Consider the following 57,347-nt stretch of genomic DNA (forward strand, 5'->3'; position numbering starts at 1 on the left):
CCTCCCGCACTTGCGCGCGCTCCACCCGCCGCGCCGGCGGCGGAGCGGGAAGCTCCTGCGCCGCAGGGCAGGAGAGGGGGGAAACGGGCGTGTCGGCCATAGGGGCGGCCCTTCGGGTCCTCAATCTACGTTTTGCCCGGAACGGGTCGCTTCGTCCGCGCCGGGCATCGGGAAACGGCGGCGCTTCAGATGCGCCATTCCCGCCGGGGCGAGGGAGACCCCGGCGGGAGGAGCGGCGTCGCCCGGGGCGATCCGCTCAAGGCAATTCCGGCGGAGGCGCGCATCTGGCCCACGCCTGGAATTGCGTGGAAGCAGCCCCTGGAGCATGCCGGGTGAAAAGGTGTTCGCCCGGCATGCCCGGCTTCATTCCGCAGCTTCCGCGGCGATGCGGCGGCTCTTGCGGGTCAGGTCCTCATATTCTTCCTGCCACGGGGTCGGGCCGTTGGAGGGCGAGACCTGCACGGCGGTGACCTTGTATTCCGGGCAATTGGTGGCCCAGTCGGAATAGTCCGTGGTCACCACATTGGCCTGGGTCACCGGGTGGTGGAAGGTGGTGTAGACCACGCCCGGCGCCACCCGCTCCGAGATCTCCGCCTTCAGGGAGGTGGAGCCGGCGCGGCTTTCCACCTTCACATAATCGCCGTCGCGGATGCCCCGGTTCTCGGCGTCGAAGGGGTGGATTTCCAGCACATCTTCCGGATGCCAGGCAACGTTCGCCGTGCGCCGGGTCTGGGCACCCACATTGTATTGGGACAGGATGCGCCCGGTGGTGAGCAGTAGCGGGAAGCGCGGCCCGGTCTTCTCGTCGGTGGGCACGTATTCGGTGAGCATGAACTTGCCCTTGCCGCGCACGAAGCCGCCGATATGCATCACCGGCGTGCCGGCGGGGGCCTTCTCGTTGCAGGGCCACTGCACCGAGCCGAGCTCGTCGAGCCTGGCATAGCTCACGCCCGCGAAGGAGGGGGTGAGAGCCGCGATCTCGTCCATGATCTCAGAGGGATGGCCGTAGTCCATCTTGAAGCCCATGGCATTGGCGAGCATCTGGGTCACCTCCCAGTCGGCATAGCCATTCTTGGGCGCCATCACCTTGCGCACGCGCTGGATGCGCCGCTCCGCATTGGTGAAGGTGCCGTCCTTCTCCAGGAAGGTGCAGCCGGGGAGGAAGACGTGGGCGTAATTGGCCGTTTCGTTCAGGAACAGGTCCTGCACCACCAGGCATTCAAGCGCCGCAAGGCCGGCCGAGACATGGTGGGTGTCCGGGTCGGACTGCAAAATGTCCTCGCCCTGCACATACATGCCCTTATAGGTGCCATCGACCGCGGCATCGAACATGTTGGGAATGCGAAGGCCCGGCTCGTCGTCCAGGTTGACGCCCCACAGGGCCTCGAACGAGGCGCGGGTGGCGTCGTCGGAGATGTGGCGATAGCCCGGCAGCTCATGGGGGAAGGAACCCATGTCGCAGGAGCCCTGCACATTGTTCTGCCCGCGCAGCGGGTTCACGCCCACACCCTCGCGGCCGATATTGCCGGTGGCCATGGCGAGGTTGGCGATGGCCATCACCGTGGTCGAGCCCTGCGAATGCTCGGTGACGCCGAGGCCATAATAGATGGCCGCATTGCCGCCGGTGGCATAGAGGCGGGCCGCCTGCCGCACCAGGTCGGCCGGCACCTGGGTATATTTCTCCACGGCCTCGGGGCTGTGGCGCTCGTCGGCCACGAAGGCCGCCCACTCCTGGAAATCCTCCCAGTCGCAGCGCTCGCGCACGAAGGCTTCATTCACCAGGCCCTCGGTGACGATCACATGGGCCAAGGCGGTGACGATGGCGACATTGGTGCCCGGCTTCAGCGCCAGATGGTAGGCCGCCTCGATATGGGGCGAGCGCACGATGTCGGTGCGGCGCGGGTCAACCACGATGAGCTTGGCGCCCTGGCGCAGCCGCTTTTTGAGGCGGGAGGCGAACACCGGGTGCCCATCGGTGGGGTTGGCGCCGATGATCAGCACCACGTCGGTTTGCTCGACGCTGTCGAAATCCTGGGTGCCGGCCGAGGTGCCATAGGTCTGGGAAAGGCCATAGCCCGTCGGCGAGTGGCAGACGCGGGCGCAGGTGTCCACATTGTTGTTGCCGAAGCCGCCGCGGATCAGCTTCTGGACCAGATAGGTCTCTTCATTGGTGCAGCGGGACGAGGTGATGCCCCCAACGGCGCGCTTGCCATACTTCTCCTGGATCCGCTTGAACTCGGAGGCGGCGTATTGGATCGCCTCCTCATAGGTCACTTCCTTCCACGGCTCCGTGATGGAAGAGCGGATCATGGGCTTCAGGATGCGGTCCTGGTGGGTGGCATAGCCATAGGCGAAGCGGCCCTTCACGCAGCTATGGCCGCGGTTCGCCTTGCCGTCCTTGTAGGGCACCATGCGCACCAGCTCGTCGCCGCGCATCTCCGCCTTGAAGGCGCAGCCCACGCCGCAATAAGCGCAGGTGGTCACCACCGAATGCTCGGGGGTGCCGATCTCCACCATGGACTTTTCATTCAGCGTCGCGGTGGGGCAGGACTGCACGCAGGCGCCGCAGGACACGCATTCGGAGGTGAGGAAGGGCTCGTTCATGCCCGGCGAAACGCGGCTGTCGAAGCCCCGGCCGGAAATGGTCAGCGCGAAGGTGCCCTGCACCTCCTCACACGCCCGCACGCACCGATTGCAGACGATGCATTTCGACTGCTCATAGGTGAAATAGGGGTTGGACTCGTCCTTGCCGAGGGTGGTGTGGTTCTCGCCCTCATAGCCGTAGCGCACCTCGCGCAGGCCCACCACGCCGGCCATCTCCTGCAACTCGCAATCGCCATTGGCGGAGCAGGTGAGGCAGTCCAACGGGTGGTCGGAGATGTAGAGTTCCATCACCCCCTTGCGCAGCCGCTTCAGCCGCTCGGTCTGGGTCTTCACCACGATGCCCTCGGCCACCGGGGTGGTGCAGGAGGCCGGAGTGCCGTTGCGGCCCTCGATCTCCACCAGGCAGAGGCGGCAGGAGCCGAAGGCGTCCAGCATGTCGGTGGCGCAGAGCTTGGGGATCTGGTTCCCCACCTCCATGGCCGCCCGCATGATGGAGGTGCCTTCCGGCACGCTGACCTTCATGCCGTCAATGGTGAGGGTGACCAGCTTTTCGGACTTGGAAGCCGGCGTGCCGTAGTCGATTTCGTTGATGAGGGACATGGGTGTTCCTCCATTATTCCGCGGCGGCCGGCAGGCTCGGCGTGGCGCCGAAGTCTTCCGGGAAATGGTTGAGGGCGCTCAGCACCGGATAGGGCGTGAATCCGCCCAAAGCGCAGAGGGAGCCGAGCTTCATGGTGTCGCAAAGGTCGCGCAGCAGTTCGAGATTCTGCTCCCGCTTCTCGCCGGCGATCACCTTTTCGAGGGTTTCCGCGCCGCGGGTGGAGCCGATGCGGCAGGGCGTGCACTTGCCGCAGCTCTCATGGGCGCAGAATTCCATGGCGAAATGGGCCATCCGCGCCAGGTCCACCGTGTCGTCGAACACCACGATGCCGCCATGGCCGATGAGCGCATCCTTCGCCGCGAAGGCCTCATAATCAAACGGCGTGTCGAACTGGGAAACCGGCAGATAGGCTCCGAGCGGCCCGCCCGCCTGCACTGCCTTCACCGGCCGGCCGGACGCCGTGCCGCCGCCGATGTCGTTGACCAATTCGCCCAGCGAGATGCCGAAGGCGGTCTCGAACAGGCCGCCATACTTGATGTTCCCGGCGAGCTGGATGGGCATGGTGCCGCGCGAACGGCCCATGCCGAAATCGCGATAGAAGCTGCCGCCCTTGTCCAGGATCACAGGCACGGTGGCCAGCGACACCAGATTGTTGATGACGGTGGGCTGCTGGAACAGGCCCTTGTGCGCCGGCAGCGGCGGCTTGGCGCGAACCAGGCCGCGCTTGCCCTCCAGGCTTTCCAGAAGGGCGGTTTCCTCGCCGCACACATAGGCGCCCGCGCCCATGCGCATCTCAAGGTCGAAATCGTGTCCCGAGCCCAGGATGTTCTTGCCCAGCAACCCCGCGTCGCGCGCCTTCTCGATGGCCTTTTCCATCACCACGAAGGAGAGGGGATATTCCGAGCGCGAATAGACATAGCCGCGCGTGGCGCCCACCGCGAGGCCGGCAATGGTCATGCCCTCGATGAGGCAGAACGGGTCCGCCTCCATGATGAGCCGATCGGCGAAGGTGCCGCTGTCGCCCTCGTCCGCATTGCAGACGATGTAGCGCTGCTCGGCCGGGGCGGCGGCCACGGTGCGCCACTTGATGCCGGTGGGAAAGCCGGCGCCGCCGCGACCGCGCAGGCCGCTTTCCACCACCTCTTCCACGGTGGCGGAGGGGCCGATCTCAATGGCCCGCTTCAGGCCGCGATAGCCGCCATGGGCCTCGTAATCGGTGAGCGAGAGCGGGTCGATGATGCCCACGCGGGCGAAGGTGAGGCGGGTCTGCTTCTTGAGATAGGGGATGTCATCCACCAGCCCGACACACAAAGGGTGGTCGCCGCCGTGGAGCAGGCCGGCATGCAGCAGGCTTTCCACATCCGCGGGCTTCACCGGCCCGTAGCCCACGCGGCCCTTCTCGGTCTCCACCTCGATCAGCGGCTCCAGCCAGAACAGGCCGCGCGAGCCGTTGCGGGTGATGTCGGCGGTGACGCCGCGGGCGAGCAGTTCATGCTCCAGCTTATGGGCGACCCGGTTGGCGCCGCAGGCGACGGCGGTGGCGTCATTGGGAACGAAGATGCGGGGGGACTTCATCACGCGTCTCCGAAGTCTTTGCCGGCGGCGAAGCACTCGGCCATCTCATCGATGGCGGCACGATCGAGCCGGCCGACCAGCTGGCCGTCCACCAAAGCGGAGGGGGAGCAGGCGCACAGGCCCAGGCAGTAGATGGGTTCCAGGGTAATCTTGCCGTCGGGCGAGGTCTCGCCCATGCCCACGCCGAACCTGTCCTCGGCATAATCGGCCAGTGCCTTGCCGCCCATGGACTGGCACGCCTCGGCCGCGCACATCTTCACCACATGGTGGCCCGGGGCCGCGCGGCGGAAGTCGTGATAGAAGGTCAGGACGCCATAGATCTCCGCGCGGGAGAGGTTGAGGCTCTCCGCGATCATGGGCACCGCCGGATCGGGCACGAAGCCGAAGGTTTCCTGCAAGGCGTGCAGAATGGGCATCGTGGCACCCTCCAGGTGCCGATGCTCCGCGATCACCTGAGCCGCGCGCTCGGTGCTCCAATCCTCATAGACCGCCATGGGCGTCCGCCTTCCCGCGTCAGACTGTGCACATCGGGGCCGCTCGGGGCGGCCCTTTCTTGTGATGATTTCAAACAGACTGTCACAAAAGCGGCGGGGATCAATGCAGCCGTGGGATGGTGCAATAGAACATTTCTATGGTTGACCGCCCCCATCAGCATGGTCGACGTGAAAATACAGGCGCCGAAGGTGCGGCAAAATGGCATGTGCCGCGCCTCCAGCGCCTGGATTGATCGGACTTTTCTATGTGTACCCGCGTGCGCGGGCATCGCGTTTATTGCATCGCGGCAAGGGCGGGATCGGCCAGCACCTGCTGGTCGAGCTTCGGGGCAATGCGTCGCGCCTCCGCCACCAAGGCGGAGATGACGGGCGTGGTCGGCTCCCGGTGGGGGACCACGAGGCCGATGGAGTGGGAGATGTCCGGCTCCAGAATGGGAATGGAGCGCACCAGCGCCGTGAGGCCCAGGGAATCGGCCAGCATGGCGGGCATGACGCTGGCCCAAAGGCCGGTGCGCACATGGGTGAACAGCACCGTCATGGAGTTGGATTCGAGGGTGGGTTTCGGTCGCGCCCCCGCCGCCGCCAGCAGATCGTCCACGATCCGGCGATTCTGCATGTCGGGCGTGAGGAGGGCCAGGGGCAGTTCCGCCACCTCGGCCCATGTCACGCTGGTGCGGTCGCCGAAGCGAGCATTGGCGGCGGTCACGAGCCGGTAGCGCTCGCGATAAAGCGGCACCGTGTTCACCCGGCCGAGGGGCTCGTTGTCCAGATAGGTGATGCCGGCGTCAATCTCGAGGTTCTCAAGATCGCTCAGGATTTCCAGTGAGTTGCGCGAAATCACCGTGAACCGCACATCCGGGTGGCGGGCGCGGAACGGGGTGGTGAGCGCTGCCACCATGGGCAAGGCGGTGGGAATGGCGGCGATGCGCAGCGGGCCCGACAGGCCGCGCTTGAGGGCATCGATATCCTGCCGCATGGCCCGCGCGTCGGACACGATGCGCCGTGCCCATTCCAGCGCCCGCTCACCCTCGGGCGTGAAGCCCATGAAGCGAGAGCCGCGCTGCACCAGCAACACGCCCAGCATGTCCTCGAGCTGCTTGATGCCTGCCGAAAGGGTGGGCTGGGTGACGCCGCACCCTTCGGCGGCGCGGCCGAAGTGACGCTCGCGGGCCAGGGCGATGAGGTATTCGAGCTTGTCGATCATGCCCCCATATCAGGGACGGGAACGATGTTGCGCAACTCCCCTCGGCGCAACTGCTCGCGCGCGCTGCAATGCAGCGAAAATCAGCCGCTGCGCGGCGTCGTGATTCTCTCGGATTCGTGAATGCCGGGAACGGGAACTTCGCGGCCCGGGTTAACCTTTCTTTCACACCTCTCCACCGGCGCGGCGGACCGGAGAGAGGCACCCCGAACGGACATCGCTTGCAGGGCCCGTGAGACTGCTTCACGGGCGCGGGGGGAGTCTGCGCGGCGGTTGAACGCTCCCGGCCGGTTCCAGTTTGCGGGCCGGCCGAGGCTGTGTTCATGCGCTTTCGGCGCGTGGGCGCAGGGGTCGAAAAGGATGCTCGAAAGGATACCCGCCATGGCTTCATCTGTCACCCGGCCTGTCCTTCTGTCTGCCCGTCCGGCCTTTTCCAGCTCGTCACGAGCGGACGCGGGCACCTGGCGCAGCTCGTCCCTCCTCATTTCGCTGGTGGTGCTGCTGTTCGCGGCTCTGCTCATCGCCACGCCGACGCTGGCCGTCATGACCTTCCGGCCCGACGCGCCGGCGGTGGCGCCGGAGCCGGTGCGAGCGCCGCACCTGAGCTTCTCTCACTCGCAGTTCGCCTGAGACGAGCCCCGTTTCGTGCCGTTCGTGCGACTTCGCTGCGCTCACGGGTGCGGCGGCGTCCGGAGCGTTGTGCGCGGCGGGTGATGCGCAGGCGGGAAGGTCTCACGGGGACGGTCTCGCGGGGACGGTCTCGCGGGGCTTGGGATGAACCCCGGGGCTTGATTGACCGTCGGGAGAGTGCGCGCGAAAGAGGCTGGGCCCATCCCGTTTGCGTGGGAGGGGCGTCGCGGCGGACCAGAAGGCGGCAAGGCACCGTGGCGTCCCGCAGCGTCCTTCCTTGCCTCAGCGCAGGCGCATTCCGGATGTCTGGCCGGATCCTTCCTGAGCGGCGACGGGGGAACGGCGGCGGACCGGAAGGCGGCAAGGCGACCGGGCGTTCCGTAGTGTCGTCCCTTGCCTCAGCGCGGGGGGCCGATGTCTTGCCTCCCTGGATAGCCCCCCGCTCGGGGAGCGGGAGCCGCGGCATGAGGGGTATGTTGGCGGGCGTTCAAGAGCCGCGCCACAGGCATTAAATGTCGATGGGCCCTCCGCGGGACGTCGTCGGGCATGAGCCTCGCGACGCGCGCATTTCTACGACGGCGCCCTTCGGGCGAAGGGCGCGTGGCGCGCTATCAGCGCGGCGTACGCCTATTCTGCGGCCTGGGGTGTCTCGTTGAGCAGGGCGCGGATGCGGCTCGCGAGGCTGGTGTCTCCCTTGCGGGCGTTCGCCACCAGAGCGGGTATGGGTGAGGCGGCGCCTTCCACCTGGGCGGTGAGAACGACTACCTTGGCGGCAAGCTCCGTCAAGGCGGCGCGCAAGGCGAGGTCCGAGCTGTCCGAGGTGGTGCCGCCTTCGGTCAGGAGGCGGGCCTGGTCCGCTTCCAGCGCGCGCACCTGATCGTCGCGCGTGGAGAGTGTCGCGGTCAGCCGCTCCACGTCGGCCTGCAGCCGCGCGATGATCTCGTTGGCTTCGGTCAGGTCGGTCAGGCGAGCCCCCATTTCGGCATCGAGACGACCGGCGGTGGCGGCGCGATCCGCCACCTGGTCCTGCAGCTCGCCGATGAGGACCGCCTGCTCCGCATTGAGGCCCTCCAGCCGGCGGGATTGTTCCTCCAGCGCCGCTTTCGCCTGCTCCAGCTCCATGATCTTCAGCCGCTGGTGCTCAATGGTGGCGGCATGGGCGGCGATGGCCTCCCGCATGGTGTCGGCCTGCAGCTCCAGCCGGCGCTGGTTGAGGGCGAAGAAGGCGCGTTGCTGGTCTTTGTCCGCCTGCACCTCGAACAGCGAGACGGGCACGGCCGCTTCCACGCGCCGCGTGGTCAGCCGCACCGCACGATGCCACACGGCCGGCAGAACGAGCAGGGCCACCAGCGTCGCGATGAGCGCGCCCAAAGCGAAATACATGATCTGCTCGATCACGTCGGCCCTTGTCCTTCAGCTTGGATCCGCGAGCGCGGATCTCTTGCCCATTCATGCCAGAGTTGGCGACGGCGCACCAGTCCGGACGTTACCCGCCTCCTTACCGAAGGGGAGGGGCGCCGGCTCGCGGTCTTGACCTTAGAAGGGGTTCCAGGTGGGGCTGGAGGTGAACTTCAGATAGCCCAGATTGGCGCCGAGCCGCACGCCCACGCCCGAACGGATGGGTACCACCACGATGCCATCGGCGCCCAGGGCCGTCATGCCGAAGCCGGCCACCACATAGGCCGAGCCCGAAATCCCGGCGAAGCGGCGGAACACGTCTTCCACGCTGCGCAGGTTGTAGACCAGGATCATGGTGCGGGCGCCATCGCCGCCGAAATCCCAGCCCACGGACGGGCCCTGCCAATACACCTTCATGTCCCCCGCATTGCGGGTGTAGAGCACGCCCTCGCCATAGCGCAGGCCGCCTACGAAGGCCCCGGACCCCTCCTGGCCCAGGATGTAGCCATTGGGTTCACCCCACTGGGACACGGCTTTCTCGATGGAAAGGGCAAGCCCGCGCGAGACGCTGCCGAAGAAAGAGTGGCCCTTGCTGACCAGCTCGCCGCTGGAATAGGTGCCAGGCGGTTGCTGCTGTTGGGCTATCGCCGGCACGGCGCCCAGCGTGGCCGCGGCCACGCTGGCGGCCAGCATGTGGCGCAGCACTGCGCGGCGGGGAACACTCGAGAGGAAGCTCGGGGAGAAGCGCATGACGGGATCTCGCGGTTAGCTTCGGGACGGCGGGTGCCGCGACTCGGCCGCTGATTATTCTCAGCACTGTGACCGTGAAAAGGCGACGGTGGCGCAGTGCCATCGCGCCGCCTGGGGCCGCGTCCACGATCGGCCGTGGGGCTTATCGCCCGGTTAACCGGCGGGCTGGGGCGGCGTGCCGGCACCCCAGGCAAGGAAGCCGCGCACCTTGAAGCCCTCGTCCGAATGCCCATAGGTGAGGGGGCTGCCATCGGGGCGGGTGAGGTGGCCGCCGGCGGCGGCGACCACGGCGTGACCCGCCGCGCAATCCCACTCCATCACCGTGCCGAGGCGCGGATAGAAATCCACCCGCCCTTCCGCCAGCAGGCCGAATTTGAGCGCGGATCCGGCGGGAATGTATTCCGCCACGGGGTACCGCGCCACCAGGGCGTCGGTGGCGGGGTCGTTGTGGGAGCGGCTGGCTGCCACCACCAGCGGACCTTCTGGAATGGGGCGGCAGGCAATGGGCGTCCAGTCCTGCGCATCCACCGGGGCGCCGGGCGCGCGCAACGCATGGAAGGCGCCTCCGGGCCGGCCGGCAAACAGGGCCGCCCGCGCCGGAGCGTAGACCACGCCCAGCACCGGGACGCCATCTTCCACCAGCGCGATATTGACCGTGTACTCGCCATTGCCGGAAATGAACTCGCGGGTGCCGTCCAAAGGGTCCACCAGGAAGAAGCGGGATCCGCAGGTGACCTTGGCGCCGTCGGACATGGCCTCCTCGGCCACCACGGGCACGCCGGGCGCCAGCTTGGCGAGGGCGGCGCAGATGATCTCTTCCGCAGCGCCATCGGCCGCGGTGACCGGGCTCATGTCGGACTTCAGGTGCGCCTCGATGCCCTCCGCCTCGATCCGGCGGATGGCGACGCCTGCCGCCAGCGCCGCTTCAGCAAGGCCGGCCAGCAGGGAAGCGTCGGTGGGGGCGGGCGCGCGGAAAGGGGCGCCGGGGGTAAAAGCGGGGGAAGTCATGGCCGCTTTCTAGCCGCCCGCCGGTGGGCTGTCGACGGCGGCTTGTGGGCGGACCATCGCCGGGTGTATCAGAGCCGGCCTTCATCCATGTGGTTTCACGTGCCGCCGAGGGTCCGCCCCGGCGGACGGCTGCCGGCCCGGAAACGCAGCGCGCCCGGAAGCCCCGCCCCATGTCCGACGTGAACAGCCCCGACGTGAACCAGCCCGACGCGACGTCGCCCGACATGACCGCGCCGGATGCGGTGGTGTCCATCTCCGCGCTCGATCTCGCGGCCCTGCTGTGCTCGCGCGTGTGTCACGATGTCATCAGTCCTGTGGGCTCCATCGTCAACGGCATTGAGGTGCTGGAGGATGAGGACGCCGCCGACATGCGCGAGGCGGCGCTGGAGCTCATCACCAAGAGCGCGCGGCAGGCTTCCGCCCGCCTGCAGTTCACGCGTCTGGCCTTCGGCGCCGCCGGCTCCGCGGGCGCGCAGCTGGATCTCGGGGACGCCGAGCAGGTCTCGCGCGGAATGATTGAGGATGATCGCACGCGGATCGAATGGATGCTGCCGCGCGAGTTCCAGTCCAAGAACAAGGTGAAGATGCTGCTCAACCTGATGCTGATCGCCGCGGCCTCGGTGGCGCGCGGTGGCGTGATCCGGGTGATGCCCTTGGGCGAGGGTGAGCAGATGGGCTTCGTGCTGGCCGCGCGCGGCCCGAAGGCGCGCATTCCCAGCGGCGCCGAGGCCCTGGTGGCGGGGATCGCCCCCGAGGGCGGTCTGGCGGCGCAGGTGATCCAGCCGTTCTATGCCGGTCTGCTGGCGCGGGCGTGCGGCATGGTCGTCAGCTTTTCGGCCGAAGACGAGCTGGTGACGCTCACCGCAACCACGCGCTAGAGCGTCTTCGGGCACCGGGGATGCCGGTTCGCGTGAAAAGGCGCGTTAAGTCGATGACCTGGCGCATTTCCTCGGTTCCGTAAAACCGGGAGATGCGCGCGGGCTCGCTGTGTCGATACGCAACGCGGCCCCAAACGCAGAATGCCCCACCGGATGGGCGGGGCATCGCGCTTGCGAGGACACTCTTCGAAAGAAAGGGACGATACGGCACGGAGCGCTCTTGCGTTCGCCTGGGCGCACGTCATTCGCTCTGAAACCTGCCTCGACGCGCCGTGGCGTGAACGGGTCTCCGTGTCGCCAGAAACGGGCTAGACCGCCATCCGCTCGGCACCGACCGCCGGCTCGCGCAGCACATAGCCGCGGCCCCAGACCGTCTCGATGTAGTTCTTGCCGGAAGAGGCGTTGGCCAGCTTCTTGCGCAGCTTGCAGATGAAGACGTCGATGATCTTCAGTTCGGGCTCGTCCATGCCGCCATAGAGATGGTTGAGGAACATCTCCTTGGTGAGGGTCGTGCCCTTGCGGAGCGAGAGCAGCTCCAGCATCTGGTATTCCTTGCCGGTCAGGTGCACGCGGGCGCCTTCGACCTCCACCGTCTTGGTGTCGAGGTTGACGACGAGGTCGCCGGTCTGGATCACCGACTGAGCGTGGCCCTTGGAGCGGCGCACGATGGCGTGGATGCGCGCCACCATCTCGTCCTTGTGGAAGGGCTTGGTGAGGTAGTCATCGGCGCCGAAGCCGAAGCCCTTCACCTTGTCTTCCGTATTGGCAAGGCCGGAGAGGATGAGGATGGGGGTCTTCACCTTGGCAACGCGGAGGTTGCGCAAGACTTCAAACCCGGACATGTCCGGCAGGTTCAGGTCGAGCAGAATGATATCATACTCGTAAACCTTGCCGAGATCGACGCCCTCCTCACCGAAGTTGGTCGTGTAGACGTTGAAGTTTTCGGTCTTGAGCATCAGCTCGATGCCCTTGGCCGTCGCACTGTCGTCTTCGATGAGCAAGACGCGCATGGCAATCCCTTTCCTCGCAACTGTTCGGAAGGCGGCGATGGCGACTTCCGTTGCTCGGCCGTCGGGGTGATTCGCGTAACGTGTGGTGAATCGATAGCAGACCCCGATTCTCGCGGACAAGGCCTTGTGGCAAAACAATTGTGCACGGTTGCGAAGAGCGAATCGCCACCAAGCACTTAACTGTTTTTTGCCCCTGCCGAGCCCCCGTACCACCCGTTGCCGAGCACCTTCCGGCGGCGTTCGAGCGGGCGCCTCGCGGGCCTCGTTCGAACCGTGGAGCCATGATTAACGAAGGCGGTAAACGATTGGTTTCCGGCGGACGATCTGTTGCGATTTTCCGCAGCGGAGGGGTCGGCGGTAAGAAAGGGGCAACCGCCGGCCGGCATTGTGGCGCCTGTTGAGAGGGGTCCGGGGTTGCTCGGACCGCATTGCGTCATTGCGTACCGGAGTTGACGGCGATGAAGTCGCGAGAGCCCTTGATTCGCGCCAAGAAGTTTCAGATCGATGATGCCCGCCGGCGTCTCGCTCAGATTGATGCCATGATCGCCGACTTCGAGCGCATGGCCGTTGATCTCGATCGCGACATCGCGGCCGAGGAGCAGCGCTCCGGCATCAGCGATCCCGCCCATTTCGCTTATCCGCCGCTGGCCCATGCCGCCCGCGGCCGTCGCGACAACCTGCGTCGCTCGGTGGAAGACCTTGCCGCCCAGCGCGCCGCCGCCAGCACTGCCCTTTCGGAAGCGGAAGCCGACCTGGCCCTGGCCGAGGCCGCCGACGATCTGGACCGCGCGGCCAAGCCCGAAATGGGCGGGCGCCGGGCCGTGTGGCGCCACGCGGACGCTTCCCGCGCCTGAGGCGCAGGCCTGCTTGCGGCGCGTGGTGATGTTTCCTCTGGTCATCCGCCCGGCCCGAGCGCTTGAATGATGCGTGTCCGCGCGTCGGTCTCCCGGCCAGGCGTGGAACCGCTGATCCCGCTGTGGATGCCGCCTGGAGGCGCCTTTGCGCGCGGCGGCGAGGGAGGTGTGACGGCCGTGACGCCCCACCGAGAGCTTCGTGCCCTGCTGTCGACAGCCACGGACGCCGCCGCGCGCGAGCGCGTCTATGCCCTGTCCTCACCCAAGCTTTACGGCCTCGTTCTGCGCCTCGTGCGCCGGCCGGAGCTCGCCACCGAGGCCATGCGGCGCACCTACCGCCAGATCTTTTCCCAGGCCGGAACCCTGGCGGAGCAGCACGACCCGCTGGCGGTGATGGTGGTGATCGCGCGCACCGCGGCGCTGGATGTGGCCCGCGAGCATGGTGGTCTTGATGCGTTCGAGCCGTTCCGCGTCACCCAGCCGGCGGAGGATCCGCTGGCCTTGCCCGGGCGCAGCAAGGGGCTGATGCGCCTTCTCGCCGGGCTCGGCACCCTGTCCGAAGAGCGCCGCCGCATGATGCTTCTCGCTTATTATGATGGTTGGACGCGCGAAGCGCTGGGCGTCTATTTCGACGTTCCGGCCGCCGGCGTGCGCGCCTGGCTGGGGCGCAGCATCCAGCAGCTCGCCACCGTGCTCGGGATCCGGGCATGACGCGGGACGACGCCCTCGCAGCGGAATTCGTCATCGGCACTCTCGATGCCGCCGAACGGGCGGAGGTGCGCACCCGGATGGCGGTGGACATCTCCTTCGCGGCGCGGGTGCGGGCATGGGAGCGGGCGCTGGCGCCGCTCTACGAGCTGGTGACGCCCATCGCGCCGCCGCCCGCTTTGTGGCTCAGCATTGAGGAAGACCTTAGTGATTCGCGCTCCGGCATGTTCGGTTCCCGTCGCGGGCGGGGCCGGAAGGGCCAGGAGCTGCCGCCCGCCGAGCCGGCGGACGCCGCCGCAGGGGAGGCGGACGCCAGGCGTCGCAAGCCCGGCGAGACGGCCAAGGGCGGGGTCGGCAAGGCGCTGAGCGCCCCGTTCCACGCCGTTAAGGGGTTGGTGCGGGGATTGCGGTCCCGTCCGCCGGAGGTTGGCGAGGCCCCGCGCGATGACGCCCGGGAGCCAAAGGCACCGCTCGAGATCGCCCCCCCAGATGTCGCGCCCCCCGAGCCGCCAAAGCGGTCTTCGCGGCACGGGCGAGGCTCGGCTGGCAAAGCCGCGGCGCCCATTCCCCATATCCGCGATGATATGACGGTGCCCGAGGCCGTTGCGCCGGACGTGCGCGCCGAGCGCGCCCAGGAGCCGCGCCACAGCTCGCCAGACACCGCCCCCGAAGCGCCGCCGGTCATGTCGCCCGTGGCGGAAAAGGGCGGGGAGGCGCAGTCCGGTACTGCCGCGCTGGCCCTGGTTCCGGCGGTTGTCTTGCCCGAGTTCAAAGTGACGCAGTTGGTGGAGGACGACGGCAACGAGGCCGTTCCGACCCCCGCCGGCATGGCGCCGCATGTCCCCGATGAGCCCGCGTCAGGATCGGTGGAAGCTCCGGCGACCGATGCGGACGGCGCCTCGCCCATTGATGAGGGGACGTCGGTGGGCCCACCTGTCCGCTCCCGTCCTGCGCCGGCAGGTGCCGAGGCGGATGCCGCTTCAGGGGGCCGGGCGGACGAAGCGGCCCGCGCCGATACGGCGCCCGCCTTCGATACCATTGAGCCCGCGCCGCGCGGCGACGTTGAGGCGGCTGGCGCGCCGCTTCAATTGCCGGAGACGCTTGCTGACGCCGAGCCGGTGCCCGCCATGGAAACCGGCGAGGCCTCCGCTTCCGAGCCCTTGGTGGACTGGGAGGACCGCATTGAGGCGGGCCCCGCCAGGCCTCTGTCGATGGACGTGGAGGCGCACCCATCCGGCCCGGCTGAGGACGCTGCGGCGCATCCCTCTGCCCCAGGGGCCGGGGAATTGCCCGCTGCGCAGGCAGGCGCCTCGCAGGCCGACATTGAGCCGGAACTCCCCGATTCCAGCGCCGCCGCGTCAGCCGCGGGTCTCGCGGCCTTGACGGAAGAGCTGCAGGCGCTCCTTTTCGCCGACGACGAGACGGACGCGGACATTCCGCTTATTCGTGAAGCCGCCGAGCCCTTGCCCCTGGGAGAACCGGCGGAGGCCCCGCCCGCGCCCGCAAGCGGGCCCGAGGACGCCATGTCCAGGCTCCATGCCGAGGAGCCCCAGGCGCCTCCGGAGGCCCTGGCGGCGGCCGCGACGGTCGAGCCCACGGCCCGACCCGCGACTGTGGCGGCCGCCGGCGCCGACGACGGATCCGCCCGCGAGCCCGTTCCGGAGCATGCGCCCACAAGCGCGCCCGAGGACGCCATGTCCAGGCTCCATGCCGAGGAGCCCCAGGCGCCTCCGGAGGCCCTGGCGGCGGCCGCGACGGACGAGCCCACGGCCCGACCCGCGACTGTGGCGGCCGCGGGCGCCGATGACGGATCCGCCCGCGAGCCCGTTCTGGAGCCTGCGCCCACAAGCGCGCCCGGGGACGCCATGTCCAGGCTCGATGCCGAGGCGCCTCAGGCAATTCCGGCGGCAGCCATTGCGGCCCGCGAGCACCAGCCGACACCGGCTGAGACGGAGGTCGCTCCCGTCAGCGAACCCGCCGCTGCCGCTACTTCGGCGGAGCAGGGCGAAGCTGCCGCCCACGCTGTTGGCGCCGAGGCCGGTGAGGCGCCGGCCGGCGAAACCGGAGATGCTGCGCCGGTGCTGGCGGCCGGCGACGCTCCGGTCCTCTCCGCAGCGGAGGTGGACGGGCTGCCAGAGCCTGCTCAGACCGCGGCCGTGCCTGTCGGTGAGCCCAAAGATGCGGCGGCTCGCACCCCCGACGGCGAAGCCGCCGACCTCTCCGCGGTCGAGGCCGCCAGCCCGGAGCCCTCCAGCGAACCAGGGGAGACCAAGCCCGCGCCCTCGATGCCGGAGTTCTCGGCCCTGTTGGAAGCCGAGACGGAGCTCGCTGCGGACGGCGCCCGCGGGCCGAAGCCGGCTGCGGCCGAAGCCTCGCCTTCCGGCGAGTCGGCCAATCAAGCCGCTCGCTCCGGAGACGGTGAAGGCGCCGACCTGTCCGCCGCCGAGGCGGTCAATCCGGACCGCCGCCCCGAAACCGTCGAGGCGACTGAGGCGCCGGGGTCGGAAGAGCCCCAGGTGGTGATGCCGGTCGAACCGGCTGTGATCTCGGACGCCGAACGCGGGGCGGAGCCTCTTGAAGCCGAGGCCGCACCTTCCGGCGCTCCGGCTATTGAGGCCGCACACTTCGGGGACGATCAAGCCGCTGACCTGTCCGCCCTCGATGCGGCCAATGAGGACCTCCCTCGCCAAACAGTCGAGGCGGCTGAAGCTCCGGGGTCGGAAGAGCCGCAGGTGGTGATGCAGGCCGAAGCGGCTGCGATCGCGGACGCCGAACGCGGGCCGGAGCCCGTCGAGGCCGAAGCCGCGCCTTCCGGCGAGCCGGCCAATCAAGCCGCTCGCTCCGGAGACGGTGAAGGCACCGACCTGTCCGCCGCCGAGGCAGTCAATCCGGACCGCCGCCCCGAAACCGTCGAGGCGACTGAGGCGCCGGGGTCGGAAGAGCCCCAGGTGGTGATGCAGGCCGAAGCGGCCGCGATCGCGGACGCCAAACGCGAGGCGGAGCCTGTAGAGGCTGAGGCTGCGCCTTCTGGCGAACGGGCCAATGCTGGGAGTCCTGCCGGAGACGGTGACGGCGCGGACCTGTCCGCCGTCGAGACGCCCAATGAGGACCGCCGCCGCGAAATCGTCGAGGCGACTGAAGAGCTGGAGCCCGAGGAATTCCGGGTGGTGATGCGGGCGGAGAAGGCTGCGATCGCGGACGGCGACCATAGGCCGGAACCCGTCGAGGCGGAGGCGGCGCCCTCCGGCAAACCAGCCAATGAAGCTGCCCACTTCGGAGACGATCAAACCGCCGCCCTGTCCGCCGTCGAGATGCCCAATGAGGATCGCGGCCGCGAAACCGTTGAGGCGACTGAAGCGCCGGGGCCGGAAGCACCCCAGATGGTGTTTCAGGCGGACATGGCAGCAACCCCGGCTGGAGAACGTGGGTCAGAGCCTGTTGAGGCTCAAGCCGTTGCTTCCGGCGAGCCGGCGAATGAGGCAGTGCGCTTCGGGGACGCTCAGGCGGCTGACCTGTCCGCGGTCGAGGCGGCCAATCAGGAGCCTCGCGGCGATGCCGTCGAGGTCCCGATTGCGCTCTCGATCGAGGAGCCTCCGGCGCCAACGGATGCCGGGCCGGCTGCCGTCTCGGGCCGCGCGCCCGAGCCCTCGCCCAGTGAAACGGAAGCCTCGCATTCCGGAGAGCGCGCCGATCCGGCTCGCTCTGGGGATATTGAAGCGGCGGCGGTGCCGACCGCTGCTGCGACCGATCAGGAGGTGTCCGGCGAGCCACAGGACACCGCTCCCGTGGCCTCGGCGGAGGCTCCGGAGCGGCTCCCGGAGGGCGGGGCTGTCCCGGTGGCAGAGCTTGGGTCGTCGGCTTCCGACACGGCGGGCGATGGTGACGCGGTGCAGACGGAGGCGGGGGCCGAGCCTCCCGGTGCGGGGGAGGTGGCTGCCGACGGGGAGGGGCCGCCGCGCTGGGTGCCGGCTTGGCCGAAACTGCGGGAGCGGGCAGAGAATGTCGGGCCCAAGTCCCGGGTTCCGGCCATGGTGCCCGGTCGCGCGCCACCCGCTGCCGATGCGGTCTCCGGCAGGGATGGGTTGGCAGCGCCATTGGACGCGCGGCCGATCGTCAAGGCCGTGGTGAAACGCAGGCCGACCGCCGTCGCGCTCTCGGCGAAGCGGGCTTTGGAGCCTGAGGTCAAGTCCTTGGGGATCAAGGCGAAGGCGCCACCTGCCCCTTCGCCGGAGGGCCCCACCCCAACGGCGGAACCGGTCGCGGAAACCGCTGCGCGGACGAAGGGGGCTGAAATCCCGGAGCTGGGTGCGTCTCAGCCCCAGGATGAGGTTGCTGTCGAACGCCCTGACGCGGCGCCTGCGCGCGGCGCTGGCGCGCGATCGAAGCCGGGAGAAAGTGGCAAGCCGCCATCGGACCGGCCGGAGGATGCGGGAGTTGCCGGGAGCGAAGCCGGGGAGGCGGCTGTGCCGACCTCTGATGAGGCCGAAAGGCCGCTGCCGCCCCTGCGCACGGTGGAGCCGTCGCCACGCGGTTCTCGGCGTGCGCGGGTGCTTTGGGCGGTCGGCGCCCTGGCGGTGGCGCTTGGCCTGGGCATTGGCTCCGACATGCTGGCCCATTGGCGCGGCGACGGCGCGCCGCAGCCGCGACGGGTGGAGCTGGCGCCGGTGTTCGTCGCCAATCCGCCGACGGAGGTGCGCCTGCGGCTCGATGAGCGCTCCGGGCGCACGGAATTGCGGATCATCGCGGCGGAGCCGGCCCCGCCGGGATACATCTATCAGCTGAGATTGAAGACGGAGGGTGGCGGCACCCATCTGCTTGGCACGTTCGCAAGCGAGATGGTGACGGTTTCCGACCTGGGTCGCCTTCTCGCCGGCAGCGCGCCGGGCACGGCGCGTCTTTCGGTGACGCTGGATTCCCTCGATGCTCCCGGCACGCCGGGCGAAGAAGTCTACAATGCCAGGATTGGCGGCTGAGGTTCCTCAGCCCGGCTTCAGGCCCCCGGCGCAGCCGTGTTCCGGCATCAGCCGGCGGCGCCGCAGGCGGAGTGGGAGGGGTGCACGCGATTGCGCCCTTCCGACTTGCCGCGATACAGCGCCTCGTCCGCCGAGCGGATGAGGTTGGAGAGCGCGGGCACGGTGAGGCCCGCCGGGTGCAGCGTGGCCACGCCCACCGTCACCGTGACATTGACCGGCATGCCGGAGACATAGCGCAGCTCCCGCTCGGTGATACGGCGCAGGCGCTCGCCCACCTCGCTGGCGGCGCTGGCGTCCGCGCCGGGCAGGATGACGCAGAATTCCTCGCCGCCCAGCCGCCCGATCAGGTCTCCCGGGCGAAGACTGCGTGCCGCCGTCTCCGCAAAGCTGCGCAGCACCGCATCGCCCACATGATGGCCGAAGCGGTCATTGATGGATTTGAAGTGGTCGAGGTCCACCATCAAAATCGACATCGCGCGCTGGCGCAGGAGTGCCTCCTCGAACAGCCGCCTTCCGCGCCGCAGGGTCGTGCGCCGGTTCAAGAGGCCGGTGAGGTCGTCGGTGGAGGCCAGGCGGTCCAGCACCATATAGAGGGAGCCGAAGTTCCAGCTGGTGGAGAGCGCGAGCCCGACCAGCACGAGTAGCCCCTGCGCGGTGCCCGAGGCGGCATCGACCACATGCACCCACCCGGTGGCCACCGCGACGGCGCGGCCGAAATAGATCATGGCCAGGAGCAGCAGCAGCACGGCGCAGACGGTGCGCGTGAGCGACCAGTCATCGCGCGCTGGCTTGTGCAGGAGGGTCGAGGCCGCCAGCACCCCCCAGCATCCCACGACCAGCGAGAAGATGATGATCCGCTGCCCCAGGTAATCGCCGAACAGCAGCGAGACGAACAGCAGCCCCGCGCCCACAAGGGTGCCGAGGAAGATGGTGCCCAGCATCGGCGTGCGGCCGTCGAACACGCGCACGCCTGAGAGGGTGAGCCCCAGAGCCGCGAAAACGAGGCCATTGCCGATAATGATGGAGACGGCCGGCGGAAACTCGGCGCGCATGCCGAGGATCGCGGCGCCGCTGGCCATGGCGAAGCTCGCCATGGCCCAGTAGACCAGGGCCTGATTCTGCAGGCGATAGCTGACAAAGAACTGCAATGCGGCGACAAGGCCGCTCATCATGGCCGACGTGAAAAGCATGGTCGGAACATGAAGCGTCATGCACGCTACCGGGTTGCCGGAAAACCGAGGCGGATCTGGCGGTCTTCACGGGGAGAGGGCACTTGCTGCCGCTTCCACGCGCCATGGGCGGTGGAAAGGTTGCGGCCGTGTGCGAATGCTACACCCTTCAGGTGCGCGCCCGTAAGAAGTGGCATGATCACACGGGCTGGATATCATGCGCCGGCCGCTCCGTCGAGCTGAGAGGTATTTGATGACTCAACCCGTGCTGCCGCGTCCTGTGGATCGGGCGCTGGACCCCACCTTCCGGCATGGCCAGTCCACCGAGCCGAATTATTCGGGCGTCACCTCGTTTCTGCGCCGGCGCTACGCGCGCGATGGCGGCGGGGCGGAAATCGTGGTGTGGGGCGTGCCGCTTGATGTGGCGGTCTCCAACCGGCCCGGTACCCGGTTCGGGCCGCGGGCGATCCGCGCGGCCTCCAGCATCCTGGATGGCGACCCCTTCTATCCCTTCGGCATCGACCCGTTCGAGACCCTCGACGTGGCGGATGCCGGCGATTGTGTGTTCGATTATGGCGTGCCGGCCGGCATCGCCGCCTCCATCCGCGATCAGGCGGGGGCGCACTATGCGCGCGGCAGCCACCTCATCACCCTCGGCGGCGACCATTTCCTGACCTATCCGGTGCTGAAGGCGCTGGTGGCGCGTACCGGCGCGCCGGTCGCCCTGGTGCAGTTCGATGCCCACCAGGATACCTGGGATGACGCGGGTGACCGGGTGGACCACGGCACCATGATCACCCGCGCCGTGCGCGATGGCCTGATTCGCACCGATCGTTCGATCCAGGTGGGCATTCGCACCCACGCGCCCAACACCTTCGGCATCGAGATCCTGGATGCGCAGACGGCGGGAGACCTGGGGCCGGCGGCGGTGGCCGCGCGCATCGCCGAGCGGGTGGGCGATGCCCCGGTCTACCTCTCGTTCGACATTGATGCCCTGGATCCCGCGTTCGCGCCGGGCACCGGCACACCGGTCTGCGGCGGGCTTACCACCCGGGAGGCGATTTCCTGCCTCAAGCGCCTGGGCGGGCTCGATTTCAAGGGCTTCGACGTGACCGAGGTCTCGCCGCCCTACGACCATGCGGAGGTCACGGCGCTGGCCGGCGCGACGCTGGCTTCCATCTATCTCTGCCTGCTCGCGCAGCGGAAGGCGGCGGGACGCGCAATCGCGCCCTGACAATGCCTTGCACGGACTGCGCCGATGTGGGAGAGCGGCGCGGTTCGCGCACTGCGAGGTGGCAGCGTGAGGAAGACACGATTTGGCGCCTATGCCTTTGTTTTCCCCTTCCTGGCGGTCGGCCTGGCCGTCCTGCTGGCGCTGGTGCCCCAGCTCGCTCCCGATGCCGCGCCACCGGGGGTAGCGGGCGAGGCGCGCCTTGTGGGCGGGCTGCTTGCGGTGCTGTTTCTCTGCGGCTCCTCCTTCTCGGCGGTGGCGCATTCGGACGTGGCGGCGGCGCGCCTGGGCCAGCCCTATGGAACCCTGGTGCTGACCCTCTCGGTCACGCTGATCGAGGTGTCGGTGCTCGCGGCCATGATGCTGCACGCCTCCCACAATCCGACCCTGGTCCGCGAATCGGTGTTCTCGGTCATCATGATCGTGAACACGGGCATTGTCGGCCTGTGCCTGCTCCTGGGCAGCCTGAAGCACCGCGAACAGGTGATTCAGCAGCAGGGGGTGGCGGGCTTCCTTTCGGTGCTGATCGCGCTCGGGGTGATGCTGCTGATCCTGCCGAGCGAGACGCGCGACGGTGCCACGGGCCAGTTCACACCGTTCCAGCTCGGCTTCATGGCCTTTGTCGCGGTCGGCCTCTATGCGGCTTTTCTCTATATGCAGACCGTGCGCTACACTGAGCACTTCGTCGGCATCGATGATGAGCAGAGCGACAGGCGCCCTTCACTGAGGCGCTTCTTTTTTGCGGTGGGCATGCTGCTGCTGAGCCTGGCGGGCGTGGTGAGCCTTTCCGACCACGTGGCCGGCAGCTTCGAGGATTTCCTCGCGCTCTTTCCCCTTGCCGATCCCGACGCGGTGACCGGCGCGCTGGTGGCCACCCTGCTGCTTCTGCCAGAGGGCATCAGCGCCGTGCGCGCGGCAAGCCGCAATCACCTGCAGCACAGCCTCAACATCGCCCTGGGCTCGGCGCTGGCCTCCATCGCGCTCACCATTCCGGCCATGGCCGCCATCAGCATGATGCTCGGCCTGCCCATGGTGCTGGGCCTCGATCCGGAGGACAGGACCATGATGGTGCTGACCTTCGTGCTGTCCATCGTCTCGTTCGGCACGGGACGCACCAATGCGCTCAACGGCATCGTGCACCTCATCCTGTTTGGCGTGTACCTGATGCTCACCATCGTGCCGTGAGCGCCAGCTGCGGCGAAAGAAGGAGAGAGGCGGGCGGGGGAGGGCGCTCTCGGCGGTGGACACGGCGCGGGCCAGGTGGCATGTTCCGCCCCGGTTTCGGAACGAGGCGTGGGCCGTGAAGACTCTCCTGCTCTACATCTTCACCTGGTGGCAAAAGCAGACCGTGGGCACTTGGTTGTGGACCAAGCGCTACGGCGAGTTCGTCGGGAAGGACGAGTTCGGCAATCGCTACTATCGCACCAAGGGTGGCGTGGTTGACCCGACCCTCGGCTTTGAGCGGCGCTGGGTGATCTATCCGGGCTATGCGGAAGCCTCCAGCATTCCTCCCGGCTGGTGGGGCTGGATCCACCACCGCGTCGATACGCCCCCCTCGCAGGAAACCTACACGCCCCGCGAGTGGCAGAAGGAGCACCGCGCGAACCCCACGGGTACGCCGGACGCCTATCATCCCAAGGGCTCCGTGCTCGCCACCGGTCCGCGTCCGGCGGTCACCGGCGATTACAAGGCCTGGGCCCCCGGCGAGTGAGGGCTGCACCTGGTCCCTCCTCGGGTCCGTTCCGGATGCCGGGGAAGGGGAGGGTGGATTTCGTTCCCGCCGGCCAGACGCCGGGCATGTGGCGCGCTCGAACGGGCGCGCCATTTTTGTTGCGGCTGCAGGGCTGAGGCTTCGCCCCGCCGCGCGGGCGGGAATCAGCACGGTTGGGGCTCGGCCGCAGGTCACTGCAGGTGCCTAATGGAACCTTCGGGGCAGCCTATCCGGTTGCTCCTATGCTCTTCTTTCACGCGCAACGGAGCCAACTTCCCTTGGAAGTGCTCTCTTCTTTCGCGCCGGGAGCGGCGTGAAAGGGGCGGGTGCACCCATCTGCTGCCGGGGTTCTCTCCTTTCGCGCAGGGGCTCGGGCTCGTGGAGGGCGCAGCGCGATCCCGACGGGCGCGGTGGTGCCGCCGGACCCGCCAACCGGGGGCGCTTTTCTTCCGCTCCAATTCCCCGGCTGGTCCACGTCGCGCGGGCATGGCGCGGGGCGGAGGCAGCCCTTGCATTCGCCTACGCCCTGTTCAAGCCGCATTGTCAGTGCTAATCGGCCTGTCACGAAGCTCAACTCGGTTCGGAGGCGCCGCATGGCGCACCCGTCTCGCCATAGGGTGCTTCCGGCGGCCCGGCGTGGGTCCGCGCGACGGAAGCACGTGGGTTCCAGATACTAGACCGGTGCGCCTGTAGCATGATGCGGATGTCCCAGGGCCTGGCGTGGCTCGCCCTCGCGGCGGCGGCGCAGGCGGTATGCCTCTCGCCCGCCGCGGCGCAGCTCCAGCGTTCGGGAATCGAACAGTCGAACGTGCCGCCGCCCACGGGCTATGGCGCCCCCACTGCGCCGGAGCCGCGCCGGGTCTCGCCGCCCGCGCCCTACCAGCCCTCGCCCTACGAGCCCGCCCCCTATCGGCCGGAGCCGTCCTCATCCGCTCCAGCCGCCCCCGGCCGCGCCACTACGGCGGCGGCGCCGGCCACAGCCGCGCCAGCTGTGCCGGGTGATGTGGAAGGCGTGGTGGTTCAGCCGCCGGCGGTGAAGATTCCCAATGGCTATGCGGTCTATGCAGGCCTCGACAAAATCACCGGCCGCACCACCACCTTCGATGTGGCCATGGGCGAAACGGCCCAGTTCGGCGCACTCCAGGTGACGCCGCGGGTGTGCTACACGCGCCCGGCGAACGAGACGCAGAACACCACGTCCTTCACCGAGGTGAACGAGGTGACGCTGAAGGGCGAGGCCAAGCGCATCTTCACCGGGTGGATGTTTGCGTCCAGCCCCGGCCTGCACGGTGTGGAACACCCCGTCTATGACGTGTGGCTGATCGGCTGCAAGGCCCCGGCGCCCGTCACCGCGGCCCCGGCGGGCCAGCAGTAGAAGTCCCCTTCCACCGCCAGCGCCAGATCCAGCAGGCGGTGATATTGGCGCCGCGAGACCTCGGTGGCGCCGAAGGTCTTCAGGTGGCTGGTGACGAACTGGGTGTCGAGCAGGCGGAAGCCGCCGGCGATCAGCCGCCCCACCAGGTGCACCAGCGCCACCTTGGAGGCGTCGCGCTCGCGGTGGAACATGCTTTCACCGAAGAAGGCACCGCCCAGCCGCACCCCATAAAGCCCACCCACCAGGCGCCCGTCGCGCCAGGCCTCCACCGTGTGGCAGCGGCCGCGCGCGAACAGCTCGCCATAGAGGCTGCGGATGCGGGTGTTGATCCAGGTCTTCTCGCGGCCCTCCTGGGGCTCGGCGCAGCCGTCGATGACGCCCTCGAAGTCCGAATCCACCCGCACCTCGAACTTGTCGGACCGCACCGTGCGCGCGAGCCGCGAGGAGATGCGGAAGTCGTCGAGCGGGATGATGCCGCGCCGCTCGGGCTCGATCCAGTAAAGGCCGGGATCGTCGGCGCTCTCGGCCATGGGGAAGATGCCGCAGGCATAGGCCTTCAGCAGCACCTCCGGAGTGATTTCCACGATCTGGTCGTTCAATCGGCTCATGACGGCCAGATTAGCAGGAAATGGCGCGACTGTATGGCGCAGCGGCCCGCACGGGGGGAATTTCCCGCTCACTCTCCCTTGAGGAAGGTGCCGATGCGCGCCACCGCCTCGCGCATGTCGTCGGCCGATCCGGCATAGGAGAGGCGCAGGAACTGCTTGCCCCGGAAGGGGTCGAAGTCCACCCCCGGCGTGGTGGCCACGTGCACGGCGTCGAGCATGCGGGTGGCGAAGGCGGCCGAATCGCCGGTGAAGGCCGACACGTCCGCATAAAGGTAGAAGGCGCCGTCGGCGGGCAGGAAGTGGGAAAGCCCCACCTTCGGCAGTCCCTCGGTGAGGATGCGCCGGTTCTCCACATAGCCGGCCTTCACCTTGTCCATCTCCTCGCGCCCCTCGAATGCGGCGGCGGCGGCGATCTGCGAGAGGGTGGGCACGGAAATGGACAGGTTCTGCTGCAGCCGCTCCATGGTGCGCGAGAGGCCGGGCGGCACCACCATCCAGCCCACGCGCCAGCCGGTCATGCAGAAATATTTGGAGAAGGAATTGATGACGGTGACATCCTCCGCGATCTCCACCGCGCTCACCGCCGGAAAGGCATAATCGAGCCCGTGATAGATCTCGTCGGAAACGAAGGCGATGCCGAGTTCCCGCGCGCATTCATAGAGTGCGGTCAAGGCGGTCCGGTCCATCATGGTGCCGGTGGGGTTGCCGGGGCTCGCCACCAGAACGCCCTTGAGCGGCGCCTTGCGATGGGCCTCCATCAGCCGCTCGGGGGTGAAAGCGTGGCGGTCCTCGGCGCGGGTCTCGATCAGCACGGGCTCGCAGCCCAGCGCCGAGAGCACGTGGCGATAGGGCGGATAGCCCGGAGCGGCGATGGCCACGCGGTCGCCGGCCTCGAACAAGGCCAGGAAGGCCAGGATGAAGCCGCCCGATGAGCCATTCGTCACCACCACCCGCTCGGGGTCGAGGGCGACCTTGTGCACCTCCTCGTAGTGGCGGGCGATGCGGGTGCGCAGCGCGGGAATGCCCAACGCAGCCGTGTAGGCCACCTGGCCGGCCTCCAGCGCGGCGGCGGCGGCCTGCCGGGCCACCAGCGGCGCGGGCGCGGCCGGCTGGCCCACCTCCAGGTGCATCACCCGCCCCCCGGCGGCCTCGATGCGCGCGGCATGCTCCATCACATCCATCACGATGAAGGGGGCGACGGCGCTGCGGCGGGAAGGCTGCACGCCCGAGCTGGCGCGGGGAGACGAAAGGGTCATGGATGAAGGTCCTTCGGCATTCGGGCGCGGGGCCTGCCGTGCTGCCGCCGCATTCTCGCGGTCCTTGAGAAAAAGGTCGCCCCAATGTGAAAACGGGTCCGTTGACCCGGCCGGCGCGGGGCGCCACTGTCCGCCCGCTTCCTAACGCCTGCCGTGAAGCGCGCCAAGGGGAGCGAGAACCGCGGGTCGTCCGGCATGTCGTAAGGTAATCCTCCGGCAGGCCGGTCACCAAGGCGGCTTCCGACGGGGCGGCTTCCGGCGGGGCACGCCTGTGGTGCGGTGAGGAATGACGGCGCGCATCGCCTCCAGGGAGGCGCCGCGGGCGGTGCGAAACGACGAGGCAAGCGTCAGGGCTCATGGGCGAACCAACATCTTCCTCCCTTCTGCGCCGGGCCGCGTCGCGCGCCGGGCGGATGCTGGCGGGTCTCGCGGTGGCGGCCCTGCCTTTCCACGGCGCTTCCGCCCAGGAGAGCGCGCAGGGGCGGATGTCCACCATCCGCGACACCGAGATCGAGGCGCTGCTGCGCGACTACACCCGGCCGATTCTTAAGGTGGCGGGCCTGTCGCAGCAGAATGTGGAAGTGGTGCTCATCAACCAGCGCTCGTTCAACGCCTTTGTGGCCGACGGCAAGCGCATCTTCGTCAATACCGGCGCGCTCATCGATTCCAAGACGCCGAACCAGATCATCGGCGTGCTGGCGCACGAGACCGGCCATATCGCCGGCGGCCATCTCGCCCGCATGCGCCAGCAGCTCGCGGGGGCACAGACCATGGCCATTGTGGCCATGCTGCTGGCCGGCGCGGGCGTGGCCGCGGGGGCGGCGAGCGGCATGGGCGGCAGCAACCTGGGCAGCGCCGCCGCAGCCGGCATGAGCGCTCCGCAGGAAATGATTCGCCGCTCGCTCCTTTCCTACCAGCGCAGCGAGGAGCAGGCCGCCGACCGATCGGCGGTGAAGTATCTGGATGCCACCCACCAGTCGTCCAAGGGCATGCTGGAGACGTTCGAGCGCTTCCAGAACGACCAGCTTTTCATCAGCCAGCGGGTGGACCCCTACCTGTTGAGCCATCCCATGGCGCGCGAGCGTATCGCGGCGCTGGAGCAGCTGGCCAAGTCCAGCCCCTATTACAATGCCAAGGACTCGCCGGAGCTGCAGGCGCGCCATGACCTGATGCGCGCCAAGCTCATCGCCTTCACCGAGCGGCCGGAGGCGGTGAACCGGCAATATCCCATCTCGGACAACTCGCTGGCGGCGCAATATGCCCGCGCGATCTCGGCCTATCGGTTCGGCAATGTGGACCGGGCGGTGGCGCAGATCGACGCGCTCATCGCCAAGCAGCCCAATAATCCCTATTTCTACGAGCTGAAGGGTCAGGCCCTGCTGGAGAGCGGGCGCGCCGCCGAATCGGTCGCGCCCCTGCGCAAGGCGGTGGCCATGACCAACGGCGCGCCGCTCATCCGCGCCATGCTCGGCCAGGCCATGGTGCAGTCGGGCAGCAAGACCAACCCCGACGAGGCCATCCGCGAGCTGATCCAGGCGACGGTGCGCGATCCCAATTCGGCCGGGGCGTGGCGTTCACTCGCCATCGCCTATGGCCGCAAGGGCGACCTTGCCAATGCCGACCTTGCGGCGGCGAACGGCTATTTCGCTTCCGGAGACTTCAAGACCGGCCGCGAGCTCGCCGCCCGCGCGCGGGAGCGCTTTCCCAAGGGCACCCCGGGCTGGCTGAAGGCCGACGACCTCGTGAGCTTCAAGCCTCCCGAGGGCGCCGACAAAGGCGGCCCAGGCGGCCGGCAGTAGACGACCCTTTCCTCACGCGATGGAGATTCGCATGTTCTCGCGCCTCGGCCTCAGCGCCGGCCTCATTCCGCTGGCGCTGGCGGCCGCCTTGGCCTCCAGCCCCGCTTCCGCCTTCACCGACGAGGAGAAGAAGGAGCTCGGCCCTGTCATCCGGGAATACCTCCTGCAGAATCCGGAGGTGCTCCAGGAGGCCATCATGGTGCTGGAGACGCGCCACAACGCCGCCGAGGCCCAGGAGCGCGGCAAGGCGCTGGCTTCCGTGAAGCCGCTGCTGATGGAAAGCCCGCGTGGCGTGGTGGTGGGCAACCCCAAGGGCGACGTGACCCTGGTGGAGTTCTTCGACTACAACTGCGGCTACTGCAAGCATGCGCTGGCCGACCTTCAGAACCTGATCAAGGAGGATCCGAACCTGCGCGTGGTGCTGCGCGAGTTCCCGGTGCTTGGCCCGGGCTCGGTGGAAGCCGCGCAGGTGGCGGTGGCGGTGCGCATGGTGGCGCCCGACAAGTACATGGCCTTCCATCAGGCGCTGCTGAACGGCCGTGGCCAGGCCGACCGGGCCAAGGCCCTGGCCGCCGCCAAGTCCGTGGGCATCGATCCCGATCTCCTGCAGAAGCAGGCCTCCTCGCCGGAGCTCAACGCCACGCTGGATGAGAGCATGAAGCTGGCCGAGGCGCTCTCGCTCAACGGCACGCCCTCTTATGTGGTGGGTGACCAGGTGGTGGTGGGCGCGGTGGGCTTCGACAAGCTCAAGGCCGCCATCGCGGACACCCGCGCCAAGGAAAAGGCGCCGGCCAAGGCGAACTGATCGCTTTCCGCGCATCCGGGCTGATGCAACCCGGATGTGCGTAAACCGGATGGGCGCGGCGCGGGGCGGGGCGAGCGGCCTCTTTCCTTGCGCCGTGACCACCCCTATAAGTGCGCCCGACCCGGCCATGGGGCGCCGGCGGCAGATGTCTGTTTGATGTCGAATATTATCCACGTCTTGAACGGGCCTAACCTCAACCTCCTCGGCACGCGCGAGCCCGGCATCTATGGTGCCGCGACCCTGGCCGATGTGGAGGGGCTGTGCCGCGCCGAGGCGGCGCTGCATGGTCTTGAGATCGTGTTCCAGCAGACCAATTCGGAAGGCACGCTCGTGGACCTGATCCAAGCCGCGCGCGGCGCGAAGGGGATCGTGCTGAACGCGGCGGCCTATACGCACACCTCCGTGGCCATTCGGGACGCGGTGGCGGCGGTGGGGGTGCCCACCATCGAGGTGCACCTGTCCAACGTGTTCGCGCGTGAGCCGTTCCGCCACCATTCCTATTTGTCGCCGGTGGCGCGCGGCGTGATCTGCGGCTTCGGCCCGCAGAGCTACGTGCTTGGCATCCAGGCGCTGGCGCGCCTTCCGTGACGATATGATGGCGCGCCGCCCGGCGAAAGCGGGCGCGCTGCCGGCAAGAGCAGGATGATGATGAAGCCTACCAAACCTCAGATCGATACCGACCTCGTCAAGGATATCGCCAAGCTCCTGTCGGACAGCGACTTGACCGAGATCGAGGTGGAGCATGAGGGCCTGCGGGTCCGCGTGGTGCGCGCTCCGGCGCCGGTGATCGCCGCCGCCCCGATGGCCGCCGCCGCGCCCGCCGCTGCCGCCGCGGTGGCAGCGCCCGTGGCCACCGCCGATGCCCCTGCCGATCTGTCCAAGCATCCCGGCGCGGTGACCTCGCCCATGGTGGGCACGGCCTACCTGTCTCCGGAGCCCGGCGCCCCCGCCTTCGTCGAGGTGGGCGCCAGCGTGAAGGAGGGCCAGACGGTGCTCATCGTCGAGGCGATGAAGACCATGAACGCCATCCCCGCGCCCCGCTCCGGCACGGTGACCCGCGTTCTGGTGGGCAACGCGCAGCCGGTGGAATACGGCGAGCCGCTGCTCATCATCGAGTAATTCGGCAGATCGGCGCGCCGCCTGTTCACTGGTGGCGCGCTGCGCGTGAGGCGCTCCAGGTCCTCTGCGGGCCCCGGAAGCGCTCCCGGTCCTGGAGGTGGCGTGTCCTTCCCGAATGAGGGGAACCCACCCCGCTCGAAAATGCTCTGAGGGCAGGCCAGATGTTCAAGAAAATCCTCATCGCCAATCGCGGCGAGATCGCGCTGCGCATCCTGCGCGCCTGCAAGGAGCTCGACATTGCCACGGTGGCGGTGCATTCCACCGCGGATGCCGACGCCATGCATGTGCGCCTCGCGGACGAGAGCGTGTGCATTGGCCCGCCCCCGGCGCGCGACAGCTACCTGAACATTCCCTCCATCCTGGCCGCCTGCGAGATCACCGGCGCGGACGCCGTGCACCCCGGCTACGGCTTCCTGGCGGAGAATGCGCGGTTCGCGGAGATCCTGGCGGATCACAATATCGGCTTCATCGGCCCCAAGGCGGAGCACATCCGCATCATGGGCGACAAGATCGAGGCCAAGAAGACCGCGCAGGCCCTGGGCATCCCCGTGGTGCCGGGCTCCGAGGGCGGCATCCGCGACGACGAGGAGGCCCATCGCGTGGCCGCCGAGATCGGCTTTCCGGTGCTGGTGAAGGCCGCGGCCGGCGGCGGCGGGCGCGGCATGAAGGTTGCGCACGCCAAGGAGGACCTGTCGCAGGCCCTCTCCACCGCCCGCATCGAGGCCAAGGCAGCCTTCGGCGACGACGCGGTCTATCTCGAGAAGTACCTCTCCACGCCGCGCCACATTGAGGTGCAGGTGCTGGGTGACGGCCGGGGCAAGGCAATCCACCTGGGCGAGCGTGACTGCTCGCTGCAGCGCCGCCACCAGAAGGTGTGGGAGGAGGCGCCCTCGCCGGTGATCACCGCCGCCCAGCGTCAGCAGATCGGCGAGACCTGCGCCAACGCGATGCGTGAGCTGCAATATCTCGGCGTCGGCACGATCGAGTTCCTGTATGAGAACGGCAGCTTTTACTTCATCGAGATGAACACCCGCATCCAGGTGGAACATCCGGTGACGGAGATGGTGACCGGCATCGATCTCATCAACGAGCAGATCCGCGTGGCCGCCGGCGAGCCCATGAGCCTCGCCCAGGAGGATGTGGTCATCAACGGCCATGCCATCGAGTGCCGCGTGAATGCAGAGCACCCCACCACGTTCCGCCCCTCGCCGGGCAAGATCACGCATTATCATGTGCCGGGTGGTCTCGGCGTGCGCGTGGATTCCAATGCCTATCAGGGCTACGTGATCCCCCCCACCTATGACAGCCTGGTGGGCAAGCTGATCGTGCACGGCCAGAATCGCGACGAATGCCTGCGCCGCCTGCGCCGGGCGCTGGATGAGTTCGTGGTGGACGGTATCGACACCACGCTCCCGCTGTTCCGGACCCTGGTGCGGACCCGGGACATCGCAGAGGGCAAATACGACATCCACTGGCTGGAGCATTTCCTGGCCGACACAGCGCATCCGCACGGCTGAAGCCTGCGTCTTCCTGGATCGGACGGTTTTCATGACGACCGCGCGGCACCCAAGCCGCGCGGTCGTTGCGTTTTGGGGTGTCCTCGGCGGCGTCGTGCGGGGAATCGGCGTGGGCGCGGAGATGAGATGGGGCGGGGTGGTTTTGTGGGGAGATGTACTGGAGGCTTTATTCAGAAGATCATGAATATATTTTTACCTTAACGTATGGTTATGAAGTTCTGCGCTTTCTGGCGCGACGTTACGGTGCTGTCTCAGCGGAAACTGTTTGATTGGTATAGGATTGAAGTTGTTGCCGTGAAGACACGGTTGGCGATGGATTGCACATTTGGGGCCGTAAGGGCGCTGTCGCGCATCATTTTGCAGGTGCGTCTTCGCTTTTGACTCGCATAATGTCTCGTCACTGGGGTGGCGTCTGCGCTCCGGTGTGGCGCTTCGTGTTCAGGTGTCGCGTGGCTTCGCCGCGTTTGCGCCGCAACGCGGGCATGTTAAAGGCAATCGTGGCTGTCGCGGTTTGGCGCGCTGCGGTCGTCGTCCGCATCCCGAGTGGTGTCTGGCGCGGCCGGTGTCAGGCAGTGAGGTGTGAGGGGGCGTCATCCGGACAGGCCCCTCAGGCGCGTCGGCGCCGAGGGCATCGTCCAGGGGGCGACGCATCGGTGGTCATTGCAGTCAGCAAGAAGGCCAGGGGGAATGGTATTGAATTGGCTCCGCAGCTGCCGGCTCGCTCTTGGTGAGACGCTCAAGCCCGCGCACGCGCTTCTGGCCCTGGCCATGGGTGCCGCGCTGGGCCTTGCTGGCTGCGAGACGCCGCGTAGCGGCCCCATGGCGAGCGAGATCCAGCAGGAGAGCGAGAATCCGGGAGATTTCCCGTTCCGCCTCGTGCCGGTGGATGTGGCGGTCAGCCGCGTTCTGCTGCGCAATCCCGACGACAGCATGAGCACCAACGGCTTCTTCCGCAGCGACCGCAAGGCCGGCGGGCCGGTGCTGGGCCCCGGCGACACGCTGGCCATTACGGTGATGGAGCCGGCATCCGGCGGCGTGTTCTCGGGTATCAATTCGCAGACCGCGGGTGGCCAGTCGGCCGCTCTCGTGACCCTGCCCGATATGTCGGTGGACAGCCAGGGCACCATCAGCTTCCCTCTGGTGGGCGCCGTGCACGTGTCCGGCTTGACCACCCGGCAGGTGCAGCTGAAGCTTGAGGAAGAGCTGAAGAGCCGCATCATCCAGCCGCAGGTGATCGTCCGCCTCGTCGGTAACTCGGCCAACAAGGTCATCATTGCCGGCGCAGTGAAGGCGCCCGGCGAGTTTGACGTCACCGCCGCCGGCGAAACCCTGCTGCAGCTCGTGACGCGGGCCGGCGGGCCCACGGTCGCGCCCAGCGACGTCATCGTGGAGCTGACCCGGAACGGTACGACGCGCTCCGTGCGTCTGCAGGCGCTGATCAACCAGCCGACCTCGGACGTGAAGCTCAAGGGCGGCGATTTCATCAACATTTCGGTGAAGCCGCGCATCTATCTCGTCATGGGCGCCGCCGGCCGCACCACCGAGGCGCCGCTGCCTCCGGAGCAGCTGACCCTCGCGAATGCCCTGGCTCGTAATGGCGGACTTCAGGATACGCGTGCGGACGTGCGGGGCGTGTTCGTGCTGCGCTATGAGCCGAAGCGGGTCATCAACCAGCTCACGCCCGATCAGCCGGCGGACACGCCCTATGTGCCGGTGGTCTACCAGTTCAATTTCCAGGCGACTTCCGGCTTCTTCCTGGCGGACAGCTTCGTGTTGCGGGACCGGGACATCGTCTATCTCTCCAACGCGCCGAGCGTGGAGATGCAGAAGTTCCTGGAACTGTTCCGTGTCGCCGTGTCTCCGGCCATCAGCGCCGTGGGCGTCGCGGCCAGCATCAACAACCTCTGATCTGGCCTTCCGGCTGCAGGCGGAGTGAAAAGGTGGCCTTGGGGGGCGCGTCCGGATGGAGGCGCCCCCTATTGCCGTCGGGATAGGAGTTGCCGAACCAGCCGCGATTCGGATATTCCGGCGCAAGCAGCTGGGGCAGGGCACTGCCAAACGTCGGGGAACGCTATGATCAGCATGTCGCGCAAGGACTTCCTGCCCAAGCGGGCCTCCCGGATCGCCAAGGCAGCGGGCGGACGCGCTGCGCGCTTGTTCGCCGGCAAAGCGCTGGTGTCCGTGCTGGCTCTGGGTGGCGCGCTGATGCTCCAGGGCGTGGCCGCACATGCAGAAAATGCCACGCCCGCCACCCCGCCGTCGGCGAGCGAGACCCGCTCGACCCATGGCGACTGGATCGTGCGCTGCAAGAAGGACGTCTCGCCGAAGGAGTGCGAGGCGGTGCAGACCCTTCAGACGACCGATCTCAAGGGCGTCCTGGCCCATGTGGCCGTGCGTGCGCAGCACCAGGGTCCGGTTCGCCTGATCGTCCTGACGCCGCCCGGCGTCTGGTTGCCCGCGAATGTCACCCTCAAGGTGGGTGGTGTGCCGGACATCGCGCTGACCTACAAGCGCTGCGGCCAATATTGCGTGGCGAGCGTGGAGCTGACCCAGGAGAATATCGCCGCCCTGAAGGCGAGTTCGGGGCAGGGTGATCTCACCTTCGAAAATGGCTCGCGTAACCCGATCATCCTGCCCGTTTCCTTCAAGGGCCTCGGCGAGGCCATGGAAGCCAGCCTGAAGGATTGAGCGCGGCCGTCTAGCGGAGGCGTCGAGTGACGCCTCATGCCGGCGTGTGTCTGCCCCGTTTCGTGGAAACGAAACGGCGTCGAGCATGCATCGAGGGCCATTCCCGGCTTGCCTGGCCCCTCGCCCCTTTGACTGCGGCGAGGGAGCCGATTGCCGTTTCAGGATGGCGGATGGACGGCCTTCCAACCGGCGCCGCGGGCTGGTCGTTTGCGATCCGGGGCGGGGTGCGGGTGGCACCGGAGTTTCCTAGGCGACCGCAACATTCACGCCCCTGCCGGCGCCGCCGGATATCAGCGCGATCTGTTGGATCACCCTGATATCCGATTTCCCGTTTATCGATATTGCACCAGCCGAGTGGGGCTATCCCGCGTGGCCGGCCCCGTTTGTGATTGACGTCGGCGCCATACACCGGCGCGGAGCACTCGCCTAGCCGGCGAGGCATTGCGTATATCGTCGCAAGCGGTTCCAAGGACGTGGGCGCCGGTATCCTGGGCGCCGGTATCCTGGAAAAACCCGTCGCAAATGCCGAGCCGGCGCGTTTCGTCGTCTCAGCCGGACCGCAGCCCTCGTCCCATAAGCCAGGCGCATCGCACTTTGGCATCGGTTGCCTTGCTGCTGAGAGCGGCGATGCGACGCCGGCTGGCATGGGCTGCCCACCGTCACCTGCCGGAGTGGTGGAAGCGGTCTGCGTCATTATGGTGAGGCAGCCCGCCCGTGCGGCTTTGCCGGATCGGCGATCCCCGGTGCCGCAGCAAGGGCTCTCCGGCGTGCCGCGGACCGGGAACGGGCCGCCGGTGCATCAGCCCGGCAGGCACCGCCTGCGCTGCGCGTCGAGCGCCGTTGCCCGATGGCAGCGGAACCGCGTCATTCGGCGTAAGGATTGTCCTTCTGGCGCAAGGTCAGGCGGATGGGGACGCCGGGCAGGTCGAATGCCTCGCGCAGGGCATTGGTGAGGTAGCGCACATAGCTTTCCGGCAGCGCATCCGCCCGCGAGCAGAACAGCACGAAGGACGGGGGCCGGGCCTTGGGCTGGGTGATATAGCGCAGCTTCACGCGCCGCCCCGAGACCGCCGGCGGCGGGTGGTTGTCCACCGCCTGCTGGAGCAGGCGGTTGAGCGGGTTGGTGGCCACGCGCTTGTTCCACACCTTGTGGGCCTTGGCGATGGCCTCCACCAGCTTGTCGAGGCCATGGCCCGTCAGGCCCGAGAGGGGCACGATGGGCACGCCCTTGATCTGCGGCAGCAGGTGGTCCGCCTCCTCGCGCAGGCGGGTGGCGAGGCCGCCGCGGGCGATCAGGTCCGACTTGTTGTAGCCGATCACCACGGCGCGCCCCTCGCGAGCGACCAGGTCCGCGATGCGCAGATCCTGCTCCTCGAAGGGATGGGTGGCGTCGATGAGCACCACCACCACCTCGGCGAACTTCATGGCGCGCAGGGCATCGGCTGCGGAGAGCTTCTCCAGCTTGTCCTCGATGCGCGCGCGCTTGCGCAGGCCGGCGGTGTCGAACACCTCAAGCTTGGTGCCGCGGAAATCCACCTCCACCGCGATTGAGTCGCGGGTGATGCCGGCCTCGGGGCCGGTGAGCAGGCGGTCCTCCCCCAGCAGGCGGTTGATGAGCGTGCTCTTGCCAGCATTGGGGCGGCCCAGAACGGCCACCTTGATGGGCCGCTTGGGCGCGTCATCGCCCTCTTCGGTCTCTTGGGCCTCTTCCTCCTCCAGCGCTTCGGGGCTGGTCTGTTCGGGCAGGGCGTCGCAGATGGCGTCGTAGAGGTCCGAAAGTCCCTCGCCATGCTCGGCCGAGAAGGGCACGGGCGTGCCCAGACCCAAAGCGAAGGCCTCCATGGTCCCCGCTTCGCCGCCACGCCCCTCGCTCTTGTTGGCCACGAGAATGGTGGGCTTGCCGGAGCGGCGTACGAAGGCCGCGAAGGCCCGGTCGGTGGGCGTCAGGCCCACGCGCGCGTCGATGAGGAACAAGAGCGCGTCAGCATCGCCGATGGCAGCCTCGGTCTGGGCGCGCATGCGGCCCTCAAGGCTCGCCGCGTCCGCCTCCTCGAGGCCGGCCGTATCGACGATGCGGAAGGTAAGGTCGCCAAGCCGGCCGTCGCCCTCGCGGCGGTCACGCGTGACGCCGGGGCGGTCGTCCACCAGCGCGAGCTTCTTGCCCACGAGGCGGTTGAAGAGGGTGGACTTGCCCACATTGGGCCGGCCGACAATGGCCAGGGTGAAGCTCATGGAATCGGCTCGGCTGGGATCGACGCGGCGGGGATCGACTTGCCGCCCGAAGAAGAGGTGAATGAGGCTGGCCGTCGTCGCGCGTCAGCGCGACGGGCCGACCCCGGGGGTGGGGGGTGTGGCCGGCGCGTCGAGGACAGCGTTGGCATTGCTGGGCTGCCCGGGCCCGGTCGAATAGTCGACGCCTGGCACGCCTTCCGGGAACACCGCGTGGCGCTCGCCGGGAATCGGCTTCTTGTGTTCCTCGAAGGGGTTGAACTTCTCGAGGCTTTCGCAGCCGGCCGCCGCCAGAGCGAGCGAGAGCCCGATGGCGACGCGCAGCGTGCGCAGGAGGCGAGGGGCATGTCCCATGGAGCGCATCCTTACTTTTCGGGGGCCGGAGCGGCCGGGGCCTCGACGGGAGCCGAAGGCGCCTTCGGGGCGTCCGCGGCAGGCTCGCCGGCAACGGACGGCGCAGGCGAGTCGGGGGTGGCCGCGGGTGCGGCCGGGGCCGTCGCGGCGGGAGCGGTAATGCGGCGCAGGAGCTCCGCGCGGGAACGGATGCCGGCATTGGCGTCCGCATCCTCGGTGATCTCTGTGGCGGTCTTGTTGGCGGCGGCGATGTCGCCGGCCTTCATCTGCGCCAGGGCCAGGATCTCGCGCGCCGGATTGCGCAGCGGTCCGGTGCCGGCGGCGAGGTCGCCCACGCGCTGCCTCACGGCGGCGAGGTCGGAGGTGTCCAGCAGGATGAGGCCTGCGCGCAGCTGCCCCATGTCGCGCACCAGAGCGGGCAGGCGCCCGTCTGCTGCGATGGCATCAAACGCGGCGACGCCGGCGGCCTTGTCGAGCGCGGCGGCGGCGTTGGCTGCGTGGAAGAGGGCAATGGCGCGATAGCCGTCCGGCCCCGTCTTGGCGATTTCCTGGAAGGCGGCCTCCGCCTCGGCGACCTTGCCGGCGGCGTTCAGCGTCACAGCTTCATCGAGGGCGAGGCTGGCGGCAATGGCCTTCTGCTGGCGCCAGTACTGGTATCCGCTCCAGGCTGCCGCGCCGGCGATGGCGAGCACGACCGCGGCAATGAGGACAATGCCGTAGCGGTCCCAGAGCTTGCGCATCCGCTCGCGGCGGAGGTCTTCCTGGATCTCGTGGAAAATGTCGGTCATCAAAGGTCCGCAGGTGCAGGGGGCCGGCGCTCCGGCTCAGGGCGCGTAACGTATCCATGCGGCCTCATCGTGGCAAACCCGGCGTGGTCTCGCCTGTGGGCGACGCGGGTTTGCATTCGCTATTGCCGGCGCCGGCCCCCGCCCTAAACTCTCCCGCGAAGGGCGACGGCGGCGCCGGGGGAGGCAGGGCGATGGCGAAGGGGAGGGACGATGCGCGGCCGCAGCAGGCCGGCCCCTCGTTCGAATACCGCCTCAACCGGACCCCGGTCGGGGTGGTGATGCTGGATGCGGAATTGGCCATCCGCTCGGTGAATCCAGTGGCTTTGCGCCTGCTGGCGCCGACGGGGGCGGACCTGTTCGGCGCCAATATCCTGGATCTCCATCCGGAGGAGGCGCGCGACAAGGTGGGCTGGCTCATCTCTCGCGCGTCGAGTGGGCCGGAGGGCACCGCCTCGCTGGTGGTGACCACCGCCATGGGCAGTCTGGTGGCGAAGGTCAGTCGTCTCGACGGCAGGGGTGGCGCGGTCGAGGGCTATTGCATGATGATCCATGCGTTGACCGATGCGCCCGCAATGGGCCGCGCCGAATCGGAAGCGGCGGAAGAGCAGATGGAAGCGCTGGCCGTGGCGGGGGAGGCGGGCCAGGCCCTATGCCCGCTGATGAAGCTGCCCTTGATGCGGGGCAAGGGCGCGGTGATCTCGCTTATCGATGTGGGAGAGGTGGTGTGCCTGGTGGCCCAGGGCCATTATGCGGAGGCGCGCACGGTCTCCTTCTCCGCCTTCTGCCCGCGCTCCCTGGCGGATCTGGAACGGCGGCTGGACCCCGCCTCCTTCCTGCGCGTGCATCGGCGCTATGTGGTGAACATGCGCCATGTGCGCGGCGCGGCGCGCACCGATGGGGCCTGGCACCTCATCCTCGCGGACAAGCAGGGCACGCAGGTTCCGGTGAGCCGGGCGAAGGTGGAGACCATGCGGCGCATGCTCGCCGTGTGACGCCGAAGGCCAGCCGGATGGGACGGCGTGCCATTCGTGCAGCCCTGATGCCGTTCGTGCACGCACGCCGTGAGCCGTTCCCGCATCGTTGAGCGGCGTTGCGTGGCCCCGCACCTTTTGCCCCTGCGCGGTCGACGCGCCTCACTGCTAAGGGGCCCTGCCATGGATTCATCCGCCGCCCGTTTCTCCGAGCTGCCCGACGAGCTCGACAATGCGGACCGCTACGTCACCTTCCGCGGCATCGATTTCGACGGCAACATGGCGCGGGTGCTGGGCCACCTTGCCCGATACATCGACGATCCCGCGCGCACCAATGCCTTCTGGGCCCGCTTCAAGTCGCGGTTGGAAGCGGCGGAGGCGGGAGGGGCAGCCACCTGTGACAAGCTGCTGCTGCTCCATTCCCACGTCTATTACATGGTGGACCTGTTCGAGGAGTACGATGACGAGGCCGCTTTGGCCGATCTCAAGAAGCTGGAGGAAGAGTGCTTCTGAGCCTTGGAGCGGTTTCGGGCGCAGGGGACACGCGGTTCGCGTGAAGAAGACGCGTCAACTCCAATCCCTGGAGTATCCCCCGAGCCCGTGAAGACGGGGCGGGCCCTAGCCCACCGCAAAGCCGGCCCGCTTCAGGCGGACCACGGCGACGTCGAGGGCGGAGAGAAAGGTCGAGCGGTCGCGGGCGGAGAAGGGCTTCGGGCCGCCGGTGACGGTGCCGGCCGAGCGCAGCTCGTCCATCAAATTGCGCGTCGCCAGGGCCATGCCGATGGAATCGGCCGTGAAGGGCTTGCCGGAAGGGGCGATCACATCCGCCCCCGCCTTCACACAGCGCGCGGCCAGGGGCACGTCGGCGGTGACCACCACATCGCCCCGCGACACCCGGGCGGCAATGAAGTCGTCGGCCGCATCCGGCCCGGCGGGCACCACCACCCGTTCCACCAGCGGGTGCGAGGGCACCGCCAGCGCCATGTTCGCCACCACATGCACCCGGATGCCGTGGCGCCAGGCCACCTTGTAGGCCTCATCCTTCACCGGGCAGGCGTCGGCGTCGATATAAAGGGCAATGGGCGCGACCCGCCCCGTGACTGGAATGGTCATGGCCGGGAGATGGCAGGCGGGCGCCGCGCCGGCAAGGGGGAATCCCGCCCGCACGGTTCCATGTGACGGGATTAAGACGGTTAGGATTGACGCGGGGCGACGGTCGCGCCAAGCCTTCCGTCATGACATCGCTGATCACCCGCGGCCGCCGCCGCATCGAAAGCCTGCCCGTCATCGGCCGCCTGCTCGCCTCGGTGAGTCGGATGGAGCGGATGACCCTCGCGACCGTGGCGTTCGCCGCCTGTGCGCTCTATGCCTTCGTCAAAGTGGCCGACGAGGTGATGGACCACGAGACGGGCGGCCTGGATCGCGGCATCCTGCTGGCGCTGCGCGACCCGGCGAATCTCTCCGATCCGCTGGGGCCGCCCTGGTTCGAGGAGATGATGCGCGATTTCACGGCGCTGGGCAGCACCGGGGTGCTCACCCTGCTGACCATCGTCGTTCTCCTGTTCCTGCTCATGACCCATCGGCGTCATTCCGCGCTGCTGGTGGCGCTGTCGGTGGCCGGCGGCACGGCGCTGTCGCAGGTGATGAAGTGGGGCTTCGACCGGCCGCGGCCGGATCTGGTGCCCCATGGCACCGCCGTCTACACCCAGAGCTTTCCCAGCGGCCACGCCATGCTCTCGGCCATCGTCTATCTCACCCTGGGCGCGCTTCTGGCCCGCACCCAGGCGCGCACGCGGGTGAAGGTGTTCATGCTGGCCGTCGCGGCTGCGGTGACGGTGCTCGTCGGCATCAGCCGTATCTATCTGGGGGTGCACTGGCCCACCGATGTGCTGGGCGGCTGGATGCTGGGCGCCGCGTGGGCGGCCATGTGCTGGCTGGTGATGCTGTGGCTCCAGCGCAAGGGCGACGTGGAGCCCGAGCCGAAACTCCCGGCGGAGGGGGAGGAGCTTGCGGGGCAAGCGCCGCGGGCACCCTGATTCGTCTGCCTCATTTGCCGGGTCGGTAGCCGGCCTGGTCGATGCCGTGGCGGCGGAGCTTGTCGTAGAAGGTCTTGCGCGGAATGCCGAGGGCGCGCACGGCGGCCTGCACATCGCCCCGCGTGGCGGCAAGGGCGGAGCGGATTTCCGCCGCCTCGAACGCCTCCACCCGCTCGGGCAAGGAGGGGGCGTCCCCCCGCGTCTCCACCGCCGGCCCGCTGTCAGCGGCGGCGAGGCCGAGGGCGACCCGTTCGGCATAATGGGCCAGCTCGCGCACATTGCCCGGCCAATGGTGGGTCTCCAGATGGTGGCGCACCCCGGCCAGCAGGGGCGGGGGCTCCCGCCCGAAGCGCCGGGCGGCGCGGGTCAGGAAATGGCCGAACAAGAGCGGCACATCCTCGCGCCGCTCGCGCAGCGGCGGAATGCGCAGGCTCGCCACATGCAGGCGGTAATAGAGATCCTCGCGGAATTCGCCCTTCCGCACCAGGTCGATGAGATCGATCTTCGAGGCGGCGACCACCCGCAGGTTCACCCGCCGCACCTCGTTGGTGCCGAGCGGCGTCACCTCCCGCGCCTCCAGCACCCGTAGCAGTTTCACCTGGAGGGCGGGGGACATGGCCTCGATCTCGTCCAGGAACAGCGTGCCGCCGCTCGCATGCTCGATGCGCCCCACGCGCTTCTTGGCGGCGCCGGTGAAGGCTCCGGCCTCGTGGCCGAACAGCTCGCTTTCGATCATGCTTTCCGGCAGGGCGCCGCAATTCACCGCCACCAGCGGGCGGGCGGCGCGGCGGCTCCAGCGATGCAGGCTGTGGGCCACCACCTCCTTGCCGGAGCCGGTCTCGCCCTCCACCAGCACGTCCACATCCGCGTCCGCGAGCTGGCGCAGCATCTGGCGCAGCCGCTCCATGGCCGGGGCCACACCGATCAGCGGCTCGCCCTCGCTCGCCGCCTCGGCCCGCTGCTTCAGCTCGCGGTTTTCCAGGACCAGGCGGCGCTTTTCCAGCGCGTGGCGGATGGCGGAGAGCAGGCGATCCATTGGGTAGGGCTTGGCCAGGAAGTCATAGGCCCCCTCGCGCATAGCCTCCACCGCCATGGCAATGTCACCGTGGCCGGTGATGAGGATGACCGGGAGATCTGCGTCGATGCGCTTCAGGTGGCGGAACAGCGTGAGCCCGTCCATGCGCGGCATGCGCACATCGCTCACCACCACGCCGGGAAAGGCCTCGTCCAGGTCGTCGAGGGCCGCTTCCGCCGAGGCGAAGGGCTTCACCTTGAGGCCGGCCAGCATGAGGGCCTGCACGTTGGCGGCGCGGAGCGCCTCGTCGTCGTCGATGAAGGCGACATCCATCAGCGGTCCTCCGGCAGGGTGATGATGAAGCGGGCGCCGTTGCCGTTCTCCACCGAGAGAGTGCCGCCGAATTCCCGCAGAATGTCCTGGCAGATGACGAGGCCCAGCCCCAGGCCGTGGGGCTTGGTGGTGGTGAACGGCATGAACAGCGCGGCCATCACTTCTTCCGGCACCCCCGGGCCATTGTCGGCGATGGTGAGCGTGATGGCGCCTTCCCCAGGGGCCGCGGTGATGCTGACCCTGCGATCCGCGCGCTCCGCCAGGGCTTCAATGGCGTTCTGGATGAGATTGACCAGCACCTGTTCCAGCCGGCCCCGATCGGCCCGCGCCACCAGGGTTTCGGGGATGTCGAGGGCCAGCGTGATGTTCTGCTCGCGCAGGCGATAGCCCATGAGGCCGAGCACCCCCTTCACCGCCTGGGCGAGGGGCACCGGCCCCACCTCGCGCGCCGGCTTGCGGGCGAAGGCGCGCAGCTCCTGGGTGATGGCGCCGATGCGATCGGTGAGCGCGGCGATGGTGCCCAGATTTTCCCCCGCGGCATCCGTCTGACCACGATCGAGGAAGGCGCGGGCATTGTCGGCGAACACGCGAATGGCGGCCACGGGCTGGTTCACCTCATGGGCGATGGAGGCGGCGATCTGGCCCAGCATGGCGAGCTTGGTGGCCTGCGCCAGCTCGTCCTGGAGCACCTCCAGCGAGATGCGGGCACGGCGGCGCTCCGCCATTTCGGCTTTCAGCTGGGCATTGGCGGTCTTCAGCTCCGCAGTGCGGGTCTCCACCTGCTCTTCGAGCTCGCGCCGCGCTTCGGTCTGTCGCGCCTTTTCCACCTGTCGACGGGTGCGGCGGGAGAGCAGTAGGCCGGCGGCCCCGAGCCCCACCACCCCCACCAGCAATGCGACGGCGCGGCCCGCCGTGGTGGCAAGGTTCACCGCCGGGGCGGTGGGGGCGAGCACGTGCAGCGTCCAGGGGGTGGTCGGCACCTGCTCCTGCGCTTCCAGGAAGGTTTGCGGCGCGCGGGCACCCGGCAGCGTCGCTCTCACCACGCCGGCGCCGTCGGGGGCGAAGGAGAGAGGTTGGAGCGGCGCGTCACCAAATTGCAGGCTGGCGCGGATGCTTTCTTTCTCCTCGGGCGCGATGGCTGCGGTGGTCCGGAAGCGCCAGCCCGGCTCGCTGGTGACGATGATGACCGAGTGGGCGTCGCTGACGAAGGTGGGGGTCGGCACGGGCAGCCGCCGCCAGTCGCTTTCGATGGTGTCGAACTCGTCCTTCACCACCACCACGCCCAGCGGGCGTCCATCGGGCCCATCCACCCGGCGCGACAGATAAAGCCCGGGGTGCAGGCTGACCGTGCCGAAGGCGAAATGCTCGGCCCCGCCCTCCGCCATGGCCAGCCGGAAATAGGGGCGGAAGGCGTAGTCGGACCCCACGAAGCTCAGCGGCGTGCCCGCATTGCTGGCGGAAATGCAGAGCCCGGCATCGTTCATCAGATAGATGACGCCGGCGCGGGTGGCCTGAGCCAGGGTCTTGAACTTGGCATCGAGGGCCGTAAGGGCGGTGGCATCGCCATGGCTGAGGGCGTCGCGTACGTCCGGATCCTGGGCGAGCACCACGGGCAGCGTGCGCTGCTTCTCGATCTCACTGCGCAGGGCGGTCACGCGCAGGTCCGCGGCGAAGGCGGCTTCGGCCTCCACCTTGGCCAGGGCCCAGCGCGTGGCGGCATAGACCGCCAGCCGGTCGAGCCCCGCCAGCAGCGCCAGCAGCAGGGCGCCCAGCACCAGCAGCTTCAGCATGCTCGGCCGGTTCCCCCAGGAGGAGGCCTCTGGCGTCGGCGCGGGCGTGGTTTGCGGTTCGAACACGGCTGGTTTCAGCTCCGGAGCGTTTCCCGCCTCCGGGAAGCGGGCGGATGCTCCTGTCCATTGCGGTCACGCGGTTTCGAGCGAACCGGCATCTTCCCTCGCTCGAAGCTTTGCCGATGTGTGCGAAAATTCGCACGCATCTTGAAGGAAGTTGTGCGGCAGATCGCACGATCTGTCGAGGGGACCGCGCGGGTGCCCTCTAAATTAACGATTTATCAATGCTTTGCCGGCTTCCGCGCGGGGCCGGACGGGTGGCACAGCGCTTGCGGAAAGGGAGCGCCCGCGCGGTGAGCGCGCAGGCGTTGCGTCACCCATTCGGTTTCGACGCCGCCCGATCCAAGAGGCGCGACGAGGCCGGCGGAGGAAACCGTTCATGGCCACCCCCATCCCAGCGGCAGCGCCCCAGGCGCCGCGTCGCCTGCATCAGCATTTGTATGTCCAGGTGCTCGTCGCCATCGGCGCGGGCATCCTGCTCGGTCATTTCTATCCGAGCCTCGGCGCCGACATGAAGCCGCTCGGCGATGCCTTCATCAAGCTGGTGAAGATGGTGATTGCGCCGGTCATCTTCCTCACCGTGGTCACCGGTATCGCCGGCATGCGCGACCTGGGCAAGGTCGGGCGCGTGGCCGGCAAGGCCATGCTCTACTTCCTCACCTTCTCGACCCTGGCGCTGATCATCGGCCTGATCGTGGCCAATGTGATCCAGCCCGGTTCCGGCCTCCACATCGACCCCGCCACCCTCGACCACAAGGCGGTCGCGAACTATGCCGCCAAGGCCCACGACCAGAGCCTCATCGGCTTCCTGATGGGGATCATCCCGGCGACGCCCGTGAGCGCGCTGGCCTCCGGCGACATTCTCCAGGTGCTGTTCTTCTCGGTGCTGTTCGGCATCGCGCTCGGCGCCGTGGGCGAGCGCGGCGAGCCGGTGATGGAGGTGCTGCAATCGGCCGCCCAGGCCATGTTCAAGCTGGTGTCCATCCTGATGAAGGCGGCCCCGGTCGGCGCGTTCGGCGCCATGGCCTTCACCATCGGCAAATATGGCATCGGCTCGGTGGCGAGCCTGGCGCTGCTCATCGCCACTTTCTACCTCACCTCCCTCATCTTCGTGCTCGGCGTGCTGGGTGCGGTGGCGCGCTATAACGGCTTCTCCATCCTGGCGCTCATCCGCTACATCAAGGAAGAGCTGCTGCTGGTGCTCGGCACCTCCTCCTCGGAAGCCGCGCTCCCGAGCCTCATGGAGAAGATGGAGCGGGCTGGCTGCGGCAAGCCGGTGGTGGGCCTCGTCATTCCCACCGGCTATTCGTTCAATCTCGATGGCACCAATATCTATATGACGCTGGCTTCGCTGTTCATCGCGCAGGCGGTGGGCATTCACCTGTCGCTGTGGGATCAGATCCTGCTGCTGCTGGTGGCGATGCTCTCTTCCAAGGGCGCGGCGGGCATTACGGGCGCCGGCTTCATCACCCTGGCGGCGACGCTTTCCGTGGTGCCGTCGGTGCCGGTGGAGGGCATGGCGCTGATCCTGGGCATCGACCGCTTCATGTCGGAGTGCCGGGCGCTCACCAATTTCACGGGCAATGCGGTGGCCACCATCGTCGTCGCCCGCTGGGAGAACGACCTGGACAAGGACATGCTCGACGCCGCCCTGCACGGGCGCATCCCCGAGCCGGCCGAGGAGCCCATCGATCTCGCGCAGGCCGCCCCTATCGACTGATCGAGCAGCACTGCACCCTTTTGGCCAACAGCAAACAGGCCGCCCGGCGGGAAGCGGGGCGGCCTGTTCGCATGTCAGGGGATGATCGTGGAAGCCGCTCAGGCGGCGTCCACCAGGATCACCTCGGCGTCTTCCAGGGCCTTCACGGTCACCTGCGCTTCGTCGCGGATGGCGGCGCCGTCACGCTCGCCGACGCGCGCGCCGTTCACCTCCACCGCGCCACGGGCGGTGACGAGATAAAGGTGGCGGCCCGGATCGGCCGCATAGGTCGCGCTGTCGCCGGCCTTGAGGGTGGCGGCCACGAGGCGCGCATCGGCGCGGATCATCAGCGCATCCTCATCGCCCTTGCGGCCGCTGGCCAGGGTGACGAAGCGGCCGGCGCGCTCGCCCTTGGGGAAGGGCTGGGCGGCCCAGCGGGGCGCACCGCCGCGCTCCTCCGGGATGATCCAGATCTGGAAGATCTTGGTGAGACCCTTCTCCAGATTGTACTCGGAGTGGCGGATGCCGGTGCCGGCGCTCATCACCTGCACGTCGCCCGCTTCCGTGCGGCCGCGATTGCCGTGGTCGTCCTGGTGGGTGATGGCCCCGTCGCGCACATAGGTGATGATCTCCATGTCGCGATGGGGATGGAGCGGAAAGCCGGTGCCGGGTGCGATCTCATCATCGTTCCACACACGCAGATTGCCCCAGTGGATACGGTCCGGATCGTAATAATCGGCGAAGGAGAAATGGTGCTTGGTGTCGAGCCAGCCGTGGTCGGCGCCGCCCAGGCGGTCAAAGGGACGCAGTTCGATCATGGTGAACTCCTCTCCGCCCGTTTGCTGACGGGTCGTTCGGTGTCCGTGTTTGGACTGCGCCGAATATGGCATTGGACAGTGGGGCGAAAAATGGAAACAATGGAAATCCATGGTTTCCATTTCTGCACCACATCGCCTGCCGGACCTGGAAGGCTGGGCCATCTTCGCCAAGGTCGTGGAGGCGGGCTCCTTCGCGCGTGCCGCCGCCGAGCTCGGCCTGTCCAAGGCCACGGTGTCCAAGGCCATCAGCCGGCTGGAAGAGCGGCTGGGCACGCGGCTGATGCACCGCACGGCCCGTCGCCTCTCCCTTACCGCCGCCGGCCGGGCGGCCGCCGAGAGCGCCGCGCGGCTGCTGGCCGAGGCGGAGGCGGCGGAGGCCGAGGCGGTGTCCCAATCGGTGGAGCCCCATGGGGTGGTGCGGCTGGCGGCGCCCATGTCATTCGGCCTGCGCCATCTGGCGCCGCTGCTGCCGGAGCTGCTCAAGCTCTTCCCGAAGCTGTCGGTGGACCTGCACCTGAGCGACGCGGTGGTGGATCTGGTGGGGGAGGGCTTTGACCTTGCCTTGCGCATCGCGGTGCTGCCTTCATCCAGCCTGAAGGCGCGGCGTATCTGCTCGGTGCGGCGCATTTTGGTGGGGGCACCGGACTATTTCGCGCGCCACGGCCGCCCGGCCCATCCGCGCGATCTCGAGGCCCATGCGTGCCTCGGCTATGCCTACCTGCCGGTGCCGGACCGCTGGCGCTTCGAGAACGCCGCCGGCGAAGTGGCGACGGTGATGCCCAAGGGGCCCCTTCGCGCCAACAATGCGGATGCGCTTACCCCCATGCTCCTGGCGGGCCAGGGCCTGGCGGTGCAGCCGGAATTCATGGTGTGGCAGGATCTTGCGGCCGGCCGGCTGGAGCCGGCTTTGCCCGGCTGGTCCATGCCGGACCTGGCGCTGAACATTGTGCTGCCACCCGGCGGCCTGCGCCCGGCCCGGGTGACGGCGGTGGTGGATTTCCTGGCCGCGCGGCTGGCGGCGGCGCCCTGGGCGGGGGCCGCCGGGCGCGTCAGTTGAGCTCGAGCGCGTTGGTGAGGTCGTTGGCCTTAGCGTCGCGCTCCGCCAGCGGCTTCAGGCCATGGCGGGTCTCGATCAGCTTCAGCACCGACGTGGTGTCATACTCGGTATGGTCCACGAACCCCTTCTTGGCGAAGGGGGAGATCACCAAAGTGGGAATGCGCATGCCCGGGCCCCAGCGGTCCCCCTTGGGCGGGGCCACATGGTCCCAGAGACCGCCATTCTCGTCATAGGTGACGATGACGACGGTGTCCTTCCAGATGGGGCTACGCTCGATCAGGGAGATGATGTCGGCCGCCTGGCGGTCGCCGGCCAGCACGCTGGTGTAGCCGGGGTGCTCGTTGGCGACGCCGATGGGCTTGTAGAAGGACACCGGCGGCAGGGTGCCGTTGTTGATGGCCTCGATGAAGTCCACCCCGTCCTTCAGATGGGTGGCGCGGGCCTGCGTGCCGTCGCCATAGGCCTTGAAATAGGCGAAGGGCTGGTGGTGGAACTGGAACGACATGTCCGGGTGGCCGGCAATGGCGTCGTTCCAGCCGCCCGAATACCACGCCCAGTTCACGCCTTTCTCGGTCAGGCGATCGCCGATGGTGGGCTCTTCCATGGGCGGCAGGAGCTTGGCCGGGTCGTTGGCGGAGGCGGGGCGCGGCATGTAGCTGGAATAGATGGTGTTCACCGCATAGCCGTCAGGGGTGAGCGCGCCATCCTTCTTGAGCGTGCCGTCGGGGTTGAGCTGGGCGCGGATGCCCTCGGGCGCGTTCTTGAATTCGGGCGTGCAGGCGCAGACCAGATACATGTGGTTCAGGAACGAGCCGCCGAACACCGCGTGGAAGAAATTGTCCGCCAGCGTGTACTTCTGCGCATAGCGCCACAGGGGCAGGCGCGAGCCGTCGTAATAGCTCATGGCCAGGCCGCCGGCATCGGAGATGGCCGCGAACCGGTCCATCTTGCCGCCGTTGATCTGTTCCTGCTGCTGGTAAAAGCGGTGGACCAGATCGCCCGTGGTCTGCTCGAGGCCGGCATAGGCGTCGGCGCGGAACGGCTTGTTGGGCAGGTTGTCGGGGAAGCGGTTGTCCACCACCGGCGGCTTGATGTTCACGTTCATGACCAGGGGAAGCTGGTCATAGGGCTTGCCGTCGCGGTCGGTCTGGGTCGCGGTCGCGCCGGCATTGGCGATGCCGTTGGCGCCCGGGAACAGGCCATAGATGTTGTCGAAGCTGCGGTTCTCCAGGAACAGCACGACAATGTGCCCCACCTTGTCGAGGCCCGGCTTCGGCGCCGGGGGCTCGGCCGCGCCCGCATGGGGGCTGGCCAGGAGGACAAAGGCGGTGGATGCGAGGGCCAAGGTGCGGAGACGCATGGAAGGGCTGCCATCTGATCGAAGACGCCGCACCCTCCACATCCCGCGTGACCCGCGGATGACACTTGGAGGAATTCTAAACTGATCCCCCAAGGTCAGGCTGGAGCCGCGGCCGCTCAGTCGAACAGGCTGGAGACCGATTCTTCGTGCGCCGTGCGCGCGATGGCCTCGCCCATGAGGGTGGCAACGGACAGGACGCGGATGTTGCGCGCCACGCGCACCGCCTCGGTGGGCTGGATGGAATCGGTGATCACCAATTCCTTGAGCTTGGATGCAGTGATGCGCGCCACCGCGCCGCCGGAGAGCACCCCATGGGTGATGTAGGCATGCACTTCGCTGGCGCCGCGGGCCAGCAGGGCATCGGCGGCATTCACCAGGGTGCCGCCGGAATCCACGATATCGTCCACCAGGATGCAGCGCCGGCCCTTCACGTCGCCGATAACGTTCATCACCTCGCTCTCGCCGGGGCGCTCGCGGCGCTTGTCGACGATGGCGAGGGGGGCGTCGATGCGTTTGGCCAAAGCGCGGGCGCGCACCACGCCGCCCACGTCGGGCGAAACCACCATGAGGTTCGACAGTTCGAACCGTTCCTTGATGTCCCGCACCATCACCGGCGCGGAATAGAGGTTGTCGGTGGGGATGTCGAAGAAGCCCTGGATCTGCCCGGCATGGAGATCCATGGTCATCACGCGGTCGGCGCCGGCATGGGTGATGAGGTTGGCCACCAGCTTGGCCGAGATGGGCGTGCGCGGGCCGGGTTTGCGATCCTGTCGGGCATAGCCGAAATAGGGCACCACGGCGGTAATGCGCTTGGCCGAGGCGCGGCGCAGCGCGTCGATGATAATCAGCAGCTCCATGAGATGGTCGTTGGTGGGAAACGACGTGGACTGCACCACGAACGCATCCTGGCCGCGCACATTCTCCTGGATCTCGACGAAGATTTCCATGTCCGCGAAGCGCCGCACCACCGCCTTGGTCAGGGGGATGGCGAGATAGGCGGCAATAGCTTCCGCCAGCGCGCGGTTGGAATTCCCCGCGACGAGCTTCATAGGACCGTTCTCCGCTGACATCTGACGCTCCACCCGCACGGCGGGTTGTTGAGGCTGGGAGGCTCTGATAGGCGCCTGCGCGGGACCTTGTAAAGACGCGGCTCAGTTGGCCGCATAGGCGAGGGCGGGGGTCGCCGCCCCCAGAGAGGCGACCTGGCCACCGCCATCGGCGGGGGGTTCCGGGGCCGCGGCCGGCGCTTCCGCGGGCGCGCTTGCCGGGGCCTCCTGCGCCGCGGCCGGCTTGGCTTCTTCAGCCGCCGCCGGCCCGGCGTCATCGCGGCTGGAAGCCACGGCGGCCACCGCCGGCTGGCTCGCCGCGGGCGCGGTGCCGCCGACACCCAGCGCCTGGGAAAGATCAGCCATGGAGCGGTCCGCGATCTTCGCCAAAACCGCGTCGTTGCAGGCCGCCCAGGTCGCCGAGCCCTTCACCGGACCGGCGTTTTCCTCGCCGGTGATGCGGGCGACGCGGGTCTTGTTGGCGTCATAAACGTCCCAGGCATAGGCCACCGAGGCCTTGCCCCGTTCCACATGCATGGAGAGATAGCCCTTCACCTTATAGGCGCCAGGATCATCGCGGGAGGCCACCTTCACCTGCCGGCTCTGCGCCTCCGAGGAGAGCTCGTTCACCAGCTTCTCAAAGGTGGGCTTGGGCGGCCCGTCGATGGAGACGAAGGAAAGGCCGCCATTGGCGGAGGCCATCCCGCTACCGTCCGTCTGGCATGCGGCGAGCGCAAGGCTCGTCAACAGAATGCTGGTCCGAAACAGGACGCTGGCCGAAAAACCGGCAATGCTACGCTTGCCGACCTGTCCAACCGTGGCCGGTGCCTGTGATTCCCGCATGGCGGCTCTCGCGTGATGCTTGATCCGCAAAGAGGTAGCGGCAAAAGGCGGCGCGGTCCACAAAAACGGTTAAGGGGCTGTTAACAAGGTGAATGCTCAGCCCAGGGCGCGCAGAAAGCCCAAGAGCCGCATGGAGCCTTCCGGCCATGGGCCGAAGCCGGCGTCCGGGTTGATATGGCCGGCCTCGCCCGCGTCCAGCAGCTCGGCGCCCCAGGCCGCCGCCAGCTCCTGCGAGTGGGGATAGGGGCAATAGGGATCGTTCCGGCTCGCCACCACGAGCGCCGGAAAGGGCAGGGGTGCGCGGGGGATGGGGGCGAACGAGCCGAACAGCGGGTTGAGGGGCGCGGCGTCGAGGTCCGGCGGGGCGACCAGGAAGGCGCCTGCCACCTTGCCGGCCGGCAGGCTCGGCGCCGCATGGATCACCGTCGGCACGCCGAGGGAGTGCGCCACCAGCACCACGGGCTTGTCCGCCGCCGCCACCGCCGCGCGCAGCTTTTCGACCCACGCCCCGCGATCCGGCTGCGCGAAGTCGTCCTGCTCCACGCGGCGGGCGGTGGAGAGGCGGCTTTCCCAGCGGCTCTGCCAATGGTCGGCATCCGAGCCCTTCCAGCCGGGAACGATGAGAAGGGCGACATCGGAGGATTTCATCTGCTGTGTCCGGCGTGGGCGGGGCCGCGGGGCCTGAAAAAGTCGAAGTCCCCGCTTGCCACATCCGCAGGGAAGGGGAAAGTGCTGGCGGCACGCGCCTCAAGCGCCGCGCGAGGCGGTGATGATCGCCAGGGTTGCAGTGGGTCGCCTTGCCCCTTGCGTGCATTGCGGAATCGACGTTGCAGCGCAGCGGCGGTATAGCTGTCACATAAATGCGGGAGCGTTGGCCCTTTGCTGTCCGTGGTGATCGCCACTCAGAATTCGGAACGTCAGCTGGTACCGGTGCTCTCGGCGCTGGTGCAGGGCGTGACTGCCGGTGTCCTGCGGGACGTGACGCTGGTGGACAGTGGGTCCACCGACGACACGGCGGCCATTGCCGATGCGGCCGGTTGCACCTTTCTCCATTCCGTGAGCGACGTGGGCGTGCGCCTGCGCCAGGGCGCCGCGCAGGCGCGCGGGCGCTGGCTGCTGTTTCTGTCGCCGCGCTCGTTCCTCGAGGAGGGGTGGGCGCGCGAGGTGGCCAATTTCATCGAGACCGCGGAGCGGCGGGGGCAGGCGGATCGCCTGGCCGCCACCTTCCGGCTGGCGGTGGACGGCTACGGCCTGCGCCCGCGCCTGGGCGAGGCGGTGGCGGCCGCGCGCCTGGCTTTGCTGGGCATGCCCAATGCCGGGCAGGGCCTGCTGATCTCCCGCAAGCATTATGAGCGCCTGGGCGGCCATCCCTCCGGGGTGAAGGCCGAGCGGCGGCTGGTGGCCCGCATTGGCCGGCGCCATGTGCATCTGCTGCGGGTTCATGTGCTGCTGCCGGAGAAGGGCTGAGGCGGCGGCTACCTCCCGAAGCCGGCTGCGCTTTTCACGCCTGTGCCCGCTGGACGATGCCCGCTCCCGAACGTCTCAGATTTACCCTTGGCGAGGCCCATGGCTTGCGTCTAGATGTCGACGCAGGGTGAGGCCGGGCCTGTCGCGCAAGCCGAGGGACCGGCGGCCGTGAGCCGTTTCTGTTGACATGAGGGTGTGTCGCGTCGCGCGGAAGCCCATGTGCCCGGAGGTCGCCCGCCAGGGCCGACGCACCGGAAGGCTCACCGCCCAAATGTGACGCCCCCACAGCCACGATGCCCGGCATCGGGGAGGGGACCCATGAAATTCGCGTTCGGGCCATGCGCTGCCACGAAACTCGCTCGCCATCTCCTCGCGCGGGGTACGAGCGGTGCGCTGAGGGTGCTGGGCGCGAGCGCTCTGGCGCTGGCGGTGGCCTCTGGCCCCGCGCTGGCGCAGCCGCGGCCTCCGGCTCCCATTCCCGCACCTGCTCCCGCGACCACGCCGCCCGCCACCGCGCCCGCGCCGGCCCGGCCCGCGGCACTGAAGAGCTTCCAGCGGGCGGATCTCGTCACCTCTGCCAAGCGCTATGAGCGGTACCTTCGTCGTGAGGTGTTCGCCCCCACCATCCCCCTCGACCGTGCGCGGCGTGATGCGGACCAGGCCTTCCAGCGCAACGATGCCCGCTCGGCCGCCGCGCTATACGGCAGCCTTGCCTTGGCGGTGCCGCAGGATGCCGGCGTGTGGCTGCGGCTCGCCCGCTCGCTGGCGGCCATCAAGCCGACTGAAGACGAAAATGCGAGCGCCCTCACCGACAATGCGCTGGCCGCCGCCTACATCTCCTATCGCCGCGCCGGCACGCGGGCGCAGGAGGCGGATGCGCTGGGCCTCATCGGCCGGCTCTATGCCTCGCGCGGGCTGTGGAATGCGGCGCTGGAGACCATGAAAGCGTCGCTGGAGCTGCGCGACGCCCCTGCTGAGCGCGCGTTCTATGAGAAGCTGCGGGAGGAGCATGGCTTCCGCCTCGTGGACTATTCGGTGGAGGCGGATTCGGCCAATCCGCGCGCCTGCGTGCAGTTTTCCGACGATCTGGCCACGGGCGCGGATTTCGCCCCCTTCGTGCAGGTGGCGGAGCTGACGAAGCCGGCGGTGACCGCCGAGGCGCGCCAGATCTGCGTGGAGGGACTGAAGCACGGCGAGCGCTATACGCTGCGCGTGCGCCCCGGCGTTCCGGCCGCCAATGGCGAAAGCCTGCGCAAGCCGGTGGAGCTCTCCTTCTATGTGCGCGACCGCGCGCCGTCCGTGCATTTCACCGGCCGCAATTATGTGCTGCCGCGCACGGGGCAGAAGGGCGTTCCCCTGGTTTCGGTGAACACCCGGGCCGTGAAGGTGAACATCCTGCGCATCGGTGATCGGGCGCTGGTGCCCACCGCCATCCAGGGCGAGTTCCGACAGAACATCGATTCCTATGTGCGCGAGCAGATGGCGGCCGGCACCGCCATCTCGGTTTATTCCGGCATCCTGGAAACCGAGAGCCCGCTCAATGGCGACGTGACCACGGCCGTTCCCATCACCGATGCCATCGGCAAGCTGGAGCCCGGCGTCTATGTGATGACCGCCAAGCCCGACCAGGTGCTGGGCGATGATGAATATGGGAGCGAGGCCACCCAGTGGTTCATCGTCTCCGATCTCGGCCTCACCGCTCTGTCGGGGCTCGATGGGGTGCACGTGATGGTGCGCGCCCTGGGCACCGCGCAGCCAGTGGCGGACGCGACGGTGCAGCTCGTCGCCAAGTCCAACGAGGTGCTGGGGGAGGCGCGGTCCGATGCCGACGGCATCGTGCGCTTTGATCCCGGCCTGTCGCGCGGGCCCGCGGGGCTCGAGCCGGAAGTGCTGATCGCACGCACCAAGGCTGGCGATTATGCCTTCCTCTCCCTCAAGGAGATGGCCTTCGACCTCACCGACCGGGGCGTGGCCGGCCGCGAGGCGCCCGGTGCCCTCGACGCTTTCGTGACGCCCGAGCGCGGTGTCTACCGTTCCGGCGAGACGGTGCATCTCACCGTATTGCTGCGCGACGCGCAGGGCCGCGCGGCCACCGGCGTGCCGCTCACCGTGGTGCTGCAGCGGCCGGATGGCGTGGAGGATCGCCGGCTCGTGGTGGCGGACCAGTCCGCCGGCGGGCGCACTGTGGACCTCACCTTGCTGAAGGGAGCCATGACCGGCACCTGGCGGGCCCGCGCCTTCACCGATCCCAAGCTGCCCGCCATCGGCGAGGCCAGCTTCCTGGTGGAGGATTATGTGCCGGATCGGGTGGAGTTCACCCTGTCTGCCAGGGATGAGAAGGTCTCGCGCACCCGTCCGGCGGAGATCCTTTTGGAAGGCCGCTTCCTGTTCGGTGCCCCCGCCGCCGGGCTCGATGTGGAGGCTGAGACTGAGGTGCGCATTGCGGAGAACCGCAAGGGCTTCGAGGGCTATCGCTTCGGCAACAGTGAGGACAACGTCTTCCCCGAGCGTCAGCCGGTGGCCGACGCGCCGCGCACCGACGCCGGCGGAAAAGCGAGCCTCAAGGTTGCCGCCGCCAACCTGCCGCGCACCGATCGTCCGCTCGAGATGGAGACGCTGGTGCGTCTCGTGGAAGCGGGCGGCCGCGCCGTTCAGCGCACCATCGTGCTGCCCGTGGCGCCGGCCGGCAGCGTCATCGGCGTGAAGCCCCTTTTCTCCGACCGCGTGCGTGAAGGGGAGAGCGCGAATTTCGACGTCGCCGTGGTGGGCGTGGACGACAAGCCCCTGGCGGCCCCAAGCCTGACGTGGCGCCTCTCCAAGATCGAGACCCGCTACCAGTGGTACAAGGTGGGCTCCTCCTGGGACTTCGAGCCGGTGAAGGTGGTGACCCGCGTGGGCGAGGGGCGCCTTGCGACCCCAGCCGATGGACCGGCGCGCCTTGCGGTGCCCACCGAATATGGGCGCTACCGCCTGGACGTGACCGGCGATGGTCTGCCGCTGACTTCCCTGGCCTTTGAATCCGGCTTCGGCGGCGACGGCACGGCCGACACCCCCGACAAGCTGGAACTGACCCTGGACCGCCCGGCCTTCAGCACCGGCGATAATCTGGAGGCGACGATCACCGCCCGCACCGCCGGCACCGCCACCGTGATGGTGGTGAATGAAGGCCTGCTGGCGCAGAAGGTGGTGCCCGTTTCCCCCGGCGCCAACAAGGTGAGCTTCAAGGTGGCGGAGAATTGGGGCCCGGGCGCCTATCTGGTCGCCTTCCTGCACCGTCCGCTGGATGTGGCGGCCGGGCGCATGCCGGGCCGGGCCATCGGCTTGGCGTGGTTCTCCGTGAACCGCGACGCCCGCACCCTGAAGGTGGAGCTTTCCCCGCCGGGCGAGATGCGGCCAGACCAGACCCTGGCCGTTCCCGTGCGCATCTCCGGCATCGAGCCGGGGGCCAAGGCGTTCGTGACGGTGGCGGCGGTGGATGTGGGCATCCTCAACCTCACCGGCTTCAAGCCGCCGGCCCCCGACGCCGTCATTTTCGGCCAGCGCCGGCTGTCGCCCGAGATCCGCGATCTTTACGGCATGCTCATCGACGGTATGCAGGGCAATGCCGGGCGGCTGCGCTCCGGTGGTGATGGCGGCGAGGCGGCGCTGCAGGCGAGCCCGCCCACCCAGGCGCCGCTCGCTCTGTTCTCCGGCATCGTGCCGGTGGCGGCGGATGGCACGGCCCTCGTCTCCTTCCCCATCCCCGCCTTCGACGGCACTGTGCGGCTGATGGCCATGGCCTGGAGCGCGGACAAGCTGGGCCACGGCTCCACCGACGTGGTGGTGCGCGACAAGGTGGTGGTGCTCGCCACCTTGCCGCGTTTTCTGGCTTCCGGTGACCGCTCCACCTTGACCGTTGACCTCGCCAATGTGGAGGCTCCCGCCGGCACCTACCGTCTGGACGTGACCGCCACCGGCGCCGCGGCCATTCCGCAGCCGGCCGGTGAGGTGACGCTGGCGGAAAAGCAGCGCACGGCACTGCGCCTCGCGGTGGATGGCAAAAGCGTGGGGCCCGCCACCATCGACGTGAAGCTGACGGGGCAGGGGGTGGAGATCCTGCGCAGCTTCGCGCTCAATGTGCGGCCCGCTTATCCGCAGATCGAGCGGCGCACGGTGCGCACTCTGGCGCCGGGCGAGAGCCTCACTCTCTCCAAGGCGCTGCTGGGCGATGTCCTGCCCGGCACTGGATCAGTGGCGGTGAGCGTGACGCCCAACAGCACCATCGACGTGCCGGCGCTGCTGGCGGCACTGGACCGCTACCCCTATGGCTGCGCCGAGCAGATCACGAGCCGTGCGCTGCCGCTGCTCTCCTACAATGACCTCTCCGCCCTCGTCGGCCGCGCGCCGGACCCGGGGGCGGATGGGCGCATCCGCGATTCGGTCACCCGCCTGATGGCCCGCCAGGGTTCGGATGGCTCGTTCGGCCTGTGGTCTGCCGGCGGCGAGGACACCTGGCTCGATGCTTATGTGGCCGACTTCCTCACCCGCGCGAAGGAGAAGGGCTTCGCCGTGCCGGATCAGGCCTTCACCCTGGCCCTGGACCGGCTGCGCAACACGGTGAACCTGGCGGGGGCGGAGATGCAGTCCGGCTCCGAGGGGCTCGCTTATGCGCTCTACGTGCTGGCCCGCAACGGCCGGGCGCCCCTGGGTGACCTGCGCTACATCGCCGACACCCGGCTGAAGAACCTCACCGGCCCCCTGGCCCAGGGCCAGGTGGCAGCCGCTTTGGCCCTGCTGGGCGATCGCACCCGCGCCGAGCGGGTGTTCAACGTGGCACTGGAAGGCCTGCCCGCGACGCCCGCCGACCCGCAGGCGGGCCGGGCCGATTTCGGCTCGGTGCTGCGGGATGCGGCGGCGCTCACCGTGCTCGCCCGCGAAGCCGGCATGGAGAAATATGCCGACATCGCCCTGGCCCGCGTGGATGCGGCGCGCACGCGCACCGAGCGCACCTCCACCCAGGAGAATGCGTGGCTCATCCTGGCCGCCACCTCCCTCGTCAACAGCGCCAAGGCCATGGCCCTGGACGTGGACGGCGCCGCGCAGAGCGGCGTGTTCGGCCGCACCCTCTCCCGCGCTGATCTGGAGCGGGCGCCGCTCACCGTGCGCAACTCCGGGCCGGAGCCGGTGAAGGTGGTCGTCTCCATCAATGGCGCGCCGGTGGCGCCGGAGCCCGCCACTGCCCGCGGCTTCGAGCTGGAGCGGCGCTATTACACCCTGGACGGCAAGCCCGCCGACCCCTCCAAGGCCACCCAGAACCAGCGCTTCGCGGTTGTGCTGAAGGTGAACGAGACCGAGAGCGCCCTGGCCGACATCCTGCTGGTGGACTATCTGCCCGCCGGTTTCGAGATCGAAAATCCGAACCTTGTGCAGGGGGGCGAGGATGGGGCCTTCGCCTGGCTCGACGAGACCAGCGAGACCAGCCATGTGGAGTTCCGTGACGACCGCTTCGTCGCCGCCGTGACGCGCCAGGAGGGGGATGA

General features: G+C 68.4%; 46 protein-coding genes (2 of these 46 only partly in view). 23 read left to right on the forward strand and 23 right to left on the reverse strand.

The annotated features are described in order from the left end of the window. The 5 genes from fdhD to V5F26_RS10590 all read right to left on the reverse strand — a co-directional run. Positions 1-100 carry the 5' portion of a formate dehydrogenase accessory sulfurtransferase FdhD gene (gene fdhD / locus V5F26_RS10570; protein ID WP_394057484.1) on the reverse strand. The gene continues 785 nt to the left of window position 1, outside the view, so only the first 100 of its 885 coding nucleotides appear in the window; it begins with the start codon at positions 98-100; its stop codon lies off the left edge, out of view. Between the two features lie 263 nt (positions 101-363). Beyond that, complete coding sequence (gene fdhF / locus V5F26_RS10575) at positions 364-3,204, reverse strand: formate dehydrogenase subunit alpha (RefSeq protein ID WP_234052058.1); 2,841 nt, start codon at positions 3,202-3,204, stop codon at positions 364-366. 13 nt (positions 3,205-3,217) lie between these two features. Beyond that, positions 3,218-4,780 carry a formate dehydrogenase beta subunit gene (locus V5F26_RS10580; RefSeq protein WP_394945894.1) on the reverse strand — a complete coding sequence of 521 codons (1,563 nt, stop codon included), beginning with the start codon at positions 4,778-4,780 and terminating at the stop codon, positions 3,218-3,220. After that, positions 4,780-5,274, reverse strand: a complete 495-nt coding sequence (locus V5F26_RS10585) for a formate dehydrogenase subunit gamma (protein WP_394057486.1) — start codon at positions 5,272-5,274, stop codon at positions 4,780-4,782. The genes V5F26_RS10580 and V5F26_RS10585 overlap by 1 nt, the downstream gene beginning before the upstream one ends. A 274-nt stretch (positions 5,275-5,548) precedes the next feature. Next, positions 5,549-6,478 carry a LysR family transcriptional regulator gene (locus V5F26_RS10590; protein WP_234052055.1) on the reverse strand — a complete coding sequence of 310 codons (930 nt, stop codon included), beginning with the start codon at positions 6,476-6,478 and terminating at the stop codon, positions 5,549-5,551. 378 nt (positions 6,479-6,856) lie between these two features. Between V5F26_RS10590 and V5F26_RS10595 the strand changes: the two genes are divergently transcribed. Continuing rightward, positions 6,857-7,105, forward strand: coding sequence for a hypothetical protein (locus V5F26_RS10595; protein ID WP_234052054.1), 249 nt, complete (start codon positions 6,857-6,859; stop codon positions 7,103-7,105). Between the two features lie 627 nt (positions 7,106-7,732). On the opposite strand, the gene V5F26_RS10600 is transcribed toward V5F26_RS10595, so the two are convergent. From V5F26_RS10600 to cysQ, 3 genes are all read right to left on the reverse strand, one after another. After that, entirely contained in the window at positions 7,733-8,503 is a 771-nt protein-coding gene (locus V5F26_RS10600; protein ID WP_394057487.1) for a hypothetical protein, read from the reverse strand. A gap of 138 nt (positions 8,504-8,641) precedes the next feature. Further along, on the reverse strand, positions 8,642-9,253 hold the full coding sequence (locus V5F26_RS10605; protein ID WP_394945895.1) for a DUF1134 domain-containing protein: 612 nt from the start codon (positions 9,251-9,253) through the stop codon (positions 8,642-8,644). Between the two features lie 153 nt (positions 9,254-9,406). Then, complete coding sequence (cysQ, locus tag V5F26_RS10610; RefSeq protein WP_394057488.1) at positions 9,407-10,261, reverse strand: 3'(2'),5'-bisphosphate nucleotidase CysQ; 855 nt, start codon at positions 10,259-10,261, stop codon at positions 9,407-9,409. A gap of 170 nt (positions 10,262-10,431) precedes the next feature. On the opposite strand from cysQ, the gene chpT reads away from it, so the two are divergent. Then, positions 10,432-11,139, forward strand: a complete 708-nt coding sequence (chpT, locus tag V5F26_RS10615; RefSeq protein WP_370640721.1) for a histidine phosphotransferase ChpT — start codon at positions 10,432-10,434, stop codon at positions 11,137-11,139. Between the two features lie 308 nt (positions 11,140-11,447). Here chpT and ctrA read toward each other — a convergent pair whose 3' ends face one another. Then, the gene (ctrA, locus tag V5F26_RS10620) at positions 11,448-12,149 is read right to left on the reverse strand and encodes a response regulator transcription factor CtrA (RefSeq protein ID WP_234052051.1); all 702 of its coding nucleotides are present in this window, start codon (positions 12,147-12,149) and stop codon (positions 11,448-11,450) included. Positions 12,150-12,607: 458 nt separating this feature from the next. On the opposite strand from ctrA, the gene V5F26_RS10625 reads away from it, so the two are divergent. The 3 genes from V5F26_RS10625 (at position 12,608) to V5F26_RS10635 (ending at position 18,684) form a co-directional block, all read left to right on the forward strand. Further along, positions 12,608-13,003 carry a flagellar export protein FliJ gene (locus V5F26_RS10625; protein ID WP_394945897.1) on the forward strand — a complete coding sequence of 132 codons (396 nt, stop codon included), beginning with the start codon at positions 12,608-12,610 and terminating at the stop codon, positions 13,001-13,003. A gap of 177 nt (positions 13,004-13,180) precedes the next feature. After that, positions 13,181-13,714 carry a sigma factor-like helix-turn-helix DNA-binding protein gene (locus V5F26_RS10630; protein WP_394945898.1) on the forward strand — a complete coding sequence of 178 codons (534 nt, stop codon included), beginning with the start codon at positions 13,181-13,183 and terminating at the stop codon, positions 13,712-13,714. Further along, positions 13,711-18,684, forward strand: a complete 4,974-nt coding sequence (locus V5F26_RS10635) for a hypothetical protein (protein WP_394945899.1) — start codon at positions 13,711-13,713, stop codon at positions 18,682-18,684. Before V5F26_RS10630 ends, V5F26_RS10635 begins: the two co-directional genes overlap by 4 nt. A 47-nt stretch (positions 18,685-18,731) precedes the next feature. On the opposite strand, the gene V5F26_RS10640 is transcribed toward V5F26_RS10635, so the two are convergent. Continuing rightward, positions 18,732-19,874 (reverse strand): GGDEF domain-containing protein, encoded by a 1,143-nt coding sequence (locus tag V5F26_RS10640; RefSeq protein WP_234052047.1) that lies wholly within the window; start codon positions 19,872-19,874, stop codon positions 18,732-18,734. Between the two features lie 232 nt (positions 19,875-20,106). Here V5F26_RS10640 and speB point away from each other — a divergent pair, with 232 nt between their 5' ends. The 4 genes from speB to V5F26_RS10660 all read left to right on the forward strand — a co-directional run bounded on the left by speB (position 20,107) and on the right by V5F26_RS10660 (position 24,170). After that, entirely contained in the window at positions 20,107-21,087 is a 981-nt protein-coding gene (speB, locus tag V5F26_RS10645) for an agmatinase (protein WP_394057491.1), read from the forward strand. A gap of 66 nt (positions 21,088-21,153) precedes the next feature. Beyond that, complete coding sequence (locus V5F26_RS10650) at positions 21,154-22,269, forward strand: calcium:cation antiporter (protein ID WP_234052045.1); 1,116 nt, start codon at positions 21,154-21,156, stop codon at positions 22,267-22,269. A 115-nt stretch (positions 22,270-22,384) separates the two neighbouring features. Next, positions 22,385-22,795 (forward strand): NADH:ubiquinone oxidoreductase subunit NDUFA12, encoded by a 411-nt coding sequence (locus V5F26_RS10655; RefSeq protein WP_394057492.1) that lies wholly within the window; start codon positions 22,385-22,387, stop codon positions 22,793-22,795. Positions 22,796-23,498: 703 nt separating this feature from the next. Further along, positions 23,499-24,170: a DUF2155 domain-containing protein gene (locus V5F26_RS10660; protein ID WP_370641829.1), complete on the forward strand. Its 672-nt coding sequence runs from the start codon at positions 23,499-23,501 to the stop codon at positions 24,168-24,170. Here V5F26_RS10660 and aat read toward each other — a convergent pair. Continuing rightward, entirely contained in the window at positions 24,101-24,778 is a 678-nt protein-coding gene (gene aat / locus V5F26_RS10665) for a leucyl/phenylalanyl-tRNA--protein transferase (RefSeq protein WP_394057493.1), read from the reverse strand. The two genes, V5F26_RS10660 and aat, sit on opposite strands and share 70 nt — an antisense overlap. Positions 24,779-24,846: 68 nt before the next feature. Further along, positions 24,847-26,034, reverse strand: a complete 1,188-nt coding sequence (locus V5F26_RS10670; RefSeq protein WP_394057494.1) for a pyridoxal phosphate-dependent aminotransferase — start codon at positions 26,032-26,034, stop codon at positions 24,847-24,849. A gap of 356 nt (positions 26,035-26,390) precedes the next feature. Here V5F26_RS10670 and V5F26_RS10675 point away from each other — a divergent pair, with 356 nt between their 5' ends. The 7 genes from V5F26_RS10675 to V5F26_RS10705 all read left to right on the forward strand — a co-directional run bounded on the left by V5F26_RS10675 (position 26,391) and on the right by V5F26_RS10705 (position 33,962). Beyond that, positions 26,391-27,833 carry a M48 family metalloprotease gene (locus tag V5F26_RS10675; protein WP_234052041.1) on the forward strand — a complete coding sequence of 481 codons (1,443 nt, stop codon included), beginning with the start codon at positions 26,391-26,393 and terminating at the stop codon, positions 27,831-27,833. A gap of 31 nt (positions 27,834-27,864) precedes the next feature. Continuing rightward, positions 27,865-28,638 (forward strand): DsbA family protein, encoded by a 774-nt coding sequence (locus V5F26_RS10680; protein ID WP_234052040.1) that lies wholly within the window; start codon positions 27,865-27,867, stop codon positions 28,636-28,638. 156 nt (positions 28,639-28,794) lie between these two features. Beyond that, on the forward strand, positions 28,795-29,226 hold the full coding sequence (gene aroQ, locus V5F26_RS10685) for a type II 3-dehydroquinate dehydratase (RefSeq protein WP_234052039.1): 432 nt from the start codon (positions 28,795-28,797) through the stop codon (positions 29,224-29,226). A 60-nt stretch (positions 29,227-29,286) separates the two neighbouring features. Continuing rightward, positions 29,287-29,757 (forward strand): acetyl-CoA carboxylase biotin carboxyl carrier protein, encoded by a 471-nt coding sequence (gene accB / locus V5F26_RS10690; protein WP_234052215.1) that lies wholly within the window; start codon positions 29,287-29,289, stop codon positions 29,755-29,757. Positions 29,758-29,918: 161 nt separating this feature from the next. Beyond that, positions 29,919-31,274, forward strand: coding sequence for an acetyl-CoA carboxylase biotin carboxylase subunit (gene accC / locus V5F26_RS10695; RefSeq protein ID WP_234052038.1), 1,356 nt, complete (start codon positions 29,919-29,921; stop codon positions 31,272-31,274). A gap of 687 nt (positions 31,275-31,961) precedes the next feature. Continuing rightward, positions 31,962-33,182, forward strand: a complete 1,221-nt coding sequence (locus tag V5F26_RS10700) for a polysaccharide biosynthesis/export family protein (RefSeq protein ID WP_394057497.1) — start codon at positions 31,962-31,964, stop codon at positions 33,180-33,182. A gap of 165 nt (positions 33,183-33,347) precedes the next feature. Continuing rightward, positions 33,348-33,962: an invasion associated locus B family protein gene (locus V5F26_RS10705; RefSeq protein ID WP_394057498.1), complete on the forward strand. Its 615-nt coding sequence runs from the start codon at positions 33,348-33,350 to the stop codon at positions 33,960-33,962. An 864-nt stretch (positions 33,963-34,826) separates the two neighbouring features. Here V5F26_RS10705 and der read toward each other — a convergent pair. The 3 genes from der to V5F26_RS10720 all read right to left on the reverse strand — a co-directional run bounded on the left by der (position 34,827) and on the right by V5F26_RS10720 (position 37,333). After that, a complete protein-coding gene (gene der, locus V5F26_RS10710) occupies positions 34,827-36,194 on the reverse strand; it encodes a ribosome biogenesis GTPase Der (protein WP_394945901.1) in 1,368 nt (455 codons plus the stop codon). Positions 36,195-36,278: 84 nt separating this feature from the next. Further along, positions 36,279-36,545, reverse strand: coding sequence for a hypothetical protein (locus tag V5F26_RS10715; RefSeq protein ID WP_234052034.1), 267 nt, complete (start codon positions 36,543-36,545; stop codon positions 36,279-36,281). Positions 36,546-36,556: 11 nt separating this feature from the next. After that, positions 36,557-37,333 carry a tetratricopeptide repeat protein gene (locus V5F26_RS10720; RefSeq protein ID WP_394945902.1) on the reverse strand — a complete coding sequence of 259 codons (777 nt, stop codon included), beginning with the start codon at positions 37,331-37,333 and terminating at the stop codon, positions 36,557-36,559. Positions 37,334-37,524: 191 nt separating this feature from the next. On the opposite strand from V5F26_RS10720, the gene V5F26_RS10725 reads away from it, so the two are divergent. Further along, positions 37,525-38,325 carry a LytTR family transcriptional regulator DNA-binding domain-containing protein gene (locus tag V5F26_RS10725; protein WP_394945903.1) on the forward strand — a complete coding sequence of 267 codons (801 nt, stop codon included), beginning with the start codon at positions 37,525-37,527 and terminating at the stop codon, positions 38,323-38,325. 162 nt (positions 38,326-38,487) lie between these two features. Continuing rightward, positions 38,488-38,817 (forward strand): N(2)-fixation sustaining protein CowN, encoded by a 330-nt coding sequence (cowN, locus tag V5F26_RS10730; protein WP_394945904.1) that lies wholly within the window; start codon positions 38,488-38,490, stop codon positions 38,815-38,817. 105 nt (positions 38,818-38,922) lie between these two features. Here the strand turns inward: cowN and V5F26_RS10735 are convergent, their stop codons facing one another. After that, a complete protein-coding gene (locus tag V5F26_RS10735) occupies positions 38,923-39,417 on the reverse strand; it encodes a YaiI/YqxD family protein (protein WP_394057503.1) in 495 nt (164 codons plus the stop codon). Between the two features lie 122 nt (positions 39,418-39,539). Here V5F26_RS10735 and V5F26_RS10740 point away from each other — a divergent pair, with 122 nt between their 5' ends. Beyond that, the gene (locus V5F26_RS10740; RefSeq protein ID WP_234052029.1) at positions 39,540-40,340 is read left to right on the forward strand and encodes a phosphatase PAP2 family protein; all 801 of its coding nucleotides are present in this window, start codon (positions 39,540-39,542) and stop codon (positions 40,338-40,340) included. Positions 40,341-40,350: 10 nt separating this feature from the next. Here the strand turns inward: V5F26_RS10740 and V5F26_RS10745 are convergent, their stop codons facing one another. Further along, positions 40,351-41,688: a sigma-54-dependent transcriptional regulator gene (locus tag V5F26_RS10745; protein WP_234052028.1), complete on the reverse strand. Its 1,338-nt coding sequence runs from the start codon at positions 41,686-41,688 to the stop codon at positions 40,351-40,353. Further along, a complete protein-coding gene (locus V5F26_RS10750; protein ID WP_394945905.1) occupies positions 41,688-43,544 on the reverse strand; it encodes a sensor histidine kinase in 1,857 nt (618 codons plus the stop codon). The genes V5F26_RS10745 and V5F26_RS10750 overlap by 1 nt, the downstream gene beginning before the upstream one ends. 373 nt (positions 43,545-43,917) lie before the next feature. On the opposite strand from V5F26_RS10750, the gene V5F26_RS10755 reads away from it, so the two are divergent. Next, on the forward strand, positions 43,918-45,258 hold the full coding sequence (locus tag V5F26_RS10755) for a dicarboxylate/amino acid:cation symporter (RefSeq protein WP_394945907.1): 1,341 nt from the start codon (positions 43,918-43,920) through the stop codon (positions 45,256-45,258). A 98-nt stretch (positions 45,259-45,356) separates the two neighbouring features. Here the strand turns inward: V5F26_RS10755 and V5F26_RS10760 are convergent, their stop codons facing one another. Next, positions 45,357-46,055: a pirin family protein gene (locus tag V5F26_RS10760; protein WP_234052025.1), complete on the reverse strand. Its 699-nt coding sequence runs from the start codon at positions 46,053-46,055 to the stop codon at positions 45,357-45,359. 109 nt (positions 46,056-46,164) lie between these two features. On the opposite strand from V5F26_RS10760, the gene V5F26_RS10765 reads away from it, so the two are divergent. Next, complete coding sequence (locus V5F26_RS10765) at positions 46,165-47,112, forward strand: LysR family transcriptional regulator (protein ID WP_394945908.1); 948 nt, start codon at positions 46,165-46,167, stop codon at positions 47,110-47,112. Here V5F26_RS10765 and V5F26_RS10770 read toward each other — a convergent pair. The 4 genes from V5F26_RS10770 to V5F26_RS10785 all read right to left on the reverse strand — a co-directional run bounded on the left by V5F26_RS10770 (position 47,105) and on the right by V5F26_RS10785 (position 51,009). Further along, positions 47,105-48,472: an alkaline phosphatase family protein gene (locus V5F26_RS10770; RefSeq protein ID WP_394945909.1), complete on the reverse strand. Its 1,368-nt coding sequence runs from the start codon at positions 48,470-48,472 to the stop codon at positions 47,105-47,107. The two genes, V5F26_RS10765 and V5F26_RS10770, sit on opposite strands and share 8 nt — an antisense overlap. Before the next feature lie 116 nt (positions 48,473-48,588). Continuing rightward, entirely contained in the window at positions 48,589-49,542 is a 954-nt protein-coding gene (locus tag V5F26_RS10775) for a ribose-phosphate pyrophosphokinase (protein ID WP_234052022.1), read from the reverse strand. An 81-nt stretch (positions 49,543-49,623) separates the two neighbouring features. Next, positions 49,624-50,220: a hypothetical protein gene (locus V5F26_RS10780; protein WP_394945910.1), complete on the reverse strand. Its 597-nt coding sequence runs from the start codon at positions 50,218-50,220 to the stop codon at positions 49,624-49,626. Positions 50,221-50,457: 237 nt separating this feature from the next. Then, complete coding sequence (locus V5F26_RS10785; protein WP_394057510.1) at positions 50,458-51,009, reverse strand: RBBP9/YdeN family alpha/beta hydrolase; 552 nt, start codon at positions 51,007-51,009, stop codon at positions 50,458-50,460. 240 nt (positions 51,010-51,249) lie between these two features. Here V5F26_RS10785 and V5F26_RS10790 point away from each other — a divergent pair, with 240 nt between their 5' ends. Next, the gene (locus V5F26_RS10790; RefSeq protein WP_234052214.1) at positions 51,250-51,828 is read left to right on the forward strand and encodes a glycosyltransferase; all 579 of its coding nucleotides are present in this window, start codon (positions 51,250-51,252) and stop codon (positions 51,826-51,828) included. Positions 51,829-52,146: 318 nt separating this feature from the next. Beyond that, positions 52,147-57,347 carry the 5' portion of an alpha-2-macroglobulin gene (locus tag V5F26_RS10795; RefSeq protein ID WP_394945911.1) on the forward strand. It continues 142 nt past the right edge of the window, so 5,201 of the gene's 5,343 nt are visible here — the first part of the coding sequence; the start codon lies at positions 52,147-52,149; the stop codon falls past the right edge of the window.

Source organism: Xanthobacter variabilis, from assembly GCF_043831965.2.
In the GTDB taxonomy this organism is placed as follows: domain Bacteria; phylum Pseudomonadota; class Alphaproteobacteria; order Rhizobiales; family Xanthobacteraceae; genus Xanthobacter.

Bases quoted from the DNA above. Each gene is read 5' to 3' on its own strand.
- fdhF (WP_234052058.1), bottom strand. From the start codon at position 3,204: ATGTCCCTCATCAACGAAATCGACTACGGCACGCCGGCTTCCAAGTCC.
- V5F26_RS10580 (WP_394945894.1), bottom strand. From the start codon at position 4,780: ATGAAGTCCCCCCGCATCTTCGTTCCCAATGACGCCACCGCCGTCGCC.
- V5F26_RS10585 (WP_394057486.1), bottom strand. From the start codon at position 5,274: ATGGCGGTCTATGAGGATTGGAGCACCGAGCGCGCGGCTCAGGTGATC.
- V5F26_RS10590 (WP_234052055.1), bottom strand. From the start codon at position 6,478: ATGATCGACAAGCTCGAATACCTCATCGCCCTGGCCCGCGAGCGTCAC.
- V5F26_RS10595 (WP_234052054.1), top strand. From the start codon at position 6,857: ATGGCTTCATCTGTCACCCGGCCTGTCCTTCTGTCTGCCCGTCCGGCC.
- V5F26_RS10605 (WP_394945895.1), bottom strand. From the start codon at position 9,253: ATGCGCTTCTCCCCGAGCTTCCTCTCGAGTGTTCCCCGCCGCGCAGTG.
- cysQ (WP_394057488.1), bottom strand. From the start codon at position 10,261: ATGACTTCCCCCGCTTTTACCCCCGGCGCCCCTTTCCGCGCGCCCGCC.
- chpT (WP_370640721.1), top strand. From the start codon at position 10,432: ATGTCCGACGTGAACAGCCCCGACGTGAACCAGCCCGACGCGACGTCG.
- ctrA (WP_234052051.1), bottom strand. From the start codon at position 12,149: ATGCGCGTCTTGCTCATCGAAGACGACAGTGCGACGGCCAAGGGCATC.
- V5F26_RS10625 (WP_394945897.1), top strand. From the start codon at position 12,608: ATGAAGTCGCGAGAGCCCTTGATTCGCGCCAAGAAGTTTCAGATCGAT.
- V5F26_RS10635 (WP_394945899.1), top strand. From the start codon at position 13,711: ATGACGCGGGACGACGCCCTCGCAGCGGAATTCGTCATCGGCACTCTC.
- V5F26_RS10640 (WP_234052047.1), bottom strand. From the start codon at position 19,874: ATGCTTTTCACGTCGGCCATGATGAGCGGCCTTGTCGCCGCATTGCAG.
- speB (WP_394057491.1), top strand. From the start codon at position 20,107: ATGACTCAACCCGTGCTGCCGCGTCCTGTGGATCGGGCGCTGGACCCC.
- V5F26_RS10660 (WP_370641829.1), top strand. From the start codon at position 23,499: ATGTCCCAGGGCCTGGCGTGGCTCGCCCTCGCGGCGGCGGCGCAGGCG.
- aat (WP_394057493.1), bottom strand. From the start codon at position 24,778: ATGAGCCGATTGAACGACCAGATCGTGGAAATCACTCCGGAGGTGCTG.
- V5F26_RS10670 (WP_394057494.1), bottom strand. From the start codon at position 26,034: ATGACCCTTTCGTCTCCCCGCGCCAGCTCGGGCGTGCAGCCTTCCCGC.
- V5F26_RS10675 (WP_234052041.1), top strand. From the start codon at position 26,391: ATGGGCGAACCAACATCTTCCTCCCTTCTGCGCCGGGCCGCGTCGCGC.
- V5F26_RS10680 (WP_234052040.1), top strand. From the start codon at position 27,865: ATGTTCTCGCGCCTCGGCCTCAGCGCCGGCCTCATTCCGCTGGCGCTG.
- aroQ (WP_234052039.1), top strand. From the start codon at position 28,795: ATGTCGAATATTATCCACGTCTTGAACGGGCCTAACCTCAACCTCCTC.
- accB (WP_234052215.1), top strand. From the start codon at position 29,287: ATGAAGCCTACCAAACCTCAGATCGATACCGACCTCGTCAAGGATATC.
- accC (WP_234052038.1), top strand. From the start codon at position 29,919: ATGTTCAAGAAAATCCTCATCGCCAATCGCGGCGAGATCGCGCTGCGC.
- V5F26_RS10700 (WP_394057497.1), top strand. From the start codon at position 31,962: ATGGTATTGAATTGGCTCCGCAGCTGCCGGCTCGCTCTTGGTGAGACG.
- V5F26_RS10705 (WP_394057498.1), top strand. From the start codon at position 33,348: ATGATCAGCATGTCGCGCAAGGACTTCCTGCCCAAGCGGGCCTCCCGG.
- der (WP_394945901.1), bottom strand. From the start codon at position 36,194: ATGAGCTTCACCCTGGCCATTGTCGGCCGGCCCAATGTGGGCAAGTCC.
- V5F26_RS10715 (WP_234052034.1), bottom strand. From the start codon at position 36,545: ATGGGACATGCCCCTCGCCTCCTGCGCACGCTGCGCGTCGCCATCGGG.
- V5F26_RS10720 (WP_394945902.1), bottom strand. From the start codon at position 37,333: ATGACCGACATTTTCCACGAGATCCAGGAAGACCTCCGCCGCGAGCGG.
- V5F26_RS10725 (WP_394945903.1), top strand. From the start codon at position 37,525: ATGGCGAAGGGGAGGGACGATGCGCGGCCGCAGCAGGCCGGCCCCTCG.
- cowN (WP_394945904.1), top strand. From the start codon at position 38,488: ATGGATTCATCCGCCGCCCGTTTCTCCGAGCTGCCCGACGAGCTCGAC.
- V5F26_RS10735 (WP_394057503.1), bottom strand. From the start codon at position 39,417: ATGACCATTCCAGTCACGGGGCGGGTCGCGCCCATTGCCCTTTATATC.
- V5F26_RS10740 (WP_234052029.1), top strand. From the start codon at position 39,540: ATGACATCGCTGATCACCCGCGGCCGCCGCCGCATCGAAAGCCTGCCC.
- V5F26_RS10745 (WP_234052028.1), bottom strand. From the start codon at position 41,688: ATGGATGTCGCCTTCATCGACGACGACGAGGCGCTCCGCGCCGCCAAC.
- V5F26_RS10755 (WP_394945907.1), top strand. From the start codon at position 43,918: ATGGCCACCCCCATCCCAGCGGCAGCGCCCCAGGCGCCGCGTCGCCTG.
- V5F26_RS10760 (WP_234052025.1), bottom strand. From the start codon at position 46,055: ATGATCGAACTGCGTCCCTTTGACCGCCTGGGCGGCGCCGACCACGGC.
- V5F26_RS10765 (WP_394945908.1), top strand. From the start codon at position 46,165: ATGGTTTCCATTTCTGCACCACATCGCCTGCCGGACCTGGAAGGCTGG.
- V5F26_RS10770 (WP_394945909.1), bottom strand. From the start codon at position 48,472: ATGCGTCTCCGCACCTTGGCCCTCGCATCCACCGCCTTTGTCCTCCTG.
- V5F26_RS10775 (WP_234052022.1), bottom strand. From the start codon at position 49,542: ATGTCAGCGGAGAACGGTCCTATGAAGCTCGTCGCGGGGAATTCCAAC.
- V5F26_RS10780 (WP_394945910.1), bottom strand. From the start codon at position 50,220: ATGGCCTCCGCCAATGGCGGCCTTTCCTTCGTCTCCATCGACGGGCCG.
- V5F26_RS10785 (WP_394057510.1), bottom strand. From the start codon at position 51,009: ATGAAATCCTCCGATGTCGCCCTTCTCATCGTTCCCGGCTGGAAGGGC.